This window comes from Plantactinospora sp. DSM 117369 (assembly GCF_053764795.1).
Map to the genome: position 1 here is coordinate 1,698,014 of NZ_CM132446.1, position 57,126 is coordinate 1,755,139.

General features: G+C 73.1%; 52 protein-coding genes and 1 pseudogene (2 of these 53 only partly in view). 29 read left to right on the top strand and 24 right to left on the bottom strand.

Going from position 1 to position 57,126, the window contains the following annotated elements:
* Positions 1-242, top strand: partial view of a golvesin C-terminal-like domain-containing protein gene (locus ACSMXO_RS07675; protein ID WP_346256278.1) — the 3' portion only. 682 nt of this gene lie to the left of the window's left edge; the window shows 242 of its 924 coding nt (coding positions 683-924); its start codon lies off the left edge, out of view; it ends in the stop codon at positions 240-242.
* A gap of 131 nt (positions 243-373) precedes the next feature.
* On the opposite strand, the gene ACSMXO_RS07680 is transcribed toward ACSMXO_RS07675, so the two are convergent.
* Together ACSMXO_RS07680 and ACSMXO_RS07685 are read right to left on the bottom strand one after the other, a co-directional pair.
* Positions 374-1,375 (bottom strand): ABC transporter permease subunit, encoded by a 1,002-nt coding sequence (locus ACSMXO_RS07680; RefSeq protein ID WP_455417196.1) that lies wholly within the window; start codon positions 1,373-1,375, stop codon positions 374-376.
* The gene (locus ACSMXO_RS07685; protein WP_455417197.1) at positions 1,372-2,391 is read right to left on the bottom strand and encodes an ATP-binding cassette domain-containing protein; all 1,020 of its coding nucleotides are present in this window, start codon (positions 2,389-2,391) and stop codon (positions 1,372-1,374) included. Before ACSMXO_RS07685 ends, ACSMXO_RS07680 begins: the two co-directional genes overlap by 4 nt.
* Positions 2,392-2,489: 98 nt before the next feature.
* On the opposite strand from ACSMXO_RS07685, the gene ACSMXO_RS07690 reads away from it, so the two are divergent.
* Positions 2,490-3,329: an ABC transporter ATP-binding protein gene (locus ACSMXO_RS07690; protein WP_455417198.1), complete on the top strand. Its 840-nt coding sequence runs from the start codon at positions 2,490-2,492 to the stop codon at positions 3,327-3,329.
* A 199-nt stretch (positions 3,330-3,528) separates the two neighbouring features.
* Here ACSMXO_RS07690 and ACSMXO_RS07695 read toward each other — a convergent pair whose 3' ends face one another.
* On the bottom strand, positions 3,529-4,524 hold the full coding sequence (locus ACSMXO_RS07695) for an LLM class flavin-dependent oxidoreductase (protein WP_346256131.1): 996 nt from the start codon (positions 4,522-4,524) through the stop codon (positions 3,529-3,531).
* 77 nt (positions 4,525-4,601) lie between these two features.
* Here ACSMXO_RS07695 and ACSMXO_RS07700 point away from each other — a divergent pair, with 77 nt between their 5' ends.
* Positions 4,602-5,528, top strand: coding sequence for a ribokinase (locus ACSMXO_RS07700; RefSeq protein ID WP_455417199.1), 927 nt, complete (start codon positions 4,602-4,604; stop codon positions 5,526-5,528).
* Positions 5,529-5,550: 22 nt separating this feature from the next.
* Complete coding sequence (locus tag ACSMXO_RS07705; protein ID WP_346256133.1) at positions 5,551-5,970, top strand: YccF domain-containing protein; 420 nt, start codon at positions 5,551-5,553, stop codon at positions 5,968-5,970.
* On the opposite strand, the gene ACSMXO_RS07710 is transcribed toward ACSMXO_RS07705, so the two are convergent.
* Both ACSMXO_RS07710 and ACSMXO_RS07715 read right to left on the bottom strand, forming a co-directional pair.
* On the bottom strand, positions 5,873-7,198 hold the full coding sequence (locus ACSMXO_RS07710) for an RNA polymerase sigma factor (RefSeq protein WP_455419190.1): 1,326 nt from the start codon (positions 7,196-7,198) through the stop codon (positions 5,873-5,875). The genes ACSMXO_RS07705 and ACSMXO_RS07710 overlap by 98 nt on opposite strands.
* 115 nt (positions 7,199-7,313) lie before the next feature.
* On the bottom strand, positions 7,314-7,688 hold the full coding sequence (locus tag ACSMXO_RS07715; RefSeq protein ID WP_346256134.1) for a YciI family protein: 375 nt from the start codon (positions 7,686-7,688) through the stop codon (positions 7,314-7,316).
* 510 nt (positions 7,689-8,198) lie between these two features.
* Here ACSMXO_RS07715 and ACSMXO_RS07720 point away from each other — a divergent pair.
* Entirely contained in the window at positions 8,199-9,155 is a 957-nt protein-coding gene (locus ACSMXO_RS07720; RefSeq protein WP_455417200.1) for a ribokinase, read from the top strand.
* Positions 9,156-9,291: 136 nt separating this feature from the next.
* Here ACSMXO_RS07720 and ACSMXO_RS07725 read toward each other — a convergent pair whose 3' ends face one another.
* The 10 genes from ACSMXO_RS07725 to ACSMXO_RS07770 form a co-directional block, all read right to left on the bottom strand.
* Positions 9,292-10,110 carry an FHA domain-containing protein gene (locus ACSMXO_RS07725; protein ID WP_346256136.1) on the bottom strand — a complete coding sequence of 273 codons (819 nt, stop codon included), beginning with the start codon at positions 10,108-10,110 and terminating at the stop codon, positions 9,292-9,294.
* 69 nt (positions 10,111-10,179) lie between these two features.
* Positions 10,180-11,601 carry a serine/threonine-protein kinase gene (locus tag ACSMXO_RS07730; RefSeq protein ID WP_455417201.1) on the bottom strand — a complete coding sequence of 474 codons (1,422 nt, stop codon included), beginning with the start codon at positions 11,599-11,601 and terminating at the stop codon, positions 10,180-10,182.
* A 16-nt stretch (positions 11,602-11,617) separates the two neighbouring features.
* Positions 11,618-13,987, bottom strand: a complete 2,370-nt coding sequence (locus ACSMXO_RS07735) for a protein kinase domain-containing protein (protein WP_455417202.1) — start codon at positions 13,985-13,987, stop codon at positions 11,618-11,620.
* A gap of 246 nt (positions 13,988-14,233) precedes the next feature.
* Complete coding sequence (locus tag ACSMXO_RS07740; RefSeq protein ID WP_455417203.1) at positions 14,234-14,812, bottom strand: hypothetical protein; 579 nt, start codon at positions 14,810-14,812, stop codon at positions 14,234-14,236.
* Between the two features lie 259 nt (positions 14,813-15,071).
* On the bottom strand, positions 15,072-15,554 hold the full coding sequence (locus ACSMXO_RS07745; protein ID WP_455417204.1) for a DUF6232 family protein: 483 nt from the start codon (positions 15,552-15,554) through the stop codon (positions 15,072-15,074).
* A 60-nt stretch (positions 15,555-15,614) separates the two neighbouring features.
* Complete coding sequence (locus ACSMXO_RS07750) at positions 15,615-16,556, bottom strand: carbohydrate ABC transporter permease (RefSeq protein ID WP_455417205.1); 942 nt, start codon at positions 16,554-16,556, stop codon at positions 15,615-15,617.
* Positions 16,553-17,515 (bottom strand): carbohydrate ABC transporter permease, encoded by a 963-nt coding sequence (locus tag ACSMXO_RS07755; protein ID WP_346256142.1) that lies wholly within the window; start codon positions 17,513-17,515, stop codon positions 16,553-16,555. The genes ACSMXO_RS07750 and ACSMXO_RS07755 overlap by 4 nt, the downstream gene beginning before the upstream one ends.
* Before the next feature lie 11 nt (positions 17,516-17,526).
* A complete protein-coding gene (locus ACSMXO_RS07760; protein WP_455417206.1) occupies positions 17,527-18,849 on the bottom strand; it encodes an ABC transporter substrate-binding protein in 1,323 nt (440 codons plus the stop codon).
* 190 nt (positions 18,850-19,039) lie between these two features.
* Positions 19,040-19,918, bottom strand: coding sequence for a hypothetical protein (locus tag ACSMXO_RS07765; protein ID WP_346256144.1), 879 nt, complete (start codon positions 19,916-19,918; stop codon positions 19,040-19,042).
* A 68-nt stretch (positions 19,919-19,986) separates the two neighbouring features.
* Positions 19,987-20,466, bottom strand: coding sequence for a DUF6232 family protein (locus ACSMXO_RS07770; RefSeq protein ID WP_346256145.1), 480 nt, complete (start codon positions 20,464-20,466; stop codon positions 19,987-19,989).
* A 146-nt stretch (positions 20,467-20,612) separates the two neighbouring features.
* Between ACSMXO_RS07770 and ACSMXO_RS07775 the strand changes: the two genes are divergently transcribed.
* A complete protein-coding gene (locus ACSMXO_RS07775) occupies positions 20,613-21,386 on the top strand; it encodes an enoyl-CoA hydratase-related protein (RefSeq protein WP_346256146.1) in 774 nt (257 codons plus the stop codon).
* A gap of 110 nt (positions 21,387-21,496) precedes the next feature.
* Positions 21,497-23,119 (top strand): acetolactate synthase, encoded by a 1,623-nt coding sequence (locus tag ACSMXO_RS07780; protein WP_455417207.1) that lies wholly within the window; start codon positions 21,497-21,499, stop codon positions 23,117-23,119.
* 27 nt (positions 23,120-23,146) lie between these two features.
* On the opposite strand, the gene ACSMXO_RS07785 is transcribed toward ACSMXO_RS07780, so the two are convergent.
* Positions 23,147-25,102 carry a hypothetical protein gene (locus ACSMXO_RS07785; RefSeq protein WP_455417208.1) on the bottom strand — a complete coding sequence of 652 codons (1,956 nt, stop codon included), beginning with the start codon at positions 25,100-25,102 and terminating at the stop codon, positions 23,147-23,149.
* Positions 25,103-25,342: 240 nt separating this feature from the next.
* Between ACSMXO_RS07785 and ACSMXO_RS07790 the strand changes: the two genes are divergently transcribed.
* Both ACSMXO_RS07790 and ACSMXO_RS07795 read left to right on the top strand, forming a co-directional pair.
* Positions 25,343-26,305 carry an ATP-binding cassette domain-containing protein gene (locus ACSMXO_RS07790; protein WP_455417209.1) on the top strand — a complete coding sequence of 321 codons (963 nt, stop codon included), beginning with the start codon at positions 25,343-25,345 and terminating at the stop codon, positions 26,303-26,305.
* Positions 26,302-27,108, top strand: coding sequence for an ABC transporter permease (locus tag ACSMXO_RS07795; protein WP_455417210.1), 807 nt, complete (start codon positions 26,302-26,304; stop codon positions 27,106-27,108). The genes ACSMXO_RS07790 and ACSMXO_RS07795 overlap by 4 nt, the downstream gene beginning before the upstream one ends.
* A 96-nt stretch (positions 27,109-27,204) precedes the next feature.
* Here ACSMXO_RS07795 and ACSMXO_RS07800 read toward each other — a convergent pair whose 3' ends face one another.
* From ACSMXO_RS07800 to ACSMXO_RS07815, 4 genes are all read right to left on the bottom strand, one after another.
* Positions 27,205-30,522: a BTAD domain-containing putative transcriptional regulator gene (locus ACSMXO_RS07800; protein WP_455417211.1), complete on the bottom strand. Its 3,318-nt coding sequence runs from the start codon at positions 30,520-30,522 to the stop codon at positions 27,205-27,207.
* Positions 30,523-30,609: 87 nt separating this feature from the next.
* Entirely contained in the window at positions 30,610-31,020 is a 411-nt protein-coding gene (locus ACSMXO_RS07805; RefSeq protein WP_346256152.1) for a PLD nuclease N-terminal domain-containing protein, read from the bottom strand.
* 27 nt (positions 31,021-31,047) lie between these two features.
* Positions 31,048-31,377: a DUF202 domain-containing protein gene (locus tag ACSMXO_RS07810; RefSeq protein WP_455417212.1), complete on the bottom strand. Its 330-nt coding sequence runs from the start codon at positions 31,375-31,377 to the stop codon at positions 31,048-31,050.
* Positions 31,374-31,766, bottom strand: coding sequence for a YidH family protein (locus ACSMXO_RS07815; RefSeq protein ID WP_346256154.1), 393 nt, complete (start codon positions 31,764-31,766; stop codon positions 31,374-31,376). Before ACSMXO_RS07815 ends, ACSMXO_RS07810 begins: the two co-directional genes overlap by 4 nt.
* Positions 31,767-31,808: 42 nt before the next feature.
* Between ACSMXO_RS07815 and ACSMXO_RS07820 the strand changes: the two genes are divergently transcribed.
* From ACSMXO_RS07820 to ACSMXO_RS07890, 15 genes and pseudogenes are all read left to right on the top strand, one after another.
* Positions 31,809-32,630 (top strand): GNAT family N-acetyltransferase, encoded by an 822-nt coding sequence (locus tag ACSMXO_RS07820; RefSeq protein WP_455417213.1) that lies wholly within the window; start codon positions 31,809-31,811, stop codon positions 32,628-32,630.
* Positions 32,627-33,034, top strand: a complete 408-nt coding sequence (locus ACSMXO_RS07825) for a hypothetical protein (protein WP_346256156.1) — start codon at positions 32,627-32,629, stop codon at positions 33,032-33,034. Before ACSMXO_RS07820 ends, ACSMXO_RS07825 begins: the two co-directional genes overlap by 4 nt.
* Positions 33,035-33,273: 239 nt before the next feature.
* Positions 33,274-34,053 carry an electron transfer flavoprotein subunit beta/FixA family protein gene (locus tag ACSMXO_RS07830; protein WP_455417214.1) on the top strand — a complete coding sequence of 260 codons (780 nt, stop codon included), beginning with the start codon at positions 33,274-33,276 and terminating at the stop codon, positions 34,051-34,053.
* A 28-nt stretch (positions 34,054-34,081) separates the two neighbouring features.
* A complete protein-coding gene (locus tag ACSMXO_RS07835; RefSeq protein ID WP_455417215.1) occupies positions 34,082-35,041 on the top strand; it encodes an electron transfer flavoprotein subunit alpha/FixB family protein in 960 nt (319 codons plus the stop codon).
* Between the two features lie 197 nt (positions 35,042-35,238).
* A complete protein-coding gene (locus ACSMXO_RS07840) occupies positions 35,239-36,417 on the top strand; it encodes a cysteine desulfurase family protein (RefSeq protein WP_346256159.1) in 1,179 nt (392 codons plus the stop codon).
* Positions 36,418-36,543: 126 nt separating this feature from the next.
* Entirely contained in the window at positions 36,544-37,623 is a 1,080-nt protein-coding gene (gene mnmA / locus ACSMXO_RS07845; protein ID WP_455417216.1) for a tRNA 2-thiouridine(34) synthase MnmA, read from the top strand.
* Between the two features lie 137 nt (positions 37,624-37,760).
* Positions 37,761-39,029, top strand: a complete 1,269-nt coding sequence (locus ACSMXO_RS07850) for a low temperature requirement protein A (RefSeq protein WP_455417217.1) — start codon at positions 37,761-37,763, stop codon at positions 39,027-39,029.
* Between the two features lie 174 nt (positions 39,030-39,203).
* Complete coding sequence (locus tag ACSMXO_RS07855; protein WP_346256280.1) at positions 39,204-40,151, top strand: uroporphyrinogen decarboxylase/cobalamine-independent methonine synthase family protein; 948 nt, start codon at positions 39,204-39,206, stop codon at positions 40,149-40,151.
* A gap of 35 nt (positions 40,152-40,186) precedes the next feature.
* On the top strand, positions 40,187-40,561 hold the full coding sequence (locus tag ACSMXO_RS07860; RefSeq protein WP_346256161.1) for a VOC family protein: 375 nt from the start codon (positions 40,187-40,189) through the stop codon (positions 40,559-40,561).
* Positions 40,562-40,615: 54 nt separating this feature from the next.
* Positions 40,616-41,650 carry an ADP-ribosylglycohydrolase family protein gene (locus ACSMXO_RS07865; RefSeq protein ID WP_455417218.1) on the top strand — a complete coding sequence of 345 codons (1,035 nt, stop codon included), beginning with the start codon at positions 40,616-40,618 and terminating at the stop codon, positions 41,648-41,650.
* A 286-nt stretch (positions 41,651-41,936) separates the two neighbouring features.
* Positions 41,937-44,069 (top strand): NAD-dependent DNA ligase LigA, encoded by a 2,133-nt coding sequence (ligA, locus tag ACSMXO_RS07870; RefSeq protein WP_455417219.1) that lies wholly within the window; start codon positions 41,937-41,939, stop codon positions 44,067-44,069.
* A 178-nt stretch (positions 44,070-44,247) separates the two neighbouring features.
* Positions 44,248-46,299 (top strand): annotated as a pseudogene (locus tag ACSMXO_RS07875) (putative bifunctional diguanylate cyclase/phosphodiesterase); the annotation flags it as partial.
* A gap of 619 nt (positions 46,300-46,918) precedes the next feature.
* On the top strand, positions 46,919-47,260 hold the full coding sequence (gene gatC, locus ACSMXO_RS07880) for an Asp-tRNA(Asn)/Glu-tRNA(Gln) amidotransferase subunit GatC (protein ID WP_203865007.1): 342 nt from the start codon (positions 46,919-46,921) through the stop codon (positions 47,258-47,260).
* Between the two features lie 5 nt (positions 47,261-47,265).
* Entirely contained in the window at positions 47,266-48,741 is a 1,476-nt protein-coding gene (gene gatA, locus ACSMXO_RS07885) for an Asp-tRNA(Asn)/Glu-tRNA(Gln) amidotransferase subunit GatA (RefSeq protein WP_455417220.1), read from the top strand.
* Between the two features lie 336 nt (positions 48,742-49,077).
* A complete protein-coding gene (locus tag ACSMXO_RS07890) occupies positions 49,078-49,476 on the top strand; it encodes a GNAT family N-acetyltransferase (RefSeq protein WP_455417221.1) in 399 nt (132 codons plus the stop codon).
* Here the strand turns inward: ACSMXO_RS07890 and ACSMXO_RS07895 are convergent.
* Entirely contained in the window at positions 49,464-50,063 is a 600-nt protein-coding gene (locus ACSMXO_RS07895) for an NADPH-dependent FMN reductase (RefSeq protein ID WP_455417222.1), read from the bottom strand. The genes ACSMXO_RS07890 and ACSMXO_RS07895 overlap by 13 nt on opposite strands.
* Positions 50,064-50,432: 369 nt before the next feature.
* On the opposite strand from ACSMXO_RS07895, the gene ACSMXO_RS07900 reads away from it, so the two are divergent.
* The gene (locus ACSMXO_RS07900) at positions 50,433-51,515 is read left to right on the top strand and encodes a trypsin-like serine peptidase (protein WP_455417223.1); all 1,083 of its coding nucleotides are present in this window, start codon (positions 50,433-50,435) and stop codon (positions 51,513-51,515) included.
* Between the two features lie 75 nt (positions 51,516-51,590).
* On the opposite strand, the gene ACSMXO_RS07905 is transcribed toward ACSMXO_RS07900, so the two are convergent.
* The 3 genes from ACSMXO_RS07905 to ACSMXO_RS07915 form a co-directional block, all read right to left on the bottom strand.
* Entirely contained in the window at positions 51,591-52,478 is an 888-nt protein-coding gene (locus tag ACSMXO_RS07905; protein ID WP_455417224.1) for an alpha/beta fold hydrolase, read from the bottom strand.
* Positions 52,479-52,641: 163 nt separating this feature from the next.
* Positions 52,642-53,871: a CehA/McbA family metallohydrolase gene (locus tag ACSMXO_RS07910; protein WP_455417225.1), complete on the bottom strand. Its 1,230-nt coding sequence runs from the start codon at positions 53,869-53,871 to the stop codon at positions 52,642-52,644.
* A gap of 118 nt (positions 53,872-53,989) precedes the next feature.
* Entirely contained in the window at positions 53,990-54,715 is a 726-nt protein-coding gene (locus ACSMXO_RS07915) for a metallophosphoesterase (RefSeq protein WP_455417226.1), read from the bottom strand.
* Between the two features lie 349 nt (positions 54,716-55,064).
* Between ACSMXO_RS07915 and ACSMXO_RS07920 the strand changes: the two genes are divergently transcribed.
* From ACSMXO_RS07920 to ACSMXO_RS07935, 4 genes are all read left to right on the top strand, one after another.
* On the top strand, positions 55,065-55,382 hold the full coding sequence (locus ACSMXO_RS07920) for a hypothetical protein (RefSeq protein WP_346256170.1): 318 nt from the start codon (positions 55,065-55,067) through the stop codon (positions 55,380-55,382).
* A gap of 63 nt (positions 55,383-55,445) precedes the next feature.
* Positions 55,446-56,372 (top strand): WXG100 family type VII secretion target, encoded by a 927-nt coding sequence (locus ACSMXO_RS07925; protein WP_455417227.1) that lies wholly within the window; start codon positions 55,446-55,448, stop codon positions 56,370-56,372.
* Between the two features lie 58 nt (positions 56,373-56,430).
* A complete protein-coding gene (locus ACSMXO_RS07930) occupies positions 56,431-56,760 on the top strand; it encodes a YbaB/EbfC family nucleoid-associated protein (protein WP_455417228.1) in 330 nt (109 codons plus the stop codon).
* Between the two features lie 3 nt (positions 56,761-56,763).
* A protein-coding gene (locus ACSMXO_RS07935) for a hypothetical protein (protein ID WP_455417229.1) crosses the window boundary here: on the top strand, positions 56,764-57,126 show its 5' portion. It continues 255 nt past the right edge of the window; only the first 363 of its 618 coding nucleotides appear in the window; it begins with the start codon at positions 56,764-56,766; its stop codon lies off the right edge, out of view.

Genomic DNA, 57,126 nt, shown 5'->3' on the forward strand with positions numbered 1-57,126 from the left:
GCTACCGGGTGGACGCCTGGTATCCGGCCGACCCCGGCTACAACAGCTCGGCGCCGTACATCATCGCCACCACCACCGGCAACCAGACCGTCTACGTCGACCAGCGCTCCGGCGGCGGTGCGTGGCGGACCCTGGGCACCTTCACCCTGGCCGCCGGTGACGCGGACAAGGTGGCGGTGAGCCGGTGGACCGGCGGCACCGGACTGGTCATCGCGGACGCCATCCGGGTCACCCGGGTCTGACCCCGGGCGCTGGGCAGGGGGCGCGACCGGGCAACCCCCGCCCAGCCGTCCGGACCGGCCAGGCCGTCCAGAGCGGTCAGGCCGTCTGCCCCCGGTCAGGCCGTCTGCCCCGGTCAGGCCGTCCGGACCGGTCAGGCCAGGTCGCGGCGGCGGAAGGCGGTGAACGCGCCGCCGAGGGCCAGCAGCGTCAGCCCGAGCAGCACGACGAGCCCGGCCGGCCAGAGGATCGAGTACGACAGGTCGCAGTAGCCCGATCCGGGTTGTGGGGCGCAGTCGCCGGCCAGCCCCCAGAGCCGGACCTCGCCGCCGACCCAGGCCATCACGTAACTGCTCAGCATCAACTGGTCCGGCCGGGCGACGTCGATGATGCCCATCACGATCCGGCCGCCCACCTCCCACACCACGCCGTACGCCGCTGCCACGCCGAGCGCCGCCGACGTGTGCCGACCCAGCGTGGCCGTCGCGAAGCCCAGTGCGGTGACCATCAGCACCAGCAGCAGTCCCCGGGCGACCGTGCCGGCCAGGTCGACCCAGAACCCGCCGTCCGGGCTGCCCGGCAGGCCGCTCACCTCCGCGATGAGCCGGAACGCGCCGAGGTAGGCCGCCGAGGCGACCACCGACAGCCCCAGTACGCCGCCGAGCAGGGTGCCGAGCTTGGCGCCGAGTACGACCATCCGCTGTGGACGCCACAGCAGCAGGTTGGTCATCCCGCCGGAGGTGAGGTCCGCGCCGATGTAGGAGGCGCCGACCAGGAAGCCGAAGAGGCAGAGGAAGGCGATCAGGAAGTACGTCAGGTCGAGGATCTGCCGGTCGAAGACGAAGACCCCGGTCAGGAAGTCGGACGCGTCGATCCGGTCCGGATGGATGTCCCCGCAGTCGCCCTGGTACCGCACCTCCAGGTCGGGCACACCGGCGCGTTCGGCGCGCAGGCACTCGGCGTACCACTGCCGGGCGTCCGCCCGCTGCTGCGCGGCGCGCGCCTCGGCGAGCGTGATCTCGACGTCGGTCGGCTGGTGCGAGCCGGCCAGCGTGGTGGCGACGGTGACCCCGAACGCGGTGACCAGCAGCACCAGCATGAGCTGTACGAAGCGACGTGCGGCGAGCCGGCCGATCTCGGCGCGTACCAGGTTCACGGCTCCGCCCTCCGGTCGGTGCTGACGGTGATCTCCAGCGGGTCGTGCGCCGGGGCGCCCGGCAGCACCGACTCGTCGACCTGGCGCGGCACCCCGGGACGGGGCCGGGTGCCGGTGAGCTCCAGGAAGACACTCTCCAGGTCCGGGGTGAGCGGGGTGAGTTCGCGCAGCCAGACGCCCTGCTCGCCGAGGATCCGGCTGATCCGGGCCGGATCCTCGACCCCGGACACCACCAGATGGTCGGCGTGTACCTCCACCGGCAGCCCGGCCGCCTGGACGAGTTCGACGGCCCGGGGCTGCTCGTCGGCGACCCGGATCCGGAACTCGCGGTGGTCGAAGCCGGCCAGCACCGCCTCGACGGGACCGGCGGCCACCTGCCGGCCCCGGGAGATAATTGTCACGTGGTCGCAGATCTGCTGGATCTCGGCGAGGATGTGGCTGGAGATCAGCACGGTGACCCCGGCGGCGGCGAGCCCGCGCATCAGGTCCCGCATCTCACGGATGCCGGCCGGGTCCAGCCCGTTGGCCGGCTCGTCCAGGATCAGCAGCTCCGGCTCTTTGAGCAGGGCGGAGGCGACCGCCAGCCGCTGCTTCATGCCCAGCGAGTACGCCTTCACCCGCTCGTCGGCCCGGTCCCGCAACCCGACCTGCTCCAGCACCTCGTCGACCCGGGTCTGCGGCACCCCACCGGCGACGGCGAGCAGCCGCAGGGTGCGCCGGCCACTGAAGTTGCCGAAGAACTGCGGGCTCTCCACGATGGCCCCGAACCGGCCGACCACGGCGGGCAGCCGCCCGGGCGTCGGCTCGCCGAACAGGGCCATCCGGCCGCTGTCCGCGCGGACCAGCCCGAGCAGCGTACGCAGGGTGGTCGTCTTGCCGGACCCGTTCGGGCCGAGGAAGCCGTGCACCTGCCCCGGCTCGACGCGCATGTCGAAGCCGTCCAGCGCCACCCGGCTGCCCCGGCGCAGACTCGTGAACGTCTTGCGCAGACCGTCGATCTCGATCACCGCCGGCACGCCCCACCTCCCGGCAACGTGACATACGACACGGCGACCCACCCTACGGCCCGGACGCTGCTCGCGGGGGGAGCGGCGCTGCGTGGTTGGATGGTCGGGTGCGTGATGATCCGGTTTCCATCGCCGCCGACGCCGGCTCCCCGGCACCGGTACCCCCGGACGTGGTGATCGACTTCCACGGGGTCGGCGTACTGCGCTCCGGCACTCCACTGTTGCGAGACGTGACGTGGCGGGTGTGGCCGGACGAGCGCTGGGTGGTCCTCGGGCCCAACGGCGCGGGCAAGACGACACTGCTCAACCTGGCGGCCGGGCGGTTGCACCCGACCACCGGCCTGGTGCACGCGCTCGGCGAGCGGATCGGGCGTACCGACCTGGCCGAGCTGCGTACCCGGATCGGGCTGACCACGGCGGCGCTGGCCGAGCGGGTGCCGGCCGACGAGCGGGTCCGGGACGTGGTGCTCACCGCCGCCTGGTCGGTGGTGGGCCGCTGGCGCGAGCAGTACGACGAGATGGACGAGGCGCGGGCCAACGCCCTGCTCGGCCAGCTCGGCGTGCTGTCCCTGGCCGACCGCCCGTACGGGACCCTCTCCGAGGGCGAGCGGAAGCGGACCCAGATCGCCCGCGCGCTGATGACCGACCCGGAGCTGCTGCTGCTCGACGAGCCGGCGGCCGGGCTCGACCTCGGCGGCCGGGAGGACCTGGTGGCCCGGCTGGCCGGTCTGGCCCACGATCCGGACGCTCCGGCGATGGTGCTGGTCACGCACCACGTGGAGGAGATCCCGCCCGGCTTCACCCACGCCCTGCTGCTCCGCGAGGGCGGCATCGTGGCACAGGGGCCGCTCGCCGAGACGGTCACCGGCGAATACCTCTCCAAGACCTTCGGGGTACCGCTGCTGGTGGAGCACTCCGGCGAGCGCTTCACCGCCCGCGCCGCCTGACCACCCACCCACCGGGCCGCCCTGCCCACCGGGCCGCCCTGCCCACCGGGCCGCCCTGCCCACCGGGCCGGGCGGTCGTCGTCCGGGTGGTCGCCGTCGAGGGTGGCCAGCCCTTCACCTGGGCGGTAGAGGCGTTACGGCGCACGCGTAGCGCATCTGATGTCCAGGTGAGGGGTGGCGGATCGGTGGTGGGCGGGTGTCAGCGGGCGGTGGCGGCGCGGACCATCGGGAGCAGCGTCTCGGCCGCCAGGGTGATCTGGGCGACCGCCGACTGGGCGTCGCGGGGTGGGACGAAGACCACCGCGTCCGCGCTCGCCTCCCGCAGCCGGGTCACCGCCGTCGCGCACTGCTCGGCGCTGCCGGCCGCGGTGAACCGGTCGAGGTAGTGCTCGGGCAGGGCCGCCGCCAGCGCCTCGGCGCCGGACGAGCCGGCCAGCATGGCGGTGATCTCGTCGGCCAGGTCGGCGTCGGCGGGTGGCAGCGCCCAGCCGCCGGTGAGCTGGGCGGCGAATTCCCGGCGGGCGCTGGCCCGGCCCTCGTCGAAGTCCAGATGGGCGTAGACGGTGAGCCGGTGGTCGTCGGTACGGCCGGCCTCCCGGCGCCCCTCGTCGATCAACCCCCGGGCCCAGCGGACGTACGCCGGGCTGGCGCCCTCGGCCAGGATGGTGCCGTCGGCCACCCGGCCGGAGAGTCGCAGCGACTTCTCGGCGCGTACGCCGGTCGAGATCGGGGGCGGCTGCTCCGGCGCGAACTCCAGCGCCACCTCGCGCAGCCGGGCGTGCCGGCCGGCGACGGTGACCCGTTCCCCGGCCAGCAGGGCGCGTACCGCCGCCACGGTCTCCCCGAGCACCGCCAGCGGGGACGGGTGGTCGGCACCGACCTGGCGGACCCAGTCCGGCATGCCGTGCCCGAACCCGGGCAGGATCCGGCCGGGGAAGAGCCGGGCGAGGTTGGCCAGCTCCATGGCGGCCAGCGCCGGATTGCGGAACGCCGCCGGCAGGATGCCGATGCCGATCCTGAGTCGGTCGGTCACCGCCGCGGCGACGGCGGCGCTCGAGACCGCCCCGCCGAAGAAGCAGTCCTCGACCACCCACAGCTCGTCGTAGCCCAGCCGCTCCACCAGCCGGGCGTACGCCGGAAGTTGCTCCGGGGCGGTGTCACAGCGGTACATCACTCCGATCGGCATCTGTCCCATGTCTGGCAGCCTGCCAGACGACGCCGGCAACGGCCGGTTCTAGACTCAGGCGGTCGCCGAAACGGGAGGTGCTGCCGGTGAGCCGGCCGCGGGTCGTAGTCATGGGCAGCGCCAACATGGACCTGGTGGTCACCACCGGTTCCCTGCCGAAGCCCGGTGAGACCGTCTTCGGCACCGATTTCGTGATGGTGGCCGGCGGCAAGGGTGCCAACCAGGCGATCGCGGCCACCCGGGCCGGCGCCGCCGGGGCACTGCTCGGCGCGATCGGCTCGGACTCGTTCGGCGTGACGCTCAAGGCCCGGATCTCGGCCGCCGGGGTGGACACCGAACGGGTCCGGGTGGTCTACGGCGCGTCCGGGGTGGCGGTCGTCACCGTCGACGCCGAGGGCGAGAACACCATCGTGGTCACCCCGGCCGCCAACTCGGCGTTCACCGGGCTCACGGAGAGCGAGCTGACCGCCGTACGCGAGGCGGACGTGCTGGTCGCGCAGTTGGAGATTCCGGTCGGCACGGTGACCCAGGCGGCCCGGGCGGCCCGGTCCGCCGGTACCCGGGTGGTGCTGAACGCCGCGCCCGCCCAGCCGGTACCGGTCGAGTTGCTGGACTCCGTCGACCTGCTGGTGGTCAACGAGGCCGAGGCGCGGGCGATCACCGGGTGCGGCCGGGAGGATCCGGCGGCGCTGCTCGCCGTGGTGCCCCGCGCGGTGCTGACCCTGGGCCGGCACGGCGCCTGGTACGGCGACCGCGACGGCACCGCCGTGCACGTACCCGCGGTCAAGGTGGACCTGGTCGACTCCACGGGGGCCGGTGACGCCTTCACCGGTGCGCTCGCGGTGGCCTGGGGCGAGGGTCGGGAGCCGGTCGACGCGGTGCGCTGGGCGAGCGCGGCCGGTGCCGCCTGCGCGCGCCGGCTCGGTGCCTCGGTCTCGCTGCCGCTGCGGACCGAGATCGACGCCCTCTACGTGCCGGCGGGTGGAGACTCCGGTTACGTCGAAGCGAGTTGATCGGAGGGCGCACGATGGGGGCATGGTGAGATTCGTCCTCAACCTGCTCTGGCTGATCTTCGGTAGCGGCATCGCCCTCGCCATCGGGTACGGGATCGCGGCCCTGATCTGCTTCCTGCTGGTGGTGACCATCCCGTTCGGAGTCGCCGCGCTGCGGCTGGCGTACTACTCGCTCTGGCCGTTCGGAAGGACCCTGGTGGCGAAGCCCGGTGCCGGGCTCGGCTCGGGGCTGGCCAACGTGCTCTGGGTGGTGTTGGCCGGCTGGTGGCTGGCGCTGGCGCACATCGTCGCCGGGGTCGCGCTCTGCGTCACGATCATCGGAATCCCGTTCGGTATCGCCAACTTCAAGCTCGTCCCGGCGGCGTTCTGGCCGCTCGGCCGGGAGGTGGTGGAGGTCGACGACCTTCGCCGCCCGGCGGCGACACCGGCCCCGGCGAGCTGACGCCGGCAGACCCGGCCGGGCCGGTCAGTGCCTGGCGGCTGCGGCGCAGGAAGTCCTGCTCGACCGCGTTGCCGGTGAGCGCGGCGGCCGCGTCGTAGGCGAGCGCGGCTTCGGCGGTGCGGCCCAGCCGGCGCAGCAGGTCGGCCCGGACGGCGTGGAAGACGTGGTATGTGCCGAGGTCGAGGTCGTCGACCAGGGCCAGTGCCGGGGCCGGCCCGGCGACCTCGGCGAGCGCGACCGCGCGGTTCAGCGCCACGACCGGGCTCGGGGCGAGTGCCAGCAGGTGGTCGTAGAGCCGAAGGATCTGACCCCAGTCCGTCGCGGCGGCGGTCGGCGCGTCGCTGTGCACGGCGTTGATCGCCGCCTGGACCTGGTACGGCCCCGGCCGGTCGCGCCGCAGGCAACGCCGGACCAGGGCCTGCCCCTCGGCCACGAGTTGCCGGTTCCAGCGGGTACGGTCCTGCTCGGCCAGGCGTACCAGTCCGCCGTCCGGGTCGGTGCGGCTCGGCCGGCGCGACTCGACCAGCAGCATCAGGGCGAGCAGCCCCAGCACCTCCGGTTCGTCGGGCATGAGGTCGGCGAGCAGCCGGGCGAGCCGGATCGCCTCGACGGCGAGGTCCGTCCGGCCGAGCCGGTCGCCCGAGCTGGCGGTGTATCCCTCGTTGAACACCAGGTACAGCACGGCGAGTACGGCCTGGAGCCGGTCCGGCAGGTCGGCCTCGGCCGGCACCCGGTACGGGATCCGGGCGGCCCGGATCTTCCCTTTGGCGCGTACCAGCCGCTGTGCCATGGTCGGTTCGGGGACCAGGAAGGCGTGCGCGATCTGTGCGGTGCTCAGCCCGCCCAGCAGTCGCAGGGTCAGTGCGACCCGGGCGGCCGGGGCGAGCGCCGGATGGCAGCAGGTGAAGATCAGGCGTAGCCGTTCGTCCCGCACGGGACCCTCCTCGTCCGATCCGCTTCCGGGGTACGACGCCGGTTCGTCGGTGGCGTGCAGCAGGGCGGCCTGGGCGTGCCGGTCCGGCAGGGTGGACTCCCGGCGGAGCCGGTCGATCGCCCGGTTCCGGGCGGTGGTGATGATCCAGCCGGCCGGGCTCGGCGGTGTGCCCTCGGCGGGCCAGTTCCGGACCGCGGTGGCGAACGCGTCCTGCACCGCGTCCTCGGCGATGTCGATGTCGCCGAAGACGCGGATCAGGACGGCGACCGCCCGGCCGTACTCGGTGCGGAACACCCGCTCGACGTCGGCGGCGGTTGCCGGCTCCCGTCCGGGGCGGGGCTCCGGGCCGGACGTCGGGTCCGATCCGGCGCCCCGCTCCGGGTGAGCCGCTCGTGCCGGGTCGGGCGGCTCAGGCACGGGGCGGGTCGCAACTCTCGGCCTCGTCGGCCAGTGGCCGTACCTCGATCGGCAGCAGGCCGATCGCCCGGGCCAGCTTGCCGCCCCACTCCAGTGCGGCGTCGAGGTCGGGGGCGCGGATCACGGTGAACCCGCCGAGGTGCTCCTTGCCCTCGGTGTACGGCCCGTCGGTCATCAGCACCTCGCCGTCGCGGGGGCGGAGCACGGTCGCGGTGCTCGCCGGGTGCAGTCCGGCGGAGAAGACCCACGCTCCGGCGGCCTTCATCTCCTGGTTCAGGGCTGCCAGGTTCGCCATGATCGGATCCAGGATCTCCGGTCCCGGCGGCTCGCCGTCGCCCTGGTAGATGCTGAGCAGGTACTGCTGCATGGTGCGCGACCTCCTGTCCCGCCGCCGGCATGGCACCGGCGGCCTCTCCACCTCTACACGTTCGGCGGGCCGCCGGATCGACACGCCGGCCGGAGAAATCTGGCCGTCCCGCGAGGCGGCGTCCCGTCGCCATCGCGCTGAGCAGGGCCGAAACGTCTCGTAACGGGGTCTTGACGGGGCGCGGGGAGCGGAGCATTCTCCCGAAACGTTTACAAGTCAGGAGCTGGCGCAGATGGCCTTTCCGCAGTTCTCCAGCGTCTCGCTCGGCTCCGCCGACCGGGGACGTCGGGCGGACCGGGCGGGGCGGCCGCTCCCGGCGCCGCCGCCTCGACCGGAGCACCGTCTACCTGCTGCTGCTCCCGCTGGCCGGCTACTTCACCGGCGTCGGTGTGGAGTTCGCCGAGCCGGCCGTGCCGACCGGGCGGTTGGTCCGGGGCGGGGAGGAATGGTGAGCGCGAGGTGTGAGCAGATGCCGGGAACCCGGCAGTCGCGAACGGGAGGTGGGTCGGCATGACGGGCGGATCCGGCGAGGTCCGGGTGGTGGTGGTCGGCAGCGCCAACCTGGACCTGGTGGTGTCGACGCCGACGCTGCCCCGGCCCGGCGAGACGGTGCTCGGCGACGCGCTGCGAACCATTCCCGGCGGCAAGGGCGCCAACCAGGCGGTGGCGGCGGCCCGGGCCGGGGCCAGGTGCGACTTCGTCGGCGCGGTCGGGCAGGACGGCTTCGCCGACCAGCTCCGGACCAACCTGGCGGAGGCGGGGGTGGACCTGCGCCGGCTGCGTACCGTGCCGGGGCCGTCCGGTGTGGCGCTGATCGCGGTGGACGCCGACGCCGAGAACCTGATCGTGGTGGCCCCGGGCGCGAACGCCGAGCTGACCAGCCTGGACGCCGACGACCGGGCCGTGGTGGCGGCGGCGGACGTCCTGCTGTGCCAGTTGGAGGTGCCGCTGCCGGCGGTGACCCAGGCCGCCGGATGGGGCCGGACCGCCGGTACCACGGTGGTGCTGAACGCCGCACCGGCCCGGCAGTTGCCGGCGGAGCTGCTCGACGTGGTGGACGTGCTGGTGGTCAACCAGGTCGAGGCGGCGATGGTGGCCGGCCTCGACACCGACACCGGCCTCGACGCCCTGCTGGGCGCCCTGCTGCACCTGGTTCCCCGGGTGGTGCTGACCCTCGGTGCCCGGGGCGCGTGCTATGCCGACCGGCTCGGCCTGCGACTCGCGGTCGACGCGCCGACGATCGACGCGGTGGACACCACCGCCGCCGGGGACGCGTTCACCGGGGCGCTGGCGGTGGCCTGGGCACAGCGGCGCGGGCCGGTCGAGCCGGCGGCGGTGACGGCGGCGCTGCGCTGGGCGTGCGCGGCCGGTGCCGCCTGCGCGCGGCAGCCCGGCGCCTCCACCGCGCTGCCCACCCGGGACGAGATCGACGCCCTCTACGCACAGAGCTATCCGGAGCCGGCATGACGGTCAACCCCTATCTGCCGAGGGGCGATCGACCTGCCCACGGCGGTGCCGCTGGCGGCCGACGCCGACCTGTCGGTGCCGGTCGAACTCGCCGAGCGGTACCTTGCGGGAGCTGACCTCGCCGCCGCCCGCTGGCTCATCCGGGCGGTGCCGGCTGCGCCGCCTCCTCGTCGAGCAGCCCGAGATCGGCCCTGGTGATCGTCGTGGTGACCAGGAGTTCGTTGATCAGATTGTGGTTGAGGGTGTTGCCGACCGGCGGCGGGATCTCCTTCTCCAGCAGCCCCGGGACCGTACGGCTGAGCCGGGTGCGGACCTTGGCGACGATGTGGGCCGCCCGCCGCCAGCTCCACTCCTCGGTCGGCTGCAACGCGCCCAGCTCGGCGGCGACCTGAGCCCAGGTCAGCGGTTGCGGTTGTGGCTCGTGCCGCAGGTACCGCTGGCTGAGGCAGACCAGCACCAGCCTCTCGACCGGGCTCAGCTCCCATCGCTCGCGGTCCCGCGTCTCGGCCTCGTGCCCGTCCGTCGCGCCCGGCCGCGAGGTCGACGCGGCGACCCGGACCTCCAGCAGGTGATCCTGGCGCGGGCCGACGATGAACAGCGGCGTGTAGCCGAGCGGCAGCTCCGCCCGGTCGCCGCCGAGCACCAGGCACGAGCCCGGCAACCGGATCGGAAGCCGGCCGATGTTGTTCAGCACCCAGCGCGAGTGCTCCCGGGTGATGATCCCGTGCCGCCGGCTGACGTGCGGGTCACCGGCACCGACACAGACGTGCACCTGCGGCTCGTTGCGCCCGAAGACCAGCGGAAAACCGGCGTCCGGGGCGACGCTCATCCCGCCGTTGACCCCGAGCACGAACAGGGTCTCCGGCCGGGCCGGCGGAAGCCCGCGAGCCAGGCTGCCGGTCTCCCTCGACAGGAGGCTGACCTTGCCGGACGACCTGGGAAACGACATCGTCACCGCTCGTCTCCTTCCCCTCGCGCACCCACGACGGCACGGTAGGCGATCCGGCCCGGGAGGGGTCCCGGATCAGACCTTGCCGTTCGCGGACCTCTGTGTCTCGGCACCCGTGGTGGAGCCGTTGCCGTTGTAGCGCTCGACGCCGTCCACCAGGACCACACAGCTGAGGTTGCCGGTGGTGATGCGGTAGTCGATCCGCCAGGTGGTCTGGTTCTCCGCCATCGATATCTCGACGGTCCGCCGGTACGGCAGCGGCACGTTGCGTACCGTCACCGCCTCGCCGTTGACCGTGATGGTCAGGGACTTCAGCGTGGTCCTGCCGAAGACGTAGAACTCCAGCGTACGGGTCTGGCGCACCGCGACGGTGCTGGCCGGCGGCGGCACGGGCGGGGTGCTGGGCTGCGGTGGCGTCGTCGCCCCCGCCTCGGGCTCGTCCGGGAGCAGCGCCAGCAGCCCGGCAGCGGCGCCGGCCACCGCGAGCACCCCACCGGAGAGCAGCACGGCACGCCGGTCCACCCGGCGCACCGGCCCCGGCTGATCGGTCACGCCTCCGGCTTCCGGCGCTGCCCCCTCCGGTGACCGGGGCTGCGCGCGGACAACGACGGATGGTCCGCGTCCGAGCGGCTGCGGTTCGCCGGCTCCGAGCGTGGACGTCGGCACCGGGGGCAGCGGGAGCGGCGGGTTCTCCGCCTCGCTGGCCCGGAGGTCGATCTCGGCCGTCACGGCCGGCGGCAGCCCGGCGGCACCGGCCGGCCGCCCCTGGACGGCCGAGGCCAGTCGACCGGTCAGCTCGGGCAGGCGGGGCCGGGCGGCGGGATCGGGACGCAGGCAACCGGCGATCAGCGTCCGCAGTTCGTCGTCGGCGAGCCCGGCCAGTCCGATCCCGGACGGCGGGGCGCCGGTGCAGGCGTACGCGATCGTCGCGCCGAACGAGAAGACGTCGCTCGCCGGACCGACCGGCGTACCGGCCAGTTGCTCCGGGGAGAGGAATCCCCACGAGCCGGCCCGGGTGCTGTCCGGCACTGCCGCGCCGGGTCCGGTGGCCGTGGCGATCCCGAAGTCGATCACCCGTGGGCCGTCGGCGGTCAGCAGCACGTTTGCCGGCTTCAGGTCCAGGTGCACGATGCCGGCGGCATGGATCGAGGTGAGCGCCTCCGCGATGCCGGCCGCCAGCGGCCAGACCGCGTCGGGAGTCAGCGGGCCGAGCTGGCGTACCGCGTCCCGGAGCGACACCGCCGGCAGGAACTGGGTCGCCATCCAGGGGCGCGGGGCGTCCGGAGCCGCGTCCAGGACCCCGGGGCTGTACCGTCCGCCCGCCCTCCTGGCGGCGGCGACCTCGTCCCGGAAGCGCGCCCGGTACGCCGGGTCGGCGGCGAACTCGGCGTGCATCACCTTGACCGCCACCGCCCGTCCGCCGATCGAGCGTCCGAAGTAGACGACGGCCATGCCGCCCGCGCCTATCCTCGCCAGGATGCGGTACTGCCCGATCACTCGCGGATCGTGCTGCTCAAGCGGTCGCACCGGCGACTCCGGTCGGCGGGGTCAGGGCTTCCACGTACCCCTCTCTGGTGCCGACGAACACCAGCCCGGACATACCCGCCAGTCCGCTGTTGGCCAGCATCGGCGGCTGGACGATGCTCGCCTCGTACGTCCAGCGCAGCCGGCCGTCGGCCGTGTCCAGTGCGTACAGCGTCCGGTCGGTGCTCGCCGCGTAGAGCGTGTCACCGGAGAGCCGTACCGCGCTGTCGGCATCCAGGCTCCGGGACCAGCGCGGCTCACCGGTGGCGGCGTTCAGTGCGAAGACCTCGCCGCGACCCCCGGTGGCGTAGAGCGTGCCGCCGTCCAGTTGCGGTGGTGAACTGCCGCCGAATGTCGCTATCCGCCAGGCGGTCGTCCCGGTGTCGACGCGTACCGCGTGCAGGGCGCGGTTGCGGTCGATCGCGAAGACCAGTCCCTCGCCGACCAGCAGGTAGAACGCGTAGTCCATCGGGCACCGCCACCGGGTCCGCCCGGTCTTGGCGTTCAAGGCGATCAGTTCGGTGTCTTTCGCCGCGACGACGACTCCGTCGCCCGCGGCGAGGTTGTTGACCTCGCCGATCCGCGCCGCCCAACGCTCCCGACCGTCCCGTACCCCCAGCGCCCTGACCGGATCGCGACCGCAGCACAGCACCGATCCGGCGACCACCGGCCAGAGTGGAAACTCGCCAAACCGCACCCGGTAGCTCCACCGAGTGGTGCCGGAGACCGGGTCGACGGAGGTAAGTCGAGGGTTGCTGCTCTGCGCAACCAGCACCAGGCCGCCGGCGACCGTGCCGGTCAGCGTCGCGGGATGCTTCCAGCGGGTCCGGCCGGTCCGCGCGTTCAGCGCGTACAACTCCTGCTCCTGGGTCTTCGCCAGCACCACGCCACCGGCGGTGAACAACTCCGGGTAGTAGGCGCTCACCTTCGCCCTCCATCTGGGTACCGCCGTCGGTGGGGCGGCGGTCGGGGTCGGCGGTGCGCTGGACGGGGCGGGCGTACCGGTCGGGGCGGCTCGGTCCGAACCTCGCCCGCGGATCAGGAACCCGGCGCCGGTGGCGACAGCGAGCGCGCCGACGGCACCGCCGAGCAGGTACCGGCGGTCCAGCCGTCGATTGCCGGCAGGGGTGCGGAGCTGCACCGGCCCCGCCGCCCCGGCCGCCGGCCACCCGACCTCGGCACCCGGGACCGCCGCTTCCACCGGAACTGCCGCACCCGGAACCTCCGCGCCCGGATCTGCCGAGCCCGGCTCCCGGGTGCCCTGGCCCGGGTCCCGGGTGTGCGCGCCGGGCTCCCACGTGTGCTCGTCCGGGTCCCGGGTGTTCTCAGCCGCGGGATTCCCGGCCGGGCCGGGGTGGCTCTCGTCCGGTGCCGGGGCGTTCTGGCCGGCTGCGAGGGGGTTTCCCCGCGGGGGAGCCGGCGTCGCCGCCGCGTTCGGCGCGGAGGCGGTGGCTCCGGCCGTCGGCGGCCGGGACAGGTGGCGGGCCTGGGCGGTGCGCCGGTCTATCTCCTCGGCGAGCGACGCGGGCAACCATCCGGTACCCGCCACCGCCCTCGCCATCGCGCCGAGCCGGTGCAACAACTGCGCGGCCGACGGCCGTTCCCCGGGTACCACCCGCAGACAGGTCGTGATCAGGTCCGACAGCCAGGGATCCGGGATACCGTCCAGATCCGCCTGGGCTGTCTGTACCCGGTACAGCGTGGCCACGGTCGCGTCGGACCCGAACGGTTCCCGACCGGTCGCCGCGTACGCCAGCACCGCGCCGAGCGAGAAGATGTCGCTCGGCGGCGCGGTCACGCCACCGGCGACCTGCTCCGGTGACATGAACCCCGGGGTGCCGATGATGGAGCCGACCTGGGTGATCGCGGTGGCGTCCTCCGGTCGGGCGATGCCGAAGTCGATCACCCGCGGGCCGTCGGCGGTCAGCATGACGTTGCCAGGCTTCAGGTCGCGGTGTGTCAGGCCGACCCGGTGGATGTCGGCGAGCGCCTCGGCCAGGCCGGCGGCCAGCAGGCGTACCGCCAACGGTGGCAGGTGTCCCTCGGCCCGTACCGCCTCCCGGAGCGACAGACCCGGCAGGTAGGCGGTGACCAGCCACGGCGCGGCGGCCTCCGGGTCGGCGTCCAGCACCGACGCGGTGAACGCGCCGGTCACCGTGCGGGCGGCGGCCACCTCGCGCCGGAACCGGGCCCGAAACTCGAAGTCGCTGTGGAACCGTTCCCGGACGACCTTGACCGCGACCGCCCGGCCACCGGGTGAGTGTCCGAGGTAGACCACGCCCATTCCGCCCGCGCCCAGCCGGGCCACCAGATGGTACGGGCCGACACGGTCCGGGTCGGACGGCAGTAGCGGCTTCAACTCCTGCCCTCCCGGTGCCGTGACGCGGTGCGGTGCGGCCGTCGACACGATCACGGAAAACCGTCTTATCGACCGGGCCGTCTACCGTCCGACTGTAGTCAGTCCGCCCCGACCATCGGCAGCCCGTCCGGCGCACCCGACCCCGCCAGGCGGGCACGGGCCCGGGCCCGGCCGCGACGGCCGGGCCCGATCGGTCGGCAGGAAGCTCCGCCCGCCCCCCGTTGCCGGGTACGGCCCCCGCCCGGCCTAACCCGACACCAGGCGCAGTACGCCGGCACCGTCGGAGGTCCAGCCGGCCAGCTGCACCAACAACGCTCCGGGTTCCCGTTCCGGTCGCTCCGGTACGCCGTCGGCGCCGCAGGTGACCACGCCTCCGCCGCCGCCGAGATAGAACTTCATCACGCCGCAGCTCTTCAACGTGCCGGATCCGCCGGCACCGGTCGGCATTGTCAGCTTGAAGTCGAGCTGGACGTCCCGCTTCACCTTGGTCACCGAGAAGGTGCCGCCGTCCACCCTGATCCGGACCGGTTTGGTCACGGCCACCTCGCAGGTGCCGTCCGCGCAGGCCGCGTAGCGCCGGCCGTCGGCGGCGGCGCGGACCCGGATCGGAGCTGGGGTGGTGGCGTCGGGAGCGGGGCTGGGGGTTGGCGAGGCGGTGGCGACCGGAGATGCGGCGGTACTGGACGGGCTACTGGTCGGGTTCTCCGCTACGCCGCTGTCGCGCCGTGCGCCGCAGCCCGTCGAGAGCAGTACGGCGAGCAGCGCGCATCCGGTCTGCCACGAGATCCTGCGGGCCACGCCGGTGGCGTCGGTAGAGACACTCATCATCGGCTCCTGATGCTGGGCTCGGTTGTCCACCCGTTTCTAACCCGGACTCCCGGGGACCCCTCCCGAGCCGGGCCGCGTGCCCACGAGGCCCGGCGACGTTGTCCACCTCGATTTGCCCTGGTATCTGGGGGCATCGATGGCGTTGACCGACCTGGAGTCATATCCGCGGGTGAGTGATTCGGGAGCGCAATTTCCCGGTCTGTCGTTCTCGCACCGAACGAGGCCGGCGCGAGCGGTGCTCAGCCCTGGCTTCGGGTCAGTGGTCGCCGCTGTGCTGTTCGATGGCGCGCTGGATCGCCCGGTAGATCTGGCCGAACCGCAGCGCGTCCGAACTGCGCAGCAGCAGGGCCTCCTCACCCCGGTACTGCACCCACAACTCCTGCACCTTCGCGCCGCGTTCGTACGACCGGTCGAGCCAGTACAGCGGCACCTCCAGGAACGGGAACAGGGCCAGCGCGCCGACGACACAGACCGCCAGCACGATCGCGGCGAGCTGCCACTCGCCCCGGTCCTGGGCCGAGTACGCCAGCGACAGCACGCAGACCATCACCACCAGCGGCGGGATCGACAGCAGGAAGATGAGTACGCCCCGGCCGGCGAGCCGCCCCCGGGTCCGGGCCGTACCCCGGCCTCTGGCATGCCAGACGTACGACACCTCGGCGACCGGCACGGTGCGCCCGTTCACGTGGATGGTCTCGGAGGTAACCCGTACCGTGTCGTCCCGGTAATAGAGCGTCACCGTTCCAGCTAAGCGTGGCGGCCGGTGTGAGCGCCACCGCCCCGCTCGGTCGGATTCGGGTCAGCCCTTGTTGGCGCCGAGGGTCAGCCCGGCGACGAACTGCCGTTGCAGCACGAAGAAGACGATCAGCGTCGGCAGCGCGACCAGGATCGACCCGGCCGCCAGCAGGTTGTAGTCGGTGAAGTAGACCGACCGCAGGTTGTTCAGCGCGCTGGTCACCGGCAACTTGTCGCCGGTGGACATCAGCACCACCGCCCAGAGGAAGTCGTTGTAGATCCAGGCGAATTCGAGGGTGCCGAGCGCGCCGAGCGCCGGCCGGACCAGCGGCAGCACCACTCGCCAGTACTGCCGCCAGACCCCGGCACCGTCCACCGTGGCCGCCTCGATCAGCTCGCGCGGGATGGTGTCCATGTAGTTGCTCAGCACGAAGACGCAGAATCCGGTCTGGAAGGCCACGTGGATCGCGATGATCCCCCAGTACGAGTCGTAGACCAGCTCCGAGGGCCAGCTCATCCACCACGGCAGCGGGAGTTTGGTGTACATCAGGTAGAGCGGGGTCAGCACCACCTGCTGGGGCAGCAGGTTGCCGGCGGTGAAGAGGATCAACAGCAGTTTGCCGCCGGGCAGCCGGCGTCGCGAGATCAGGAACGCCACGAACGAGGCGAAGAAGAGCGTCAACAGCACCGCCGGTACGGCCACCAGCAGGGTGTTCAGGAAGTGCCGGGGCAGGTTGCCGCCCTGCCACGCCTGCACGTAGTAGTCGAAGTTGAGCGTCTTCGGCAGCGAGAAATAGCCCTCGGCGGCGGTTTCGGCATACGGCCGCAGCGAGGCGTAGAGCGGCAGCAGCAGCGGCACCAGCCAGCCCAGCGCCATCGCCCAGAGGAAGACCCGGACCACCACCCGCCACGGGCTCACCGGCCGCCTCCGGCGCGGGCCGCCGGCCACCGCCGTCCGGCGTCCCGTAGCGACCCGCTCCCGCACCCGGACCCCGTCGCTGCTCACGCCTCGTCCTCCCGCCGGAAGACCTGCACCAGGTAGACCGCGATGAAGCCGGTGGAGATGAGCAGCAGGATCACCGCGATCGCCGAGCCGTACCCGATCCGGCTGGCCTCCCCGACGATGTTGTCGGTGACCAGCACCGAGAGCAGTTCCAGACCATTGCGCCCCCGGTTGATCGCGTAGACGACGTCGAACGCGCGCAGCGCCTCGATCACGGTGATCACCAGCACGATCACGTTGACCGGGCGCAGCGTCGGGAAGACCACCCGGAAGAAGGTCTGCGCCTCGTTCGCCCCGTCGATCGCGGCGGCCTCCTTCAGGGCCGGGTCGACGGCTTTCAGTCCGGCCAGGTAGAGCAGCATGACGTACCCGACGTGTCGCCAGCCGACCAGCAGCAGTACCGACCATAGGTTGATCGACGGGTCGCCGAGCCAGTCGACCGGGTTGTCGGTCCGGCCCAGGAGCGCGTTCGCCGCCCCGTAGTCGCGGGAGAAGATGAGCTGGGCGAGGAAGCCGACCACCGCCAGGGAGAGCACCACCGGCAGGTAGAAGGCGGTCTGGTAGAAGCGGGTGAACCGCATCTCCCGGTCCAGCAGCACCGCCAGGAACAGCCCGAACGGGGTGGCGACCAGGCCGAGGAAGGCGAGCCAGAGCAGGTTGTGCCGGACCGCCGGCCAGAACGGCGGATAGTTGCTGACGATGTTGACGTAGTTCTCCAGCCCGACCGGCCGGATCTCGCCCAGCCCGTCCCAGGAGGTGAACGACAGCCCGATCGAGGCGAGCGCCGGGCCCCAGATCAGCGCCAGGTCGAGCAGCAGCGGCAGGCCGAGCAGCAGCCCGATCACCGCGATGTCGCGCGGGGTGAACCGGCCGATCCGGCGCCGTCGACGCCGGGCCGGTGACCGGGGTACGTCCCCCGCCCGCCCAGCCTCGACCGGCGGTGCCGTCGGAGTCGGTGTCACCGCCACCGCCTTCAGGAGGCGAAGATGGTCTTCTTCTGCGACTCGATCCGCCTACACAGCCCGTCGATGTCGTCCGGCTTGTTCAGGAAGCTCTGCAACGAGGGGATCATCACGGTGGAGGCGAAGTCCGGCCGGGTGTCCCGGTCGAGGAACTGGGAGATCTGCTTCGCCCCGCCGACCAGCTCGACCGCCTTGCGCTGCAACGCGCTGTACCCGCTGGTGTCGGCGCCGTTGTGCGTGGCGACGTTGTTCGGGTCGCTCTTGAGGTACGCGTTCTGCGCCTTGGCGCTGGCCAGATAGCGGAGCAGCTCCTTCGCCCCGTCGACGTTCTTCACCTTGCTGGAGATCATGAAGCCGTCGATCGGCGCCTCGACCGCGTCCTGCCCGTGCGCCTCGACGATCTGCGGGAACGGGAAGAAGTCCAGGTCGGCCGCGACCTCACCCTGGAACTGCTGGCCGACGAACATGCCGAGCAGGTACATCCCGGTCTGCTTCTGGCCCAGCGACTGCGCCGCCTCCTGCCAGGTCCGCCCGTTCGCCCCCGGCTGGCAGTACGGCAGCAGCTCCCGCCAGAGCGTGAAGACCTGCTTGACCCGGCTGTCCTCCCAGGACTCCTTGCCGGCCATCAGGTTGACGTGGAAGTCGTACCCGTTGCTGCGCATGTTGATGTAGTCGAAGGTGCCCATCGCGGGCCAGCCGTCCTTGTCGGCCATGGCGATCGGGATCAGCCCGTCCGAGCGCATCCTCGCGGCCAGCGCCTTGAGATCGTCCCAGGTCTTCGGGACCTGGTAGCCCTTCTCCTGGAACACGCTCTTCCGGTAGAACATCGCCCACGGGTAGTAGTAGAACGGCACGAAGTACTGCTTGCCGTCGGTGCCGGTGGACGCCTGTTTCATCGCGGCGGAGAAGTCGCCGCCGATCGACTGCCAGATGTCGGAGATGTCGGTGGCCAGCCCCTGGGCGGCGAAGTACTGCATCCGGAACCCGGAGAACCAGCTGAAGACGTCGTCCGGGGTCGCCTGGAGATAGCGGGTGATGTTCTCCTGGAAGGTGTTGTGGTCGACGGTGTTGATCTTCACGTCGAGCCCGGAGCCGGCGAGCACCTCGGCGAGCGCCTTCTTCGGCACCTCGTCGGAGTAGTTGGAGCCGAGGGTCACCGTGCCGCCGCCGCTGCCGCCCTCGGTCGGCTTCTCACAGGCCGCCAGCCCTGCCGGCAGGGCCAGCGCGCCGGCCGCGTACGCGGCACCGCCGAGCAGGCGGCGCCGGGCGAGCGTGTGGGGCGCGGAGCGGGAAGCTGCGGGCGGAACGGACGGGCCGGACGGGAATGTCGCCATCGTGTCTCCTCGCGCCGCTGCGGGACGGATCGACACCGCCGCGCAGCAGCCGATCCGCGCACGAAACCTGCTGGCAACAGTAGGAGGGTAGGCGGAAGAGGGTCAAGAACTTAGATCAATGGATGCCGGATCAACCGGGGTGCGGCCCACGATCGCCACCGGTGAGTCGTCGTCGCCCGCTGGCGATGGCCTATGCGCCGAGGACGTCGTCGACGGTGGTGGCGTTGACGGCGCGGCGCAGCCAGGTGTCGAGCTGGGCCAGGTCGGTGCAGGCGAGGATCTGCTCGCGGGCCTCGTCGGGTACGGCCACGCCTCGCCCGTCGAGCACGGTCAGGATCGCCCGGGCCTCGCCCCGGGCCTCACCCTGCTCCTCGTGTTTGGCGGCGAGTTCCCGGAACAACTCGCTGTGGTACTCGTACCTCGCAGTGGTGGTCATGAAAGCCTCCCAACGAGTCCGGGTCGCCGCCGGCAGCCCGGCCAGTACAACGTCATAATACAAGATCGCGGTCTTCGGATTGACTGAGCGAAGCGCTGCCATCAGCGCCGGGAAGGTGGCTTCCACCTGGGCGTCGTGGCCGTGGCAGATGGCCGAGAGCACGGCCAGTGCCGGGTTGGTCCGGGCCAGGTCCACGTCCACGACCAGCGGGACATCGCTGGGTGTGAAGATCAACGGCCGCAGTGCCAGGCTCAATCCGTCGAACTCGAAGAGGCCGCGGTAGCGGCGGGCGGTCCGCAGGTCGGGGCAGTAGACCAGCAGCGCGGCGTCGACGTCCAACTCGGCTTCGAGTTGGGCCACGTAGAGCTTCCAGGTGCGTCGCTTCGTGGAGTCCCAGCCGCGCTGGATCTCCAGTACGACCGCGAGCAGCGGCTGGTCGGTCGGGTCGCAGAAGAGCAGCATGCTGTCCGCGTGGTAGGTGCGCGGGACCAGCACCCGTACGTCTGTGGCGTGCGGACGGGCGTGGTGGTAGTCGGGAACCTTCACGTCGAACACGTGCCTCAGCAACCAGGCCACCAGGCTCGGGTCGAGCTTGGCCAGGGCGACCGGGGACTCGTGCTCCGCACTCGGCATGGCGGGTACGTTACGAGAGGGGTACGACACCCGGCGTGATGGCACGGGTGTCGCGGCGCTTCCGCCGGTCAGCGGTTGCGGCTGGGAGTGACGGCTGCGGCCTGCTCGACGGCCCGCTCCAGGGCCCGGTAGACCTGGCCGAACCGCAGCGCGTCAGCGGTGCTGAGCACCCGGACCGGCACCCCGCGCCACTGCGCCCAGATCTCCAGCCGGTGCGCGCCCCGGGCGTAGCTGCGGTCGACGTGCTCCAGCAGATAGTCGGCGACCGGTGCGGCGGCGAGCCCGACGAGTATGGAGGCGCCGACGATCGCGATGGTCGCGGTGAGCGAGGTGTGCAGGCGTACCGCGATCAGGATGCCGACGGCGGCGGCGACCAGCGGGCCGGCGAGCCCGGCCAGCAGCGCGCCCCGGCCGGCGAGGGTGCCCCAGGAGCGGGCGCCCCGGACGTGCCAGACCCGGGCGACCTCGGCCAGGGGATAGGCCCGACCGTCGACGCGGATCGCCTCCGAGGTGATCCGGATCGTACGGTCGTCGTAGTACGTGGTCATCGCCGTTCCGCTCGGGGTGAGTCCGACGTGCTCAGCGTATCTGGAAACGGTACCCCGCAGGGGCCGCCCCGAATCCCCACCGAGCTGCCACGGCCGGCAGAACGCCCGTTAGGGTGAGCCTCGCGACTTCGACGTGGAGGTGGGCTGTGGGCGACTTCGTCCGGGTGGAGACCAACGAGGGTATCGGCACGATCCGGCTGGACCGGCCGCCGATGAACGCGTTGAACACCCAGGTTCAGGAGGAGTTGCGCGCCGCCGCCACAGTGGTCTCCGCCGACCCGGACATCCGCGCGGTCATCGTGTACGGCGGGGAGAGGGTCTTCGCGGCCGGCGCGGACATCAAGGAGATGGCCGACATGTCGTACGTCGACATGGCCGAGCGGGCCGCCGACCTGTCCAGCGCGCTCGGCGCGCTCGCCCGGATCCCGAAGCCGGTGGTCGCGGCGATCACCGGGTACGCCCTCGGCGGCGGCTGCGAACTGGCACTGGCCTGTGACTGGCGGGTGGTCGCCGAGGACGCGAAGCTCGGTCAGCCGGAGATCAAGCTCGGCATCATCCCCGGCGCGGGCGGCACCCAGCGGCTGGCCCGGCTGGTCGGCCCGGCCCGGGCCAAGGATCTGATCATGTCCGGCCGGATGGTCGACGCCGCCGAGGCGCTCCGGATCGGCCTCGCCGACCGGGTGGTCCCGGCCGAGTCGGTGTACGCCGAGGCGGTGGCGCTGGTCCGGCCGTACCTGACCGGTCCGGCCCAGGCCCTGCGGGCGGCGAAGCTGGCCGTGGACGGCGGGCTGGAGATGGATCTCGCCTCCGGGCTGGCCTGGGAGAGCCAGCTCTTCGCCGCACTCTTCGCCACCGACGACCGCCGGGAGGGGATGGCCGCCTTCGTCGAGAAGCGCCGCCCCGACTTCACCGGCCGGTGATCACCTTCCCGGGATAGGTGAGTGTCGTTCACGTTATTTCCGACCGGCCGGTAACCTCGCAGGAACCCCGGCGCGACGAGCGGCAGGCACGGCGGACGACAGGAGCGGCGATGACGGAACGGATCGAAGGACACGGCGGCGACCTGGCCCTGGCGGCCCTGCGGGCGTACGGCGTGCGGGAGATGTTCACCCTCTCCGGTGGCCACGTCTTCCCGCTGTACGACGCGGCGCACCGTACCGACTTTCCGATCTACGACGTCCGGCACGAGCAGTCGGCGGTCTTCGCCGCCGAGGCGGTGGCCAAGTTGCAGCGCCGGCCGGGGCTGGCCGTACTCACCGCCGGTCCCGGCGTCACCAACGGGATCTCCGGGCTGACCAGCGCGTTCTTCAACGCCTCCCCGGTGCTGGTGCTCGGCGGTCGCGCCCCGGCCTTCCGCTGGGGTTCGGGCAGCCTCCAGGAGATCGACCACGTCCCGCTGGTCGCACCGGTCACCAAGCACGCGGGCACGGTCTGGTCGACCGACGACGTACCGGGGGCGGTCGCCGGGGCGCTGACCGCGGCGCTGACCCCGCACCGGGGCCCGGTCTTCCTGGACCTGCCGCTGGAGGTGATCTTCTCCACCGGTGACGCCGAGCCGCCGGCCGAGCCGGTGATCACGCCCGTCGAGCCGGATCCGGACGAGGTGGCGAAGGCCGTCCGGCTGATCGCCGCAGCCGAGCGCCCGATGATCATCGCCGGCTCCGACGTCTACGCCGGGGACGCCGTCGAGGCGCTGCGGGCCGCCGCCGAGGCGCTCCGGGTACCCGTCTTCACCAACGGGATGGGCCGCGGGGCCCTGCCGCCCGGTCACCCGCTCAGCTTCGCCAAGGCCCGCCGGGTGGCGCTCGGCGGCGCCGACCTGGTCGTGGTGGTCGGCACCCCGCTCGACTTCCGGCTCGGCTTCGGCGACTTCGGCGACGCCCGGGTGGTGCACGTGGTGGACGCGCCGAGCCAGCGGGCCCAGCACGTCGAGCCGGCCGTCAGCCCCGCCGGCGACCTGCGGCTGATCCTGACCGCCTTCGCCGAGTACTCCGGTGACCGGGCCGACCACGAGTCGTGGATCGACGGTCTGCGTACCGCCGAGGAGGCGGCCCGGGCCAAGGACGCCGCGGCGATGGCGGCCGAGACCGATCCGATCAAGCCGGCCCGGGTCTACGGCGAACTGCGGCGGGTGCTCGCCCCGGACGCGGTCACCATCGGCGACGGCGGCGACTTCGTCTCGTACGCCGGGCGCTACCTGGAGCCCGCCCAGCCCGGCACCTGGCTCGACCCGGGCCCGTACGGCTGCCTCGGCACCGGCATGGGCTACGCGATGGGGGCCCGGGTGAGCTACCCGGACCGGCAGATCTGCGTACTGATGGGCGACGGCGCGGCCGGATTCTCGCTGATGGACGTCGAGTCGCTGGTCCGGCAGAAGCTGCCGGTGGTGATCGTGGTCGGCAACAACGGCATCTGGGGCCTGGAGAAGCACCCGATGCGCGGCATGTACGGCTACGACGTCGCCGCCGACCTCCAGCCCGAGTTGCGCTACGACCAGGTGGTGAGCGCGCTCGGCGGTGCCGGCGAGACGGTGGCGAAGGCGGCCGACCTGGGACCGGCGCTGGAGCGGGCGTTCGACGCTCAGGTGCCGTACCTGGTCAACGTGCTGACCGACCCGGCCGACGCCTATCCCCGCTCGTCCAACCTCGCCTGATCCGTCCACCCGCGCTCGGCGCGGCGGTCAGCGGTACCGGTCGGCGGAGTCGGTCCACCACTCGGCCGGGCCGATCGGCGGTGGCCGGAACCCGGGCTCGTCCGCCGCGTCGACCTGGTCGGTCCAGTCGGGCCGCCGGTCCGGTTCGAGCTGGTCGGACGGGTGGAACCGGTCTGCCGGGCCGAGCTGGTCCACCCGGGCGAGCTGGTCCGCCGGGTCGACCCGAGATGCCGGGCCGAGCCGGTGATCCGGGTCGAGCGGGTCGGCCGGGCCGGCGATGCCCGGTTCTCCGACCACGGTCAGGTCGGTGACCCGTAGCGGCGGCTCCCCACCCGCGCCGGCCGACGCCCCGGTCCACCAGGCCCGGTTCGCCGCCCGCGCGCCCGGACCGGCCCGGTCCGGATGGCGGGCCGCGAGCAGCGGCAGCAGCAGTACCCCGAGCACGAACGGTGCGGCCATGTATCGGGCGGCCTGGGCGTTGTTGACAGCCAGTACCGAGAGCTGGTTGCCGAGGCTCAGCGTGGCCAGTGCCAGCACTGCCCGGTCCCGCCGGCGCCAGGCCAGCAGCCCAACCGTCAGGTACGCCAGGTAGGCCCAGGTCGCGCCGCGCCACAGCAGCCACTCGGGCTGGCCGACCCGGCTGGAGAGTTCGTCCGCCACGTCGCTGACCGGCTCGGCCAGCGGCCGGCTGTACGCGACGGCCAGCACCTCCGGCCGCTGGAACCTCGGATCCCGCTCCAGATAGGTCGGCAGCGCCCAGGCGGTCGGGTTGGCCCGCAACCCGCCCGCCGGAGTGGGCCGCCAGGCGATCGAGCCCCGGCAGATCCTCGCGGCGAGCACCGTCTCCGGCGATCGGCGTACCAGCCGCCACCAGGCTGACAGCAGGTCCTCGTGGTGTGCCGCCGCGGCAGAGCGGTCGAAGTCGGGGTGGTAGACGGTCGAGTCGACGGTGTAACAGTCCGCCGACTGCCGCCAGTGCGACAGGGGCGCCACCTTGGTCAGCAGGGCCAGGTCGGCGGCGGGGAAGTCGGCCGGCCGCTCGGCGTACCCGATCGCGAGGTCGGCGAGGAACGCCTCGTAGGCCACGATGGACTCGCTGTCCCGTACCCCGAGGGCGGGCAGCAGGGCCCAGTTGGTCAGCAGCGCGACCGTGGCGGCCACCACCCCGGCGAGCAGGATCCGGAGCGCGGTACCGCGCAGCAGCAGGGCGAGCAGCACGGTGACGATCGCCGCCACCACGAAGCCGTTCTGCCGGAACAGGCAGCTCAGGGTCAGCTCGGCGGCGAGGGCGCCGAGCAGTTCCCAGGGCATCCGCCGGGTGTTTCCGGCCGGACGTCCGGCCGCTCGCGGCGCCGGTGCGGCGTGCCGGACGACCGTACCGGCGTTCCCCCGGCTCGGCCGGCCACCATCCGGACCAACATCGCCCGCCCGGTCCTGCGCACCGGTGGCGTCCGGCCGGCGTGCGGCGAGCATCCGGGCCACCGTGCCGAGCAGGAAGACGTGGCAGACGACGAACGGCACGTCCTTCCAGACGCAGACCGTGAAGGTGCCGACCGGAGGCAGCGCCACGACCACCACCGCGGCGGTGGTCCAGGCCCAGGCCGGGCCGCCGATCCGGCGCAGGCCGGTGACCGCGTACGCCAGGCCGGCTGCCAGGGCGGTGGTCTGCACCAGGGTCAGCCAGCCGATTCCGCCGGTGAGCCGCACCGACAGCCAGACCAGACCGGTGTAGCTGACCGGGTGGTGGGTGTTCCAGTTGCCGGTGGTGGCCTGCCAGACGTGGTCGAGCGAGTCCGGGCTGAACAGTCCCGGATAGCGGGCGGCCCACCAGAACAGCAGTACCGCCTGGGTCAGCCCGAAGGTCAGCCCGCCGAGCCTCGCCGGCGAACCCCCGAGCCACCCCGGCCGGTGGGGGCGGCGGTCGTCGGACTCCGCCGACCCGTCCGCCGGCCCTGCCGGCCCGGTCACCACCCCGTGTGCCATGCCTATCGTCCTTCGCCCGGGCGCGGCCGCGCCGACCAGCGGTGCGAGGGGTGGTGGGCACCGATCTGGGCCATGCTACGGCCGGCGTCGGCCGAGAGTCCCTGGAACGGCGGACTCCGCACCGGCCGGGGTCCGACCGTGCGTGTCAGCCAGTTGTCAGCGCCGAGCGGCCGGTGTCAGCCCCGGCTCAGTCCCGTTGGTCATGGTGGGGGCACGACGAATACCGACGGGAGACAGTTCATGAGTTACGCCATCCGGGCCGAGGGGTTGGTCAGACGCTTCGGCGAGACCACCGCCCTGGCCGGCGTGGATCTGGGGGTACGGGCCGGCACCGTCTTCGGCCTGCTCGGCCCGAACGGGGCCGGTAAGACGACTGCGGTACGGGTCCTCGCCACCCTGCTCCGGCCGGACGCCGGCACCGCCACGGTCGGCGGGTACGACGTACTCCGCCAGGCGCACCAGGTGCGGCAGGTGATCGGCCTCACCGGCCAGTACGCCTCGGTCGACGAGACGCTGACCGGTACCGAGAACCTGCTGCTGATCGGCCGGCTGCTCGGGATGTCCCGGGGCGATGCCCGTTCCCGGGCCCGGCAACTACTCGCCGAGTTCCACCTCTCCGACGCGGCGGACCGGGCGGCGAAGACGTACTCCGGAGGCATGCGGCGGCGGTTGGACCTGGCGGCGAGCCTGGTCGGCCGGCCCCGGGTGCTCTTCCTGGACGAGCCGACCACCGGGCTGGACCCGCGCAGCCGTACCGAACTCTGGGGCATCGTCCGGGACCTCGTCGGTTCGGGGGTGACCGTGCTGCTCACCACGCAGTACCTGGAGGAGGCGGACCAGCTCGCCGACGAGATCGCGGTGATCGACCACGGCCGGGTGATCGCCCAGGGCACCTCGGAGGAGCTGAAGACGAAGGTCGGCGGGCAGGCGCTGGTGGTCCGGCCGGCCGACCCCGGTGACCTGGCCGTGGTGGTCGGCGTGCTGCGGGAGGTGACCGGTGCCGATCCGGAGCTGAACCAGCAGACCGTGACGGTGCCGGTCAGCGGCGGCGAGATGCTGCCCGCGGTGGTACGCCGGCTCGACGACGCCGAGGTCACCATCGCCGAACTCGCGCTGCGGGGCGCGAGCCTGGACGAGGTCTTCCTGTCGCTGACCGGTCACCGGGCCGAGGACGGGACCGAACTGGCGGAGGTGCCGGCATGACGACGATCAGCGCACCGGCGCCGGTGCCCACCCGGCGGGTCGGCCCGGTGGTCGGGTTCCGGCACACCATGACCCTGGCCTGGCGGAGCCTGGTCCAGATCAAGCACAACCCGATGGAGCTGCTCGACCTCAGCATCCAGCCGCTGATGTTCGTGCTGCTCTTCACGTACGTCTTCGGTGGCGCGATCGCCGACAGCCCCACCGACTACCTGCGGTTCATGCTGCCCGGAATCATGGTGCAGAACGCGCTCTTCGCCACCATGACCACCGGGTTCGGGCTGAACACCGACCTGACCAAGGGAGTCTTCGACCGGCTCCGCTCGCTACCGATCGCCCGCTGGGCGCCACTGGCCGGGCGGATCCTCGCCGACACGGTCAAGCAGGCGTGGTCGATCGCGCTGCTGCTCGGCATCGGCGTGCTGCTCGGCTTCCGGATCGGTACCGGCCCGCTCGGCGTACTCGGCGCGTTCGCGCTGCTGCTCGCCTTCTCGCTGGCCGCCGCCTGGATCTCCGTGCTGGTCGGTGTGCTGGTGAACGAGCCGGAGAAGGTGCAGATCTTCGGCTTCATGGTGATCTTCCCGCTCACCTTCACCAGCAACATCTTCGTGCCGACCGAGAGCATGCCCGGCTGGCTCCAGGCCTGGGTGAAGGTCAACCCGGTCTCCACGCTGGCCGACGCGCTGCGCGGGCTGCTGGTCTCCGGACCGGAGTCGGGGCCGATCGTGACCTCGCTGCTCTGGGGGCTCGGTATCGCGGTGGTCTTCGCCCCGCTGGCCGTCCGGGCGGTGATGCGGCGGGTGTGAGCGGGTCCTGTCTTCCGGGGCGCGGTGCCCCGGGAGATCCCGCACCCGGTGGGGTGCGGCGGCCGGGGTGCGGGACGGCAGGTGTGGTGTCCCGGGTCAGCCGACGGTTCCCTGGACCAGTGCGGGCAGTGCGGCCGGCGAGCCGGCGGCCTGCCCGCCCTGGCCGAACGCCTCGGCGAAGGCCGCCTCGCCGAGCGCGTCCCGGACGGCCGTCTCGACCCGGGCGCCGTCCAGCAGCGAGTGGTCCGGTCCACCCCGGACCCCGGCCGCCGCCCCGAGCAGCCGGGCCGCCCCGACCGGCCGGCCGAGCCGGAGCGCCAGGTCGGCGAAGCCCGCCAGTACCGCGCCGAGCACCGGGGCGTCGTAGAACTCCAGCGCGAAGCCGAGTGCCCGGTCGTGGTGCTGCCGGGCGCCGGACAGGTCACCGAGCGCGGCGGTCACCGCGCCGTGCGAGGAGGCGAGCATCGCCCGCCACTGCGGAGCCATCCGCCGATCCGTGGTCAGCCCGGTGGCCTGGTCGAGCCGCTGCCGGGCGCCGACGAGGTCGCCCTGGACGCGCAGGATCTCGGCGTACTCGTGGGCGACCGCCGCCCGGCACTCGTCCGAGCCGATCCGCAACGCCTGCCGGTCGGCGTCGATCACGAGGTCGAGTGCCCGGTCGTGCTCGCCGAGCTGCCACAGCTCGTGGGCCAGCCGGACCTGCATCACCGGCAGGTCCTCGGCGGCGCCGACCAGGCGGATCAGCTCGATCGCCTCGACCTGCAACCCGGCGGCCCGGCCGTGCTCACCCCGCCGGCTGGCCAGTTCCGCGAGGGCCGAGAGGGAGTACCCGGTGCCCCACCGTTCGCCGATCGACCGGAAACCCTCGAGTGCGGCGGTCATGTTGGCCTCGGCGGCGTCGCTGGACCCGCCGCTGTTGAGTTGCGCGTGCGCGTGGGACATCCGGGCGGTCGCCCGGACCCACGGGTCGGGATCGTCGAATCGCGTGGCCAGCACGTCGAGCGCCGGCTCGGTCAGATAGGACTCGAACATCACCGATATCGGTTTGATCAGACGCAGCAGCGGGTGGACCGGCTCCTGCCCCTCGGCGGTCCGGGCCGCCCGGGCCAGCCACTGCCCGCCCTTGGCGAACTCGCCCTCGGCCGCGAGCAGGTTCATCCCGGTCAGCAACTCGGCGATGGCGACCTCCGCCGGTGGCAGCCGGTCGATCCCGGGCAGGGCCATCGCCGCGACGGCCAGTTCGACGCCCTCGACCCGCATACCCCGCATCCACCAGTACCAGCCGAGGGCCGCGACGAGTCCCACCGCCGTCGCGGCGGATCCGGTACCGATCGCCCAGCGCAGCGCGGCATGCAGGTTGTCGTGCTCGGCGGTCAGCCAGCCGAGCCAGCGAAGCTGGTCCGCGCGGCGCAGTTCGGCGTCGGCGACCCGGGCGACCGCGAGGAAGTCCTCGGCGTGCGCCCGCCGGACCCGGTCCGCCTCGCCGGCCTCGGCCAGCCGGCGCAGCCCGTATTCCCGGATGGTCTCCAGCATCCGGTAGCGCGGCTCGCCGTTCCCGGTGACCACCACGAGCGACTTGTCGACGAGTGCGGAGAGCCGGTCGAGCACCCCGGCCCGGTCGAGTACGCCCGCCGGCCCGGCACCGCCCGCCGGCCCGGCACCGCCCGCCGGCCCGGCACCGCCCGCCGGCCCGGCACCGCCCTCCGGTCCGCCGCCGTCCAGTGCGCAGATCCGCTCGACGGCGTCCAGGGTGGCCCCGCCGCTGAACACCGCCAGCCGGCGCCAGAGCGCCCGTTCGGCGTCGTCGAGCAGGTCCCAGCTCCAGTCGAACACCGCACGCAGGGTCTGGTGCCGGGGCAGCGCCGTTCGGCTGCCGCCGGTGAGCAGCCGGAACCGGTCGTCGAGACGGGCGGCGACCTGGGCCGCGGTCATGCTGCGCAGCCGGGCCGCGGCCAGCTCGATGGCGAGCGGCATGCCGTCCAGCGACCGGCAGATCCGGACCACCGCGGCGACGGTGTCGTCGTGCACGGTGAAGTCGGGGCGTACCGCGCCGGCCCGGTCGGCGAGCAGTCGGACCGACGGGTACGCCATCGCCGTCACCGGGTCGGCGTGCGGGGGCGGCAGCGGCAGCGAGTCGACCGGGCAGAGCGTCTCGCCGGTGATGCCGAGCGGCTCCCGGCTGGTGGCCAGGACCCGCAGTTCCGGGCAGGCGCCGAGCAGCCGGTCGGCGAGGGTGGCGGCGGCCTCGATGACGTGTTCGCAGTTGTCGAGCAGGAGCAGCATCCGCCGGGATCCGATGGCTCCGGCGAGCCGGGCGATCGGGTCGGTCGCCCCTGCGTCGGGGACGCGGTTGCGAGCGGCCAGCAGGCCCTGCTCGCGCAGCCCGAGCACCTGGAGGATGGTCTGCGGCACCTCGGCGCCGTCCGTCACCGGGGCGAGTTCGACCAGCCACAGGGCGTCACAGGCGCGGCCGGACAGCGTACGCGCCGCCTCGACGGCCAGCCTGGTCTTGCCGGCACCGCCCGGACCGGTGAGGGTGACCAGCCGGGATCCGGAGAGCAGCTCGGTGACCCGGCTGATCTCCGGCTGCCGGCCGACGAAGCTGGTCAACGGGGTGGGCAGGTTGTCGACCGGCGCGTCGCCGGAGGTGCTGCCCGATTCGGGCGCGGGGGCCGGCGGGACGGGCGCGGCCTCCCGGAGCAGTTCGAGGTGCAGCGCGGCGAGTTCGGGGGCCGGCTCGGTGCCGAGGGTCTCGGCCAGGGTGCGCCGCAGCCGGGCGTACGCGGCCAGCGCCTCGGCGGACCGCCCGGTGGCCGCCAGCGCCCGGACGAGCTGCCCGGTGAAGCGCTCGCGGAGCGGGTGCGCCTCGGCCAGGGCACGCAGCTCCGGTACCAGCACGGCAGCCTCGCCGGAGGCGAGCCGGGCGTCGATCCGCCCCTCGACGGCGGTCAGCCGCAGCTCGTCGAGGCGGGCCGCCGGTCCCCGGGCGAATCCGGCGTGCGCCACGTCGGCCAGCGCGGGGCCGCGCCAGAGGCAGAGCGCGTCGGCGAAGACCTCGGCGGCACCGGGCGGGTCCGAGCCGAGCAGGGCCCGGCCGGTGCCGACCAACCGTTCGAACCGGCGTACGTCCACCGCGGCCGGTTCGATGGCCAGCCGGTAGCCGGTCGGATGCGACTCGATCGGGGCGTCCGGCACGGTACGCCGGAGCCGGGAGACCAGCGCCTGCAACGCGTTCGCCGCACCCGCCGGTGGTTCGTCCTCCCACAGCCCGTCGATCAGCCGGCCGGTGTCGACGACCCGGTCGGCGTCGAGCGCGAGCAGGATCAGCAACCGGCGCAGCCGTGCACCGCTGACCGGCACCGGCGCCCCGGTGTCGGCCGTGACCTCCAGCGGCCCGAGCATGGCGATCTGCACGGGCTCGATTGTGCCTGGCACGGTCACCGGGCAGCCCGCAATGTCGACCCGGTGCTCCGGGTACGCCCGAGCGGGACGCGGCGCCGGTCAGACGTCTGGCTTGTCCTCTTCCCGGGGCGGCTCGCTGTCCCGGCGCCGCAGTTCCTCCTCCCGGCGCCGGAGATCCCGCTCCCAGCTGTCGAGCAGTTCGCGGTCGCGCTTCGACCGCTCCTCGTCCAGGGAACGGAGGAACTCCGGGTCGTCGTCGGGGGCCAGCGGTGGCCGGCGGTCAGGGCCGCCGGCCGGACGGCCACCGGCAGCCGGCCGTTCGGGGCTGACCGGACGGCCGGCGACGAACCAGGCGATCGAGCCGACCAGCGGGAAGAACAGGATGATCAGGACCCAGGCGAACCGGGGGAGCGCGCGGATCTCGTCGTCCTCGGCCGACAGGCAGCTGATCAGAGCGACGACGGCCAGGATGAGCTGTCCGATGGCGAGGAGCGCGTAGAGGCGGACCATCTGGCCATGATGACGCACCCGGTCGCCTCAGTGCACCGACGCCAGCACCAGCAGCAGGCCGAGTCCGGCGAAACCGACGGTGGCCAGCGCGATCACCGGCAGCGTCCGGCCGGGGCGGCCGCGCCGGCCGGACGACCGCGGAAAGGTCACCGCCAGTACGCCGAGCCAGCCCAGCCCGGCCAGGACGGCGACCAGCGCCCCGACCGTTCCGTTCGACACGGCGAGCCGGGCGGTGAGCACCGCCACCACCCCGACCGTGAGCACGGTGCGCCGCCACGCCAACCGGGTCCGCTCGGCGGCCAGCCCGACGTCCCGCCCCGGCCCCCGGTGCTCCGGCTCCGACTGTTCCGGGCTCACGGGTTACGGGCTGCCTGCACCAGCACCGCCACCACGAGCAGTACGCCACCGAGCCCGACCAGCAGGGCGAGTACGGCGGGAAACCGCGAGGCGGGAAGCTCGTGGCCGAGCCGGATGGCCCGCTCGGTACGCGCCCAGTGGTCGACCGCCCGTACCGCCACCGCGCCGCCGAGCAGCAGCAGGGCCACGGCGAGTGCCTCGCGCAGGTACGGGACCGGCATCGGGGGCAGGAACTGCGCCACGGCGAGCCCACCGGCGATCAGCGCCAGGCCGGTACGCAGCCAGGCGAGGAAGGTGCGCTCGTTGGCGAGCGAGAATCGGTAGTCCGGCGTCTCGCCGACCTCCCGCAGTTCGCGCGGGTCGAACCACCGCCGGATCGCCTGGTACACGTTCGGAGATTATCGGGTGGACATCGCCCGTAGCCTGGGCGGGTGACAGACCTCGACGCCGACCTGCTGCGGACGGCCTACGACAACCAGTTGCGGGCGCGCCCGCCGGAGCCGGTGCCCCCGGGTGTCACGGTGGACCGGGACGGTCCGCTGTTGCGGATCGAGGGCCTGGACCGGGGCGGCTTCCTGACCTACCAGGACCTGGGTGGGCTGACCGGGGCGGCGCTGGACGAGCTGATCGCGCGGCAGCGGGACCACTTCGCCGGGCTGGGCCAGCCGGTCGAGTGGAAGCTGCACGGCCACGACCAGCCGGCCGACCTGCCGGACCGGTTGGTGGCCGCCGGTTTCGTCCCGGAGGAACGGGAGACCGTGGTGATCGGCCCGGTCGCGTCGCTGGCGGCGACGCTGCCGGTGCCACCTGCGGGGGTACGCCTGCGCGAGGTGACCGAACGCGCGGACCTGGACCGGATCGCCGGGCTGAAGGCCCGGGTCTGGGGTGGCGACGACGACGGGAGCTGGCTGGCCGACGGGTTGGAGCGGGAGCTCGCCGCCGGCGCGGAGCTGGACCAGCCGCCGCTGACCATCGTGGTGGCCGAGACCGACGACGAGCTGGTCAGTGCCGCCTGGATCCGGTTCGTCTCCGGCACCCGGTTCGCCACCCTGTGGGGCGGGGCGACCCTGCCGCACTGGCGCCGCCGGGGCATCTACCGGTCGCTGCTGGCCCACCGGGCCCGGCTGGCCGACGCCCGGGGCTTCAGCCTGTTGCAGGTGGACGCCTCGGAGGACAGCCGGCCGATCCTCCAGCGGCTCGGCTTCGTCCCGGTCACCACCACCACGCCGTACGTCTACACTCCGAATCCGTGACGCAGCCGCTGACCGAGGAGGAGCGGGCGACCCTGAAGGGGGCCGCGTTCGGTGCGGTCTTCCTGGTGTCGAGCGCCGAACCGGGCGCGTTTTCCATGATCAAGGAGAGTCTGGCCGCGTCGAACGCGTTCGCCGGCACCACCGGGCTGGTCCGGGAACTGCTCACCACCGGCGCCCTGCCCCGGCTGCCCGGCGGGTCGCCGGCCGAGGCGTCGGCGACGGTGCTGCCCGCGCTGCGCCGCTCGGTCGAGATCCTCCGCTCGAAGGCACCCGACGAGGTGGTCAGCTATCGCTCGGCGGTGTTGTGGGCCACCGAGGAGGTGGCCCGGGCACACGACGGGATCAGCCCGAGCGAGGCGGCGGTGCTGGCCACGGTCCGGGAGGCGCTGGATGCGGCCGGCTGAGCCGGGTGGCGTCGCCCGGCCTGGTGCGGGGACGGTGAGCCGGGTCACTCCGGGGTGCCGGCAGCCCTATGCTACTTGCGGGTAACATCAGCCGTAAGTAACACCACACCTTCTCGCGCGCCGAGCCGTCGGTCTTCGGTTGACCGATCGTTAAGGAGGCGGGAGGCTGCTCCCGAGCAACCCGGCAGATCGCCACGGTCGGCGGGGATCGCCATTCACAGGAGGGTCGTCGAAGCGCGATGAACATCGTCGTACTCGTCAAGCAGGTGCCCGACTCGGGCGCGGACCGCAACCTGCGCAGTGACGACAACACCGTCGACCGGGGGTCGACAAACAACGTCATCAACGAGATGGACGAGTACGCCATCGAGGAGGCGTTGCGGATCAAGGAGGCGCACGGTGGCGAGGTGACCGTGCTGACCATGGGCCCGGAGAAGGCCGCCGAGTCGATCCGCAAGGCGCTGTCGATGGGCCCGGACAAGGCCGTGCACGTGCTCGACGACGCCCTGCACGGGTCCTGCGCCGTGGCCACCTCCAAGGTGCTCGCCGCGGCCCTCGGCCAGCTCGGCGCCGACCTGGTGCTCTGCGGCGCCGAGTCGACCGACGGCCGGGTGCAGGTGATGCCGCACATGCTCGCCGAGCGGCTCGGCATCGCCGCGCTGACCGGCGCCCGCAAGCTGACCGTGCAGGGCGGCAACCTCACCGTGGAGCGGCAGACCGAGGAGGGCTACGAGGTGGTCGCCGCCGCGACCCCGGCGGTGGTCTCGGTCTGGGACACCATCAACGAGCCGCGCTACCCCTCCTTCAAGGGCATCATGGCGGCCAAGAAGAAGCCGGTGCAGACGCTCTCCCTGGCCGACCTGGGCGTCGCGGCCAACGAGGTCGGCTTCGCCGGCGCCACCAGCACCGTGATCTCGCACAGCCGCCGCCCGGAGCGGTCCGGCGGCGAGCGGGTCACCGACGACGGCACCGGCGGCACGAGGCTGGTCGAGTTCCTCGCCGCCGAGAAGTTCGTCTGAGCGCGACCGGGAATCAGGAGGAGAAGTCATGACCGAGGTTCTCGTCGTCGTCGAGGCCACCCGCGAGTTCGGCGTCAAGAAGGTCACGCTCGAACTGCTCACCCTCGCCCGCGAGCTGGGTACGCCGGCCGCCGTGGTGCTCGGCGGTCCCGGCGCCGCCGCCGCGCTCGGCGACAGGCTGGGCGAGTACGGCGCGGAGAAGATCTACGCGGCCGAGCACGAGGAGATCGACGGCTACCTGGTGGCGCCGAAGGCGACGGTGCTGGCCGAGCTGGTCCGCCGGGTACAGCCGGCCGCCGTGCTGCTCGCCTCCAGCCAGGAGGGCAAGGAGATCGCCGCCCGGCTGGCGGTCAAGCTGGACAACGGCGTACTCACCGACGTGGTCGGACTGGCCGCCGACGGCACCGCCACCCAGGTCGCCTTCGCCGGCTCGACCATCGTCACCTCGAAGGTGACCCGGGGCCTGCCGCTGGTGACCCTGCGGCCGAACTCGGTCACCCCGAGCCCGGCCGCGGCCACGCCCACCGTCGAGCAGCTCGACGTCGTACTCGGCGAGACCGACCGGCTGGCCCGGGTGGTCGACCGGGTGGCCGAGCAGAAGGGCAGCCGGCCGGAACTGACCGAGGCGTCGGTGGTGGTCTCCGGCGGGCGCGGCGTCGGCAACGCCGACAACTTCAAGCTGGTCGAGGAGCTGGCCGACCTGCTCGGCGGTGCGGTGGGCGCGTCCCGGGCGGCCGTCGACTCCGGCTTCTATCCGCACCAGTTCCAGGTGGGCCAGACCGGCAAGACCGTCTCGCCGCAGCTCTACGTGGCGCTCGGCATCTCCGGCGCGATCCAGCACCGGGCCGGCATGCAGACCTCGAAGACGATCGTCGCGGTGAACAAGGACGCCGAGGCGCCGATCTTCGAGTTGGCCGACTTCGGTGTGGTCGGGGACCTGTTCAAGGTCGTACCGCAGGCCGCCGAGGAGATCCGCAAGCGGCGGTAGCCGGCGAGCGGCCGGGCGATGACCGCCCGCCAGCCGCTGTGTGACCTGCGATACCCGGCCGGGCTGCCCCAGGGCACCCGGCCGGGTTCCGTCGCTGGCCAGCGGTTGATCGGCTCGCCGGGCGCCGGCACCGGGGCCGCGGGCACGGCCGGGCGGCCGAGTGGGCCGCCCGGACTCTGGCACTAGGCTGGATGCTGATGACTTACCTTGATCACGCGGCCACCACGCCGATGCTCGACGAGGCGTTGGAGGCATACGTCGCGACCGCTCGCGAGGTCGGCAACCCGTCGTCACTGCACGCCGCCGGACGGTGTGCCCGGCGCAAGGTGGAGGAGTCCCGCGAGCGGGTCGCCGCCGTCCTGGGCGCCCGGCCGTCCGAGGTGGTCTTCACCGGGGGCGGTACCGAGAGCGACAACCTCGCGGTCAAGGGCATCTTCTGGGCGCGCCGGGCCGGCGCCCCCGGCCGGACCCGGGTGGTGGCGAGCGCCGTCGAGCACCACGCGGTGCTGGACTCGGTCGAGTGGCTGGCCGCCCGCGACGGGGCGACCGCGAGCTGGCTGCCGGTCGACCGTGCGGGCCGGCTCGACCCGGACCGGCTCGCGGCCGAACTCGACGCGCACGCCGACGAGGTCGCCCTGGTCACCGCGATGTGGGCTAACAACGAGGTGGGCACCGTCCAGCCGATAGCCGCGCTCGCCGAGGTGGCCGCCGCGTACGGCATCCCGTTCCATACCGACGCGGTGCAGGCGGTCGGCCAGGTACCGGTCGACTTCGCCGCCAGCGGGGCGGCCGCGCTGACCGTCACCGGGCACAAGCTCGGCGGACCGGTCGGGGTGGGCGCGCTGCTGCTCGGCCGGGACGTCGGCTGCACGCCGGTGCTGCACGGCGGCGGGCAGGAGCGGGACGTCCGGTCCGGCACCCTGGACGCCGCCGGGATCGTCGCCTTCGCCGTCGCGGTCGAGGCCGCGGTCAAGGCTCAGCAGGACTACGCGGCCCGGGTCGCCGCGCTCCGCGACGACCTGGTGGCCCGGGTCCGGCAGGCCGTGCCGGAGGCGCTCTACAACGGCGATCCGGTCGAGCGGCTGCCGGGCAACGCACACTTCTCCTTCCCCGGCTGCGAGGGGGACGCCCTGCTGATGCTGCTGGACGCGCAGGGGATCGCCTGCTCGACCGGGTCGGCCTGCTCGGCCGGGGTGGCCCAGCCCTCGCACGTGCTGCTGGCGATGGGTGCCGACGACGACCGGGCCCGGTCGTCCCTGCGGTTCTCGCTCGGGCACACCTCGACCGCCGAGGACGTGGACGCACTGGTCGCCGCGCTGCCCGGAGTGGTCGAGCGGGCCCGCCGGGCTGGGGCCGTCAAGGCCGCCCGGAGCTGACCGCGCCGTCAAGGCCGCCCGGCTCGGCCGGCATCCCGGCCGGTGATCCGGGCGACGGCCGGCCCGGTGGCCGGGACGGTCCGTCGGCCGAGCCGGCTACGCTCGTCGGGTGGAGGGGGTGGACCGGTGAGGGTACTGGCAGCGATGTCCGGCGGGGTCGACTCGGCGGTCGCCGCCGCGCGGGCGGTGGAGGCCGGTCACGACGTCACCGGCGTACACCTGGCGTTGGCACGCAATCCGCAGACGTACCGGACCGGTGCCCGGGGCTGCTGCACGCTGGAGGACTCCCGGGACGCCCGGCGGGCGGCGGACGTGCTCGGCATCCCGTTCTACGTCTGGGACCTGGCCGACCGGTTCCACGAAGACGTGGTGGAGACCTTCGTCGCCGAGTACGCGGCGGGGCGCACCCCGAACCCCTGCCTGCGGTGCAACGAGAAGATCAAGTTTGCCGCCGTACTGGACCGGGCGGTGGCGCTCGGCTTCGACGCGGTGGTCACCGGGCACCATGCCCGGCTCGGCCCGGACGGGCTGCTGCGGCGCAGCGTCGACCTGGCCAAGGACCAGTCCTACGTGCTCGCGGTGCTGACCCGGGAGCAGCTCGACCGGTCGATCTTCCCGCTCGGCGACTCGACCAAGGCGCAGGTACGCGCCGAGGCGGCCCGCCGTGGCCTGGCGGTCGCCGACAAACCCGACTCGCACGACATCTGCTTCATCGCCGACGGCGACACCCGGCGGTTCCTCGCCGACAGGCTGGGCGAGGCGCCCGGTGAGATCGTCGACGCCCGCACCGGTGCGGTGGTCGGCGCGCACAGCGGCGCGTACGCCTACACGGTGGGGCAGCGCAAGGGGCTGTCGCTCGGTGTGCCGGCCCCGGACGGGAAGCCCCGGTACGTGCTCTCGATCACCCCGAAGACCAACACCGTGACGGTGGGCCCGGCCGAGGCGCTGGAGGTGTCCACGGTGGCCGGCGAGCGTCCGGTCTGGACCGGCGGGCCGCTGCCGACCGCCGCGTTCGACTGCGAGGTGCAGTTGCGGGCGCACGGCCAGGTGGTGCCGGCCACTGTCCGGCTCGACGGGGCAGGGCTCCGCGCCGAGCTGCGCGAGCCGGTCCGGGGGGTGGCGGCGGGGCAGGCGATCGTGGCGTACCGGCCCGATCCGGGTGGCGACGTCGTGCTCGGCTCCGCCACCATCAGCGCCGCCGCCTGAGCCCGGTCCGACCCGTCCCCGGCGTACTCCGGGAGTCCGCAGCCCCCGGCCGTTCCCGCCGGGAATGGTCGTTCGCCCGGAACCGGAGCGCCGCCCCGTGATACGAATACCGGGGCGGACCAGGCAAGGCGGACGAATTGGCGGCGGGACAGTCCTCGGAGCGGTCGGGACCGGGGCGACTGCTCCGCCAGCGTGAGCACTCCCACCAGGCGTCGTTCCTCGAACTCTTCTTCGACCTGGCCTTCATCGTCGCCTTCACCCTGCTCTCGGCACGGATGGTCCGTGACCTGACCTGGCTCAACCTCGGGCAGACGCTGATCCTGATGGCCGCCGTCTGGTGGGTGTGGGTCGCCACCGCCTGGTCGACCGACTGGTACAACCCCAACCAGCCGCTGATCCGGGTCCTGGTCCTCGGCGTGATGTTCGTGGGCCTCGTCCAAGCCGCCGCCATCCCCGGGGCGTACGGCGAGCACGGGTTGCTGTTCGCCGGGGCGTACGCCCTGGTCCACCTCGGTCGGGCCGCGCTGCTGCTGCCGGCGCTGCGCGGTCATCCGATCCAGCAGCGCAGCCTGCTGGTCGCGATCTGGTTCGGGCTCTCGGCGATCCCCTGGGTGATCGGTGGGCTCCTCACCGGACCGGCCCGACAGCTCCTCTGGCTGGTGGCGATCCTGCTGGACTACGTCATCGCCTCGCAGGGCTGGCCGGTGCCCTGGCTCGGGCGGCTGCGTCCGGACCAGTTGCGGGTGGTCGGCGAGCACCTCTCCGAGCGGTACCAGCAGATCTTCATCGTCGCGTTGGGCGAGATCATTCTGGTCACCGGCCTGACGTACGCCCGGGAGAGCATGGGGCTGACCCGGACGGTGGCGCTCGCCGCGGTCTTCGCCAACGCCGGAGCGATGCTCTGGCTGTACTTCGTACCGGTCGTCGGGCGGCTCAGCGGGGCGATCGAACGCAACCAGCCCCGGGGCGGGGTCTACGCGGCGTACGCCCATGCGTTGATGACCGCCGGGGCGGTGCTGACCGCGGTCGGCGGTGAGTTGACGGTGATGCACCCGCTCGGCGAGGCGCCCGTCTCCTGGTCGACGGCGGTCCTCGGCGGAGCCGTGCTGTTCCTGGTCGGGCGGATCGTGATGGGGCTGCTGGTCTACACCCACCCCGTCTGGCGCACCGGTACGGCGTTGGGGCTGCTGCTGGCCGGTTCCCCGGGTCTGGTCCGGCTTCCACCGCTGGTGGTGAGCATGGTCACCTCCGCCGCCCTGCTCTCGGTGGCCCTCGTCTACATGTTCGTGCCCGGCCGGTCGGACCGCGCCGAACGACAGTGGAGGCAGGAGCGGGAACGGGAGGAGCCGGAGCGGGGGGCGCAGGAAGGGGAGGAGCCGGCGGCGGAGGAGCAGGAACGGCACTGAGGGGACCGGGTCGGCAGGCGGCCGGACGGGGAGGCGCCGGACGGACCGCCGGTGCCGGGATAACCTGCCGACGTGACCGATCAACAGCAGGTGCCCGATCAACTCGCGGAATCGACGGCGGCGACCGGGCCGGCCTGGCCGTGGCCGGTCGGCGCGGCCTCCGGCATCGGGTCGATGCCCGGCACCGACATCGCCGAGGCGCAGCGGATCGTCCTCGGCGAGCTGCCCGTGCCGCACCTGCCCGAGTTGCCCGCCCGGGGACCCGGCGCCGACCTGGTGGGCCGGAGCGCCGGACTGCTGGTGGACCTGCCGGTCGAGCTGTACGCCGCCCGGTGGCGGATCGCCGGCCGGCCGGGGCGGGACCTGCGGCAGGCGCTCGACCTGCTGGAACGTGACCTGGACCAGATGACCGAGCAGGCCGGCGAGTTCACCGGCACCTTCAAGGTCCAGGCGGCCGGTCCGCTCACCCTGGCCGCCAACGTCGAGCTGCCGGTCGGCGGTTGGATGCTCCGCGATCCGGGCGCGGTCCGGGAACTGACCGAGTCGCTCGCCGACGGGCTGCGCGGGCACGTGGCGCAGGTCCGCCGCCGGCTGCCCCGGGCCACGGTGCTGCTGCAACTGGACGAGCCGGCGCTGCCCGCCGTACTGGCCGGGCGGATTCCGACCGAGAGCGGGCTGGGGGCGTACCGGCCGGTCGAGTCGGGGACGGCGGCCGGCCTGCTCCGCACCGTGGTGTCGGCGGTCGACGCGCCGGTGGTGCTGCACTGCTGTGCCCGGGACGTACCGCTGGACCTGGTCCGGTCCACCGGCGCGGTCGCGGTCGCGCTCGACCTGGCCCTGGTGGACCGGCTCGACCCGGTCGGCGAGGCGATCGACGCCGGGCTCGGCCTCTTCGCCGGGGCGGCGCCGACGCTGCCGCCGCCGACCGGGCGCGGGCCGTCGTCGGCCCAGATCGCCGATCGGGTACGCCAACTCTGGGACCGGCTCGGCTTCCCCCGCGCCCGGCTCGCCGAGCAGGTGGTGGTGACCCCCGCCTGCGGGCTGGCCGGCGCCACCGGCGAGTACGCCCGGACCGTCCTCACCGCCTGCCGGGACGCCGGTCGCCGACTCGCCGAGGAGTAGGTCTTTCTGTCACATTCGACGGGCAGGATGGGGGCATGATCGGTCAACTGCGTTCCGTCGTCATCGACTGCCCTGATCCCCGCGCCCTGGCCGGCTTCTATTCCGAGCTGCTCGGGCTGCCCGTCGACGACCGCGCCGCCGATGACGAGGACGGCTGGGTCGTGCTCGGTGGCGGGCCCGGCGAGCACCCCCGGCTCGCCTTCCAGCGGGCGGTCAACCTGCGTGAGCCGCGCTGGCCCGACCCGAGCCGTCCGCAGCAGTTCCACATCGACGTCACCGTGGAGGACGTCGACGCGGCCGAGGCGAAGGTACTGGCGCTGGGCGCCACCCGGCTGCCCGGTTCCGGCCCGGGCTGGCGGGTCTACGCCGATCCCGCCGGGCACCCGTTCTGTCTCTGCTGGGACGACTGACCCGCCCCGCCGAGCGGGTGGCGCCGCCGGAACGACTCGGGGAAGATGGCCGCCATGCATGATCCGGTTGCCGCTCCGACCGCCTCGCCTACCGTTGCCCGCGCCTCCGGTTCGCTGTTCGGGCTGGCCTACGGTGACGCGCTCGGCGCGCCGACCGAGTTCCTGCCGGTCGCCGAGATCCAGCGGCGGTACGGCCCGACCGGCCCCCGCGACCTGGTCGGCCAGCCGGCCCGGGTCACCGACGACACCCAGATGGGGCTGGCGGTCGGCTGGGCCCTGCACGACGCCGGTCCGGCGGTCACCCCCGAGCTGCTGGAGCCGCTGCTCCGGCGGCGCTTCGTGGCCTGGGCACAGAGTCCGGAGAACGATCGCGCTCCCGGGATGACCTGCCTGCGCGCCTGCGGCGGGTTGGCCGAGGGGTTGCGCTGGCAGGCGGCGACGGTTGCCGACTCGAAGGGCTGCGGCGCCAACATGCGGGTCACCCCGGTCGGCCTGGTCCCCGGCTACGACCTGGAGACACTCGCCGGAGTCGCCCAGTTGCAGGCCGGGCTGACCCACGGGCACCCGACCGGGCTCGCGGCGAGCGAGCTGACCGCGTACGCGGTCCGGGTGCTCCGGGACGGCGCCGTGCTGACCGAGCTGCCCGGCCTGCTGCGGGATCGGGCGCAGCGGCAGCGCACGGTCTACCGCGCGGACTGGCTCGGCGACCTGTGGCAGCGGCCCGCCGTCGACGATCCGGTCACCTTCATCGCCCGGGGCTGGGACGAGTGCCTGGGCGTGCTCGACGCGCTCGACGCGGCGTTGGCGCTGCCCGACGACGGCAGCACCGATCCGTGCGCGGCCACCGGTGCGGGCTGGATCGCCGAGGAGGCGCTGGCCACCGCGCTGTACTGCGCGATCCGGCACGCCGGCGACCCGGTGTCGGCGCTGGCCCGGGCCGCCACCACCTCCGGCGACTCCGACTCCATCGCCTGCCTGGCCGGCGCGTTCGTCGGTGCGGCGTACGGGATGGCGGGCTGGCCCGCCGACTGGCTCGACCGGATCGAGTACGCCGACCAGCTCAGCACCCTCGGCGCGGCCTGGGACTGACCGCCGCCACACCAGTGCTTCAGCGCAGGGAAACGAGGCCCCGGTCCGGCCCGCGCTGAGCGGACTGCTCGACGCCCTGCGCCGGGCGGCCGCACCGGAGCCGGCCGCGCGGTAGTGCGCCGTGCATCCGGCGGTGCGCACCTGGTCAGGGCCGGGAACCGGCGTCCGTGCGGCCGGCGTCCGCCGGGCCGGCCGGCGAGGGTAGCGGTCCGGAGGCGGTTCGGACCGGTCCGGTGTGCGGGTCCGGCCCGGCGGTTACGTTTGCGGGGAGGTCGAGGAGGTCGAGGTGTCCGAGGAAGCGATCCCGCAGCAGGTCGGGCCGGAACAGGAGGCGGCGGCCGGCGAGGAGCCGACCGCCGGGGCGCGGGACCGGCACGCCGAGCTGAGCACCGAGATCACCGACCACCAGTACCGGTACTACGTGCTCGACGCGCCGATCGTCTCGGACGCCGAGTTCGACGCGCTGCTGCGCGAGCTGGAGGGGCTGGAGGAGCGCTATCCGGCGCTGCGTACCCCGGAGTCGCCGACCCAGCGGGTCGGCGGCACGTTCTCGACGCTCTTCACCCCGGTGCCGCACATCGAGCGGATGATGTCGCTGGACAACGCCTTCACCCAGGACCAGTTGACGGGTTGGGTGGAGCGGATCGAGCGGGACGCCGGCGGCCCGGTGGACTACCTGTGCGAGCTGAAGGTCGACGGGCTGGCGATCAACCTCACCTACGAGCGGGGCCGGCTGGTCCGGGCCGCCACCCGGGGCGACACCCGGATCGGCGAGGACGTCACCGCCAACGTACGCACCCTGCAGGAGGTGCCGGAGCGGCTGGTCGACGGCACCGATCCGGTGCCCGAGCTGCTGGAGGTGCGGGGCGAGATCTACTTCCCGGTGGCCGCCTTCGCCGACCTGAACGCGGGGCTGGTCGAGCAGGGGAAGCCGCCGTTCGCCAACCCGCGCAACGCGGCGGCGGGCAGCCTGCGGCAGAAGGACCCCCGGATCACGGCGAGCCGGCCGCTGCGGCTGGTCGTACACGGGCTGGGGGCGCGGCGGGGGTTCGCGCCGGTGGCCCAGTCCGAGGCGTACGCGGCGCTGCGCGGCTGGGGGCTGCCGACCAGCGACCGCTGGCGGGTGGTGCCGGACCTGGCCGGCATCCAGGACTACATCGAGTACTACGCCCAGCACCGGCACGACGTCGAGCACGAGATCGACGGGGTGGTGGTCAAGGTCGACCCGGTGGCCATCCAGGGCCGGCTCGGCTCGACCAGCCGGGCGCCGCGCTGGGCGATCGCCTTCAAGTACCCGCCGGAGGAGGTCACCACCGAGCTGCTCGACATCGAGGTCAACGTCGGCCGGACCGGTCGGGTGACCCCGTTCGCCGAGCTGAAGCCGGTGAAGGTGGCCGGCTCGACGGTGGCCCGGGCGACCCTGCACAACGCGCACGAGGTGGAGCGCAAGGGCGTGCTGATCGGCGACACGGTGGTGATCCGCAAGGCCGGTGACGTGATCCCGGAGGTGCTCGGGCCGATCGTCGAGCTGCGCCCGCCGGACGCCCGCCGGTTCGAGATGCCGACCCGCTGCCCGGCCTGCGGCACCGCGCTGGCGCCGTCCCGGACCGGTGACGTCGACATCCGCTGCCCGAACACCCGGACCTGCCCCGCCCAGCTCCGCGAGCGGATCTTCTATCTGGCCGGCCGGGAGGCGCTGGACATAGAGGTGCTCGGCTTCAAGGCGGTCGGCGCGCTGCTCGACGCGGGAGTGATCACTGACGAGGGCGACCTCTTCCAACTCGACGAGGAGCGGCTGGCCCGGGTGCCGTTCTTCGTCCGCAAGGACGGCACGCTGGGCCGGAACGCGCAGAAGCTGCTGGAGAGTCTCGCCGCCGCGAAGGACCGGCCGCTGGCCCGGGTGCTGGTGGGGCTCTCGATCCGGCACGTCGGCCCGACCGCGGCCGAGGCGCTGGCCCGGGAGTTCGGTTCGGTCGCGGCGATCGAGGCGGCCGGCGAGGCGGAACTGTCGGCGGTGGACGGTGTCGGGCCGACGATCGCGGTCAGCCTGCGGGAGTGGTTCGACGTGGACTGGCACCGCGAGGTGCTGCGCAAGTGGGCCGAGGCGGGCGTACGGATGGCGGAGGAGCGGGTCGAGCAGGGTCCGCGCCCGCTGGAGGGGCTGACCGTGGTGGTGACCGGGACACTGTCGGGGTACACCCGGGACCGGGCGGCCGAGGAGGTGCGGATCCGGGGCGGCAAGGTCAGCGGGTCCGTCTCGAAGAAGACCGACTTCGTGGTGGTCGGCGACAACCCGGGCTCCAAGGCGGAGAAGGCGGCCGCGCTCAAGGTGCCTATGCTCGACGAGGCCGGCTTCGCGGCGCTGCTCACGGAGGGGCCGGAGGCGGCGGGTAGGCTCGCAATAAGTGACGATCAGTGATGGGTTAATCAGCTCTCCGTAACAGAATTGTCTGGGCAAGATGCGCCGTATTTCAAGTTAGTCACGACTAGGCCCGATTCGCGTCTGTCGCCCCCCGTGCGGCCCGGGTCAGGGCGTTTCATGGGGGGCACGCCGCGCGGCAGCCGCCGCGCCCAGACCGAGAGGCTCGGGAGGTCACATGGAGGCCGCCGTGCTGCGGAACTCCGTCCCTCCAGATCGGACGGCGCCGTTCTTCGGCTTCGTCTGGGCTGTCGTCGGCCTGGCCGTCGGGGTCTCCGCCGTGTCGCTGCTCGCCCTGCCCGGCGAGCTGTCCCGGCTGCCGCTGGCGTTCTGGCTGATGGCGGCCCTCGCGGTCACCTTCGACGCCCGCCCGTTCAGCCCGCACGCCGAGCGGCGCAGCATGTCCGTCTTCCCGTCGATCTGCTTCACCTTCGCCATCGCCCTGGAGTGGGGGCCGGGGCCGGCCATCGTGGTGCAGGCCGCCGCCGTGCTGGTCTCCGGCTGGCGGATGCGGTACGCGCCGTGGCGCACGATCTTCAACATCGCCCAGTACGCCTGCGCGCTGGCCGCCGCCGACGCGGTCGTCCGGCTCGTGCCCGGCGACGGGTTCGGGTCCACCGGCCGGCTCCGACCGCTCGACGTGCTGGTCGCGGTCGGCGCGGCGGGGGCCTGGCTGACCGTCAACCACGGTCTGGTGGCCAGTGCCGTCCGGCTGCGCTTCGGCGGCCGGTGGTGGACCCGGATCCGGCAGGGGCTCGGCTTCGAGCTGCTCGCCACCGGGTCGCTGCTGCTGCTCGCCCCGGTGCTGGTCGCCGCCGCCCGGACCAGCCCGGCGCTGGTACCGATGATGGTGCTGCCGCTCTACGCGGTCTCCCGGATGGCCCGGCTCTCCGCCGAGCGGGAACAGCTCGCCCGGCAGGACCCGCTGACCGGGCTGGCCAACCGCGAGGCGCTGCTCGCCGAGGTGACCGAGCAGGTGGCAGTGCACGCCGAGCTGGCCGGCAAGCAGGCGCCCGGGGGCCAGCTCGCGCTCCTGCTGCTCGACCTCGACCGGTTCAAGCACGTCAACGACGCCCTCGGGCACGCCGTGGGGGACCGGCTGCTGGTCGAGGTCGCCGCCCGGCTGACCACGGCGGTACGCCCGCCGGACGTGATCGCCCGGCTCGGCGGGGACGAGTTCGCCATCCTGGCCACCCGGCTCGACGGGGTGGCGGACGCCCGGCGGGTGGCCGACCGGGTCGTCGGGGAGCTGACCGACCCGGTGCCGCTGGACGGGCTGCCGCTGGACGTCGGCGGCTCGATCGGGATCGCGCTCTATCCGGAGCACGGCGCCGACTTCGCCACCCTGATGCGGCACGCCGACGTGGCGATGTACGACGCCAAGCACCGGGGCGACCCGGTGGCGGTCTACGCCGCCGAGTCCGACCACAACTCGGCCGAGCGGCTGAGCCTGCTGGCCGACCTGCGCCGGGTGCTCGAGACCGGGGCCGACGACGCCGGTGAGATCACCCTCTACTACCAGCCGCAGATCGCGATCGCCACCGGCGAGGTGGTCGGGGTGGAGGCGCTGCTGCGCTGGCGGCACCCCCGGCGCGGCATGGTCGACCCGGAGGAGCTGATCCGGGTCGCCGAGCAGAGCGCGGTGATGCGGCTGCTGACCCGCCGGGTCGTCGACGACGTGGTGGAGCAGCTCGCGAAGTGGTCCGCGGCCGGACTGGAGCTGCGGGCGGCGGTCAACGTCAGCGTCCGCGACCTGCACACCGGGGAGATCGCCGACCAGATCGCGGAGCGGCTCGCCCAATACGGTGTACCGCCGTCCCGGATCCAGCTGGAGATGACCGAGGGCGCGTTGATGGCCGACCCGCGCCGGGTGCTGGCCACCATCTCCCGGCTGGACCGGATCGGGGTGGCGATCTCGCTCGACGACTTCGGCACCGGTTACTCGTCGATGCAGCACCTGCGGCGGCTGCCGCTGGCCGAGGTGAAGGTCGACCGGTCGTTCGTACTCGGGATGGTGGCCGACGCCGACGACGCGGCGATCGTCCGGTCGGTGATCGAGCTGGCCGGTGCCCTGGGACTGCGGGTCGTCGCCGAGGGGGTGGAGGACGAGCGCACCTGGCGGCTGCTGCACGAGGCCGGCTGCGAGGCGGCGCAGGGCTGGTTCTTCGCCCGGCCGATGCCGGCGGAGGACCTGGTCACCTGGCTCGCGCGGTACCGGCCGATCAGCCCCGCCGCCCGGCTCGGCGCCGGCGGCTCCGGTCCGGTCGGCGCGGAGCGGCCCGGCTCCGGTGGCCGGACCGAGCGGAACGGCGGCCCGGGTGAACAGGACGGCGACCGGGCGGCGCAGAGCGCCGATCCGGCGGCAACGCGGACCACGGACTCGGCGGCAACGCGGAACGGCGACCCGACGACAACCCGGAACGGCGACGGCGCGGCGCAGTTCGGCGAGCGGCCCGGGCCGCCGGACCGGCCCGCCGGGGTGGACGATCCGACGACCGAGCTGGACGTGCTGGCCGCCCCGGTCGATCCGGCCGCGCCGGTGACGAGGCCCGGCGGACCGGCGAAGGCCGAGGCGGCGGCCCGGCTGCATCCGAGCGTGGAGTGAACGCCGGCTCTCGCCCGCCGCCCGCCGGTCCGGTCCGTTCGGGGTCGGATCGCTCAAGCCGGATCGTTCGGGGCCGGATTGCTCGGGCCGGATTGCTCGGGCTGGTCGGTGCCGCGGGGGAGTCGGGGGCGGCGGCGCTCGGGGTGACAAATAGACTCGCTCAGGTCACGGCGCGCGTGCCACGCTGCGCCGGGAAAGTCGACGGCGGAAGCCGCGTAGACGTCAAGGCATGAAGGGGGCACCGATGTCCGCCATCTCCCGCGAGGAGGTCGCGCACCTGGCGCGACTGTCGCGGCTCGCCGTCACCGAGGAGGAGCTGGACACCTTCGCCGGCCAGCTCGACGTGATCCTCCAGGCCGTCGCGCGGGTCGGCGAGGTGGCCGCCGCCGACATCCCGCCGACCTCGCACTCGGTGCCGCTGACCAACGTGCTCCGCGACGACGTGGTGGTGCCCGGGCTGACCCGGGCGGAGGCGCTCTCCGGGGCACCGGACAGCGAGGAGGACCGGTTCCGGGTGCCGCGCATCCTGGACGAGGACGAGCCGCCCAGCCCGCGCGGTGAGGGCCCGGCGGAAGGGAAGGCGTGACCACCATGGCTGACGTGACCAGGATGACCGCGACCGAGATCGCGGCCCTCATCGCCGGCGGCGAGGTGTCCGCGGTCGAGGTGACCCAGGCGCACCTGGACCGGATCGCCGCGGTCGACGACCGGGTGCACGCCTTCCTGCACGTCGATGGCGACGGTGCGCTGGAGGCGGCCCGCGCGGTCGACGCGAAGCGGGCCGCCGGGGAGGAGCTGGGCCCGCTGGCCGGGGTGCCGGTGGCGGTCAAGGACGTGCTCACCACCAAGGGCGTACCGACCACGGTCGGGTCGAAGATCCTCCAGGGGTGGCGCCCGCCGTACGACTCGACGATCGTGCGCCGGCTGCGCGCCGCCGGCACGGTGATGCTGGGCAAGACCAACATGGACGAGTTCGCGATGGGCTCGTCGACCGAATACTCGGCGTACGGGCCGACGGGCAACCCGTGGGACCTGGGCCGGATCCCGGGCGGCTCCGGCGGGGGCAGCTCGGCCGCGCTGGCCGCGTACGAGGCGCCGCTGGCGATCGGCTCGGACACCGGTGGCTCGATCCGGCAGCCGGGGGCGGTGACCGGCACCGTCGGGGCGAAGCCGACCTACGGCGGGACCTCCCGGTACGGCCTGGTCGCCTTCTCGTCGTCGCTGGACACCCCCGGTCCGTGTGCGCGTACCGTCCTGGACGCGGCGCTGCTGCACGAGGCGATCGGCGGGCACGACTGGCGGGACTCCACCTCGATTCCGGCGCCGGTGCCGGACGTGGTCGCCGCCGCCCGGGCCGGCGCCACCGGCGACCTGACCGGGGTGCGGCTGGGGCTGGTCACCGAGTTCTCCGGCGAGGGTGCCGAGCCGGGCGTGATGGCCGCGTTCCGGGACGCCGTCGACGCGCTGACCAAGCTCGGCGCCGAGATCGTCGAGGTCTCCTGCCCGCACTTCCAGTACGCGCTGCCGGCCTACTACCTGATCGCGCCGAGCGAGTGCTCGTCCAACCTGGCCCGCTTCGACGGGGTGCGGTTCGGGCTGCGGGTCGGTGACGACGGCGTGCACTCGCTGGAGGAGGTCATGTCGCTGACCCGGGACGCCGGCTTCGGCCCCGAGGTCAAGCGGCGGATCATGCTCGGCACGTACGCGCTCTCCTCCGGCTACTACGACGCCTACTACGGGCAGGCGCAGAAGGTGCGTACCCTGATCACCCGCGACTTCACCGCCGCGTTCGAGCAGGCCGACGTGCTGATCTCCCCGACGACGCCGTTCGTGGCGTTCCCGTTCGGCTCGCGCACCTCGGACCCGTACCAGATGTACCTGGCCGACCTCTTCACCATCCCGACCAACCTCTACGGCGGGCCGGGCATCTCGGTGCCGTGCGGGCTCTCCGAGGGGCTGCCGGTGGGCTTGCAGATCATGGCGCCGACGATGGCGGACGACCGGATGTACCGGGTCGGCGCCGCGCTGGAGTCGGTGATCGGCACCCTCACCCCGCCGGAGCTCTAACACAGCGGCGCAGCGAAACCGGCCATTCGGCGAGGGAGGGAGATCGATACCGCTCGGCTCCACCGGCCCGGCCCAGACCGCCGAGACCTACCCGGTCCCGGCGCTGATGATGGCCTGGGGGCGCGGCTGGGCGGTCTCCCGGGGGACGTCCGCGCCGGTCGAGGTGCCCGGCGGCTTCCGGGTCGACGTCGGCCTGCCGGGCCATCGGGTACGCCACGTCCTGCACACCTACGACGCCGACGCGCTCGGCCGGCTCGGTCGGGAACTGACCGCCCCGGGCACCTGGATCAAGGTGAGTGGGGATCCGGCCGAGTTCTGGGCCGCCCTGCCCGACGGGTGGGCGATGGGCACCGCCGGATACCTGATGAGCGTGCGGTTCCGCGCGGAGCCGGTCCGGCCGCCGGCGCCGTACACCGTCCAGGTCGATACCGAGCCCGGCGGCGCGGTGGTCGTCGCGACGGTGCGGGACGGTGCCGGCGGCAGGGCGCGTGGGGGCGGCTGGCGCCGGCCGGGGAGTTCGGCATCGTCGACAAGGTCGAGACCGAGCCGGCACACCGGCGACGCGGGCTGGGCAGTGTGCTGGTGCGTACCCTCGCCGCGCGGGCGGCGGCGGGCGGGCTGCGTACCGGAATCCTGGTCGCCACCGACGACGGACGGGCCCTCTACCGCACCCTCGGCTGGGTCGTCCGCTCCGACGTGCCCGCGGCGTACCGCCCCGAGGCTCACCCCGGATAGGGGTTGTCGAGGCGCCCGCTGCGCAGGGTGCTCGCCCACCAGGTCAGCTCGTCGAGGGTCGTGTCGGCGGCCTGCCGGGTGGGCGCGTCCACGGTGAGCACACCGTCGCGGCCGACGAGACTCCAGGGTGCGGTGAGCGCGACGCAGTTGCGGGTGGTGGCGGCGTACAGTTCGGCGAAGACCAGGCGCAACTGTTCGGCGGCCCGGATACCGCCGGATCCGGCGCCGTAGGAGACCAGGGCGACGGGCTTGAACATCCACTCGCGGTAGTGCCAGTCGATCGCGTTCTTCAACGCGGCCGGAAAGCTGTGGTTGTATTCCGGGGTCACCACCACGAAGCCGTCTGCCGAGGCCAGCCGGCCGGAGATCGGGCTGTTCGGGTTGCCGCCGGGCGGGGTGCCATCCAGCGGCAGGGCGACCTCGGCGAGGTCGACGAGGTCGACGGCGAGCCCCTCGCGCTGCCGGGCCGTCTCGGCGAACCAGTCGGCGACGATCCGGCCGACCCGGGGTCTGCGGACGCTGCCGACGATCACGGCGAGGGAGAGTTCCGGGGCGGGGACGGTGCGGGAGCGTTTCGGCTCGGTCATGCGGTCGACGCTAGAACCGCAACGAATGTTGAGGTCAAGCCACCCGGGTCTCGCAGGCGTCGCGAGCGCCGCCGCCGTTGCGGACGTGCGCCCGGGGATGCCGGTCGGGCTGGCCATAATCGAACGCATGCCGGACCGGGGACCGCCGCCGCAGCGGCCGGCACAGGACACCGTGACGCTGTGGCGGCCGACCGGACAGGCCGAACTGGACCTGGTGGCAGCCTCGGGTTGGCGGGCCGGCCCGGCGTCCAGTCGTGTCCAACCAGGTCCAGGATGCCCGGCGACACCGCTGGACATCGATGACCCTCTTCCTCAGTAGCCGCGCCGGCGGGGGTCCGGCGCAGGCGTCTATCGAGGAGGAGCCAATCCATGAAAGTCCTAGCAAAGCGGGCCACCTGGGCAACATCGGTGGCGATCGCGCTGGTGACGGCAGCGGTACCCGCGCTGGCGCTGAGCCAGCCGGCGAGCGCCGCACCCGCACCGGGCCTGGACCCGGGCGCGACCGCCGAGGCGTGGGCGGCCGGTCGGGCCGCGTACGGGTCAGGCGTCACCGAGCACCAGGCGATCGTGGCGTACTGGACGCCGGAGCGGATGCGGGCGGCGCAGCCGGTCGAGGAGTCACCCGCCTTCCAGCAGGCGGTCAAGCGGTACGTCGACAGTGGACAGGCCACCCGACAGGCGGTCGACCGGGGCGCCCGGCTGACGATCCCGCCGACCGCCGGTGAGCTGGGTACCCCGAACAGCGGTCCGGTGCCGGCGGCGTTGAACCCGAACTTCGCCTCCAACCACCCGACCGCGCGCACCAGTGGCAAGGTCTTCTTCACCCTGGCCACCGGCAACTTCGTCTGCTCCGGCACGGTGGTCAACTCCGAGGGTGAGGACACCGTCTGGACCGCCGGGCACTGCACCCACCCCGGCGGTCCGGGGGGCGCGCTGGCCACCAACTGGGCCTTCGTGCCCGCGTTCGACGACGACCTCGCCAATCCCCGGCCGTTCGGCACCTGGACCGCGTCCCGGCTGTTCCCGGCGCCGGGCTGGACCGCCAGCTCCAACTTCAACGAGGACATGGCGGTGGCGGTCATGAACACGCTCAACGGCCAGCACATCGTCGCCCGGCTCGGCGGCCAGGGCCTGGACGTGAACCGGGGCCTGAACGTCCCGATCAACGCCTTCGGCTACCCGCAGGAGGCACCCTTTGACGGCGGCAACCTGATGCGCTGCTCCGGCACCTCGCAGCCGGAGTCCGCCGGCGCCACCCAGACCATCCGGATCCCCTGCGACATGACCCGGGGCTCCAGCGGCGGCGGCTGGCTGCTCAACTGGGACGGCAACTTCGGCTTCCTGTACGGCGTCAACAGCCGGATCGACCGGATCGTCAACCCGACGATCATGATCTCGCCGTTCTTCGACAACACCGCGCTGAACCTCTACAACCAGACCAGGAACCTCTGATCGTTCGACAGGTCGCCGTCTGAGCGGCGCTGTCCGGGGTGGGCCGGTGGACCGGCCGCCCCGGGCAGCGCCGCGCTATCGGGCCATCACCGGCTGCCGCTGGTTCCGGCCGAGGAACTCCCGGATGTGGCCGGCGATCTCGTCGAGGTGGGTCTCCAGCGCGAAGTGGCCGGTGTCGAGCAGGTGGATCTCGGCGTCCGGCAGGTCCCGCTGGAAGGCGCGGGCACCCTCCGGGCCGAAGATCGGGTCGTTGGCGCCCCAGACCGCGAGCAGCGGCACTTGGGTCTGCCGGAAGCACTCCTGGGCCCGTGGATAGACGTCGAGGTTCGTCTGGTAGTCCCGGATGAGCTGGAGTTGGTTGTCGTGGTTGCCGGGCCGGCCGAGTACCTCCATCGCGTGGTGCCAGGCGTCCGGGCTGACCAGGCTGACGTCCGGCACCCCGGTCTCGTACTGCGCCCGGACCTCCTGCTCGGTGAAGGCCCGCCGGGCGGCGGCCTCGTTCTCCGGTCCGGGATCCTGTGCGTACGCGAAGAGCGGCTTCCAGAACTTCTCGACGAACCCCTCCTGGTACGCGTTCCCGCTCTGGCTGATGATCGCCGAGATGCTCTCCGGCCGGCGCAGCAGCAGCCGCAGCGCTATCGGCGCACCGTAGTCCTGCATGTAGACGGCGTACCGGCGGATGTCGAGCTGGTCCAGCAGCCTCACGGTCACGTCGGTGAGCGCGTCGAAGGTGTACGGGAAGTCGCCCAGCGGAGGGGCGGAGGAGTAGCCGAACCCGATGTGGTCCGGCGCCACCAGGTGGTAGTCGTCGACCAGCGCCGGGATCAGGTTCCGGAACATGTGCGAACTGGTCGGGAAGCCGTGCAACAGGACCAGCGGAGGGGCGTCCGGCGGGCCGGCCTCGCGGTAGAAGACGTCCAGGCCGTCGACCGTCGCGGTCCGGTGGTGCACTCCGCCGATCATCGTTCCTCCTGGATCGCCCCGTCCAATTTGCCCCTTTCCCCCCATACTGCCCGCAGCCCTACCTCCTCCGAGCGGGTATCGACGCTGGCGGACGTACCCGATCCGGTCCCGGAACGGCGGGGCCGGCACGCCGACAGCGGCCGACCCCGACGGACCTGGCGGGTCAGGGCTGGAGGAACCACGGACTGGTGTACGCGACACCCCAGTCGTTGCACGGGTGGTTCGCCGGCCCCGGGCTGGCGTTCGGCTGGGTCGGGTCGGAGATCCGCAGCACCACCCAGTGCCCGTCGGTGATGTCCAGCGGCACGGTGAAGCTGGTGACCCGACCGGCCTCGATCTCCACCACCTCGGGCACCACCGGCGCGTCGCTGCCCGGCCGGAGCACCTGGATCCGCAGCGGCCTGCCCACCCAGTCCGGCCCCCGGTCGAGGTCCACCGAGAAGGTCACGTCGCCCCGGGTCAGCGGCAGCACCGCGCCCATCCGGACCCCGTTCGCGGTCGCGTCGAGCCGCAGTCCGGAGACCCGGGTGGCGAAGAACCGGCGGGCCCGCATCGCGGCCAGCACCTCCTGCCGGGTGTTCTGGGTGACCCAGAGCCCGGTCCGGCCCTTGCCCTCCGGGAATCCCCAGTTGGTGCCGTGCTCGTCGGAGACCCCGGTGAGACCGGGCCGCCAGCCGGCGTTCAGGCAGGCGACCAGCGGAGAGGTCTGGCCGCTGCCCCAGCCGTCGAAGAGGTAGTCGTCGCCCCGGTTGAACATCTCCAGCCCGATCATCGGCTCGCGGACCCCGGCGACGTACCGGAAGTTGTCGAACCGGCCCACCTCGCGCCCCGGGTGGTTGAACCCGGCCACCCCGCCGGAACTGCCGATCCAGTCGTAGAGCCGGCTCATGCTCGACGACTGGAGCAGGTCGGTGTAGTTGCCGGTGAACCAGACGTTGACGTGCCCGAGCAGCGGGTGCGACCACTCGAAGCCCCGGATCGCGGTGTACTGGCCGGGGTCGTCGGCGGCGTCGGCCAGTTGACCCGTGCGGTCCCACTCCGACCGGGACAGCCCCTCGATCGAGAAGAGGGTGCTGTGGTCGGTGAGCGCGGCGACGTCCAGGCCGGCCTCGCGCATCGAGGCTAAGGCCAGCGCCGGATCACCGTCGCCGTCGGACATCAGGGTGTGGTTGTGCAGGTCGGCGTGGACCAGCGTGGTGCCCTGGGTGATCAGGGAGGCTCGCGAGGCGCCGGTGCCCGCCGCCTGGTTCGGCCCGGCCGCCCGGTAGGTGGTGACGGCGTGCGCGGTGCCAGGAGCGGCGGCGAGGGTGAGCAGCCCGCCGACGGCCGCGATCAGCGTACGCCGGCTGGTACCGGTCGGGGTGTGTCCGGTCTCCGCATGGGTGTGAGTCATGCCGGACAGTGCATACCGTGGCCGGCAACTCGGCGGTAGCCGCAGTTGGCCGGACGGTTAAGTCTGTCGATCGCTCAGTGGACCCGGGTAGGTGACGTGGAACCGCGGAGGTGACCGGTCACCGGCCCTCGGGGAGTTCCTGGGCGGCGAGGAGCCGGGCACCGTCGAGTACCAGCGGTTGCCAGCCGGCCGCCCCGGTACGCCCGTGTTTCGGGTCGATCCCGGTGAAGGTCCGGCCGCCGACGCGGACCCGGACGTGCCGGGCGCTCCAGTCGGCGCTGGCGCGCTGGCGTACCCGGCCGGGGCACCGCCAGGTGCGGTCGGCGAAGCGTACGACCTGGGAGTGCCCGTGCACCTGGCCGAACGGCACGAACCCGCCACCGGCGTAGAACTCCAGCCACGGCTCGTGCAGCTCCCAGCCCGCTTCGGCCCAGAACGGCCCGGCCGCCCGGTCCACGCCGAACTCCCCGCCCCGGAACAGCAGCGGCTCCGGGCGTCCGTCGAGCAGCCGGGCCGCGAGCGCGGCGCTCGGCGGCTCCGCAAGCTCCCGCCAGGCGCCGACCGTCAACCCGGCGTGACAGACCAGCAGGTCCTCCGAGTCCGCCGTCCGGACCGCGACCGCGACCCGCAGCCGGCCCGCCGCCCACCAGGAGCGGAGCAGGTCGGCGTCGGCGTCGGCGAGCCGGTCCGGCCAGAACGGCGTCCCGCCGGGCAGGTACTGCGCCTCGTGGTTGCCGGCGAGCTGGATCCACCGGTCCGGCTGATGGTCGAGATACCAGCGGACGATCTCCAACACCGCGCTGCTGTCCGGGCCACGGTCGACGAGATCGCCGACCTGTACCACCGTGACGTCTCGGGCAGGCCGGGCCGGTCGGCGTCCGCGCCGAGTGCGTGCAGGGCGCCGCGTAGCTGGTCGGGGTGGCCACCGACGTCACCGATCAGCGCTATCCGGGCCATCGCCGCTCCTCGGTCGGACGGATCTACCCGCAGCGAGCCTATCTCGGCGGAGGATCTTGCGGTCCCGGCCGGGACCACGGTGGACGGTCGCCGGGTCCGGCCCGGGCGGCTCCGACCACGCCCGGTGTCGGGCCGGCGCCAGCGTGTGCCGGTCGGCCGGAAGCCGCCCAAATTGTTGCCCTGATCAGCCGTAGGCGGTCCAATGACACCGAAGTGATCTATTAGGGTGCCTTGTCATGACTGGTGGTTCAGGTGACGGGTTCACGGTAGACCCGACAGCACTGGAGACCTTCTCCAAGACCAGCTACGGCCGGGCGGACGACTTCGACGAGATCCGTGGCCGGCTCCGGGAGGGCGCCGTCGGGCGTTCCTCCTTCGGCATCATGCCCGCCTCGTTCACCCTCTACGACCAGTACGAGTCCTGCCTCGACGAGTGCCTCCAGGCCCTGGCGGACGGGGTCGAGGTGATGGAGGTGATCGCCGACGCGGTCACCGCCGAGCGGGACTCGTACCTGAACAGCGACGCCGCCGCGCAGGCCCGGTTCGGCGGCTGACCAGGCACGGCCGCGTCGCCACGGCCGCGCGGCACACCGAAGACCACGAAGGGGGAGGGCACAGTGTCGACCGTCGCGCTCGAACGCAGCAAAACCTATTTCGAGCAGTTCGTCGGCTCCGTACCGGAGCCGCTCCAGGGTTTCACCCGGACCGTGCTGTCGCCGTTCGAGCAGCTCCTCGAACAGGTGGCCGGCGATCCTGACGACCTGATGCGGGGTGCGGAACGCTGCCTCGCCGCGTCGAACGACGTGCTCGGCATCGCGGCCCAGCAGCAGACCGACCGGGCCCAGCTCCAGCCGCCGGCCTGGGGCGGCAGCGCCCAGGAGGCGTTCCAGACCGGGCTGACCAACGTCGAGGAGACCATCCGGCAGCTCGCCGAGGGACTGAACGCGGCCAAGGAGGTCCTGATCGAGGCCGCAAACGCGGCCGTCGACGCGTTCAACCTGCTCTGCGAGCTGATCTTCGAGTTCCTGACCGCCTTCCTGATCGAGGCGATCATCGCCGCCGCCGCGGCGTTCTTCAGCTTCGGCGCGTCGATCGCCGCGTTCGTCGTACGCTGGCTGGCCCGGCTGGCGCTGACGCTGGGCCGGGGCGCCCGGATCGTCAGCAAGCTGGTCCGGGTCCTGGTGAAGCTGGCCCGCAAGCTGGACGACGTCAAGGCGCTGCTCACCCGCTACCGCCAGCGGGTGATGGAACTGCGCAAGCTGAAGAAGGAATACGCCGTGTGGAGGCAGCAGGGCCGTACCGCGCAGGGGCGGGCGATCCTGGCGGAGCACAGTCTCAAGGTCGGCGTGCCCCGGTTCGTCTTCAACCAGATCTCGCCGGTCAACCTGAGCGGGAAGGGCGGTGCGGTGCTGGACACCGCCGTCGGCATGCACGACATCTCGGACGGGACGAAGGATCGCAACTACGCGACCGACGGCACCTACCGGGAGGACATCGGCCCGTATGCGAAGAGCGCGCAGGATCTGATCGACTCGGTGGGCTGACCGGTCGCCCGGCGGACGGTGGCGCGTACCGAAGCGGACGAGGGTAGGAGAGGACGACGTGGCGGAATATCCCGCACTGGATCGGCTGGAGCAGCTCGCGAACAGCCTGGACGGCCTGCAGTTTCAGATGAACCGGCGGATCGAGGAGCTCCAGGCACAGCCGGTCGAGCTGGAGAGCGAGAGCGGTGCCGTACGGGTGGCGGTCGACCACGGCGGCCGGGTGGACCGGGTCGAGATAACCTCCCGGGGCATGCGGTACAGCCCGGACCAGCTCGGCGCGGAGATCACCGGCACCATCCGGCGGGCGCAGCGGGAGGCGACCCGCCGGTTGCAGGACTCCATGCGGGAGGTGCTGGGCAACGCCGCCGACGACTATCCGCTGGGCTGAGCCGTGCCCACCGACTACCGCCATCTCTACGCCGACGCGGTCGCGACCAAGCTCGAACCGGGCGAGGCGATCCTCGCGCTCACCGAGGCGAAGCGTCCGCACGGGCTGGCCCCGGACCCGCCGCCCCGACCGCCGGACCCTGCCCCGGGCGACGGGACGGCGGTGGCCGGGATGGGGTTGGCCAACGTGGCGCTCAGCGGCGTCGAGGCGATCGACAACATCGGCGGCGGGGGTCCGACCGACTGGTTGATCCGGCTCCTCTTCGGCCGTGCCGCACGCGGCCGGCTCGACTCGGTCGCCGCCGACTACGTCCGGGCGGTACCCACCGACGCGAAGCTGCTGGCGGTGGTCACCGACCAGCGGCTC

What these genes read in the sequence shown, in the direction of transcription:
- ACSMXO_RS07695 (WP_346256131.1), bottom strand. Translation starts at nt 4,524, where the DNA reads ATGGGACAGATGCCGATCGGAGTGATGTACCGCTGTGACACCGCCCCG.
- ACSMXO_RS07860 (WP_346256161.1), top strand. Translation starts at nt 40,187, where the DNA reads ATGATCGGTCAACTGCGTTCCGTCGTCATCGACTGCCCTGATCCCCGC.
- ACSMXO_RS07720 (WP_455417200.1), top strand. Translation starts at nt 8,199, where the DNA reads ATGACGGGCGGATCCGGCGAGGTCCGGGTGGTGGTGGTCGGCAGCGCC.
- ACSMXO_RS07865 (WP_455417218.1), top strand. Translation starts at nt 40,616, where the DNA reads ATGCATGATCCGGTTGCCGCTCCGACCGCCTCGCCTACCGTTGCCCGC.
- ACSMXO_RS07910 (WP_455417225.1), bottom strand. Translation starts at nt 53,871, where the DNA reads ATGACTCACACCCATGCGGAGACCGGACACACCCCGACCGGTACCAGC.
- ACSMXO_RS07805 (WP_346256152.1), bottom strand. Translation starts at nt 31,020, where the DNA reads ATGGTCCGCCTCTACGCGCTCCTCGCCATCGGACAGCTCATCCTGGCC.
- ACSMXO_RS07920 (WP_346256170.1), top strand. Translation starts at nt 55,065, where the DNA reads ATGACTGGTGGTTCAGGTGACGGGTTCACGGTAGACCCGACAGCACTG.
- ACSMXO_RS07765 (WP_346256144.1), bottom strand. Translation starts at nt 19,918, where the DNA reads ATGCCGAGTGCGGAGCACGAGTCCCCGGTCGCCCTGGCCAAGCTCGAC.
- ACSMXO_RS07835 (WP_455417215.1), top strand. Translation starts at nt 34,082, where the DNA reads ATGACCGAGGTTCTCGTCGTCGTCGAGGCCACCCGCGAGTTCGGCGTC.
- ACSMXO_RS07770 (WP_346256145.1), bottom strand. Translation starts at nt 20,466, where the DNA reads ATGACCACGTACTACGACGACCGTACGATCCGGATCACCTCGGAGGCG.
- ACSMXO_RS07905 (WP_455417224.1), bottom strand. Translation starts at nt 52,478, where the DNA reads ATGATCGGCGGAGTGCACCACCGGACCGCGACGGTCGACGGCCTGGAC.
- ACSMXO_RS07795 (WP_455417210.1), top strand. Translation starts at nt 26,302, where the DNA reads ATGACGACGATCAGCGCACCGGCGCCGGTGCCCACCCGGCGGGTCGGC.
- ACSMXO_RS07780 (WP_455417207.1), top strand. Translation starts at nt 21,497, where the DNA reads ATGACGGAACGGATCGAAGGACACGGCGGCGACCTGGCCCTGGCGGCC.
- ACSMXO_RS07830 (WP_455417214.1), top strand. Translation starts at nt 33,274, where the DNA reads ATGAACATCGTCGTACTCGTCAAGCAGGTGCCCGACTCGGGCGCGGAC.
- ACSMXO_RS07785 (WP_455417208.1), bottom strand. Translation starts at nt 25,102, where the DNA reads ATGGCACACGGGGTGGTGACCGGGCCGGCAGGGCCGGCGGACGGGTCG.
- ACSMXO_RS07760 (WP_455417206.1), bottom strand. Translation starts at nt 18,849, where the DNA reads ATGGCGACATTCCCGTCCGGCCCGTCCGTTCCGCCCGCAGCTTCCCGC.
- ACSMXO_RS07840 (WP_346256159.1), top strand. Translation starts at nt 35,239, where the DNA reads ATGACTTACCTTGATCACGCGGCCACCACGCCGATGCTCGACGAGGCG.
- ACSMXO_RS07790 (WP_455417209.1), top strand. Translation starts at nt 25,343, where the DNA reads ATGAGTTACGCCATCCGGGCCGAGGGGTTGGTCAGACGCTTCGGCGAG.
- ACSMXO_RS07705 (WP_346256133.1), top strand. Translation starts at nt 5,551, where the DNA reads ATGGTGAGATTCGTCCTCAACCTGCTCTGGCTGATCTTCGGTAGCGGC.
- ACSMXO_RS07895 (WP_455417222.1), bottom strand. Translation starts at nt 50,063, where the DNA reads ATGACCGAGCCGAAACGCTCCCGCACCGTCCCCGCCCCGGAACTCTCC.
- ACSMXO_RS07740 (WP_455417203.1), bottom strand. Translation starts at nt 14,812, where the DNA reads ATGAGTGTCTCTACCGACGCCACCGGCGTGGCCCGCAGGATCTCGTGG.
- ACSMXO_RS07900 (WP_455417223.1), top strand. Translation starts at nt 50,433, where the DNA reads ATGAAAGTCCTAGCAAAGCGGGCCACCTGGGCAACATCGGTGGCGATC.
- ACSMXO_RS07715 (WP_346256134.1), bottom strand. Translation starts at nt 7,688, where the DNA reads ATGCAGCAGTACCTGCTCAGCATCTACCAGGGCGACGGCGAGCCGCCG.
- ACSMXO_RS07855 (WP_346256280.1), top strand. Translation starts at nt 39,204, where the DNA reads ATGCCCGGCACCGACATCGCCGAGGCGCAGCGGATCGTCCTCGGCGAG.
- gatA (WP_455417220.1), top strand. Translation starts at nt 47,266, where the DNA reads ATGGCTGACGTGACCAGGATGACCGCGACCGAGATCGCGGCCCTCATC.
- gatC (WP_203865007.1), top strand. Translation starts at nt 46,919, where the DNA reads ATGTCCGCCATCTCCCGCGAGGAGGTCGCGCACCTGGCGCGACTGTCG.